Consider the following 54,443-nt stretch of genomic DNA (forward strand, 5'->3'; position numbering starts at 1 on the left):
CTGCTCTCCAAGATCGACGAGATCTCGAAGATCTTCTGGGAGACCAAGCAGGCGTGACCCTGGCCGACCAGGCACCGACGATCCGGCCGGCGCGTCCCGAGGACGTGCCGGCCGTCGTCGCGATGGTGCACGAACTCGCCGACTACGAGCGGGCCCCGGAGCAGTGCCACCTCACCGGGGAGCAGCTCGCCGCCGCGCTCTTCCCGGCCGCGCCGAGCGGTCGGGGCCCCGCGCTCTTCGGGCACGTCGCGGTGGACGCGACGGACCAGCCGGTCGCCTTCGCCCTCTGGTTCCTCAACTTCTCCACCTGGGAGGGCGTGCACGGCATCTACCTGGAGGACCTGTACGTCCGGCCGGCGGCCCGGGGCACCGGCGTCGGCCGTCGGCTGCTCGCCACCCTGGCCGCGATCTGCGTCGAGCGCGGCTACCGGCGGCTGGAGTGGTGGATGCTCAACTGGAACCCGGCGGCCCGCTTCTACGCGGCAATCGGCGCGACCCCGATGGACGAGTGGGTCCCGTACCGGCTCACCGGCACGGCGTTACACGAACTCGCCGGGAAGGCGACGGCCGTCACATACCCCGACGCCTGAGCGGGTAGAGTCCCGCACCGGGGGGATGAGGCGTGACTCAACTGACCGGCCAGCCGACGACCGACGACGATGTCGTGCACCTCACCGTGCCCGCCGACGGCGGCTATCTCGGCGTGCTGCGCACCGCCACGGCCGGCCTCGCGGCCCGGCTCCAGTTCGCCCTCGACGAGATCGAGGACCTGCGTATCGCGGTCGACGAGGCGTGCGCGATGCTGCTCGCCATCGCCACCCGGAACGCCGAGTTGGAGTGCCGGTTCGCGGTCACCGAGGACGCGCTCACCGTCGAGGTGACCGTGCCGACCGTCCGGGGAGCCATGCTCCCCTCCGAGTCGTCCTTCGCCTGGAAGGTGCTGACCGCGCTGACCACCTCGGCGTCCGCCCGGGCCGCCGACGGCCGCGCCACCATCTCGCTGCTGACCCGCCGCTCCGGCTACTGACCGGCCCACCGCCGGCGGCCGGCGCGGGTCAGTCGAAGCCGAGCGCGCGGTTGGTCGGCGAGCTGACCAGCAGCCCGCTGACCCCGAGGCCGAGCGCGATCAGCGGCAGCCCCAGCCAGCCCAGCCCGCCCTGGATCATGTACCAGCCCACCGGCAGCAGCATGAGCTGGAGCACGATGGCCGGCGCCCGGGCGCCCGCCCGGCGGCGTACCAGCGCACCGCCGAGGGCCCAGAGCGCCGCCGCCCCGGCCACCGCGAACGCGGTCACCCACAGCGCCGAGGTGAGATCGGTGCTACGCGCGGTCAGGTCGGACCAGATCAGCCACGCCGCGACCAGGCCGAGCGCCACCGCCTCGGCGCGCAGCAGCCAGACCGCCCAGCGGAGTGTGGCGGGGACCGGGTCGGAGTCGATCGTCACGGGCGACACGATACCCGTGGGTAGTCGCGGTACAGTGCCGCCCATGCGGGCCGTCCTGGTGGTCAACCCGAAGGCCACCACCACCAGCGAACGCAGTCGGGACGTCCTGGTCCGGGCGCTGCGCAGCGAAGTCGACCTGTCGGTGCGCTACACGCGCCGGCGCGGCCACGCCACGGACCTGGCCCGGGAGGCGGCCGAGGAGGGCGTCGACCTGGTGGTCACGCTCGGCGGCGACGGCACGGTCAACGAGGTGGTGAACGGCCTGATGACCGCCGAGCCGCCGACCTTCCGCACCGGGGAGACCCCGGCGGAGCGGTTGCCGGCGCTGGCCACCGTCCCGGGGGGCTCGACCAACGTCTTCGCCCGCGCGCTCGGCCTGCCGCGGGAGTGGCCCGACGGGACCAGCATGATCCTCGAGGGGCTGCGCCTGGGCCGGTCCCGCACCATCGGCCTGGGCCGCGCGGACGACCGCTACTTCACCTTCTGCGCCGGCTTCGGCATCGACGCGGCGGTGATCCACCGGGTCGAGCAGGCCCGCCGGCGGGGCCGGGTCTCCACGCCGGCGCTCTACCTGCGCTCGACGGTGAGCCAGTACTTCCTCGCCTCGGACCGCCGGCACCCGTCGATCACCCTGGAGCGTCCGGGCGAGAGCGCGGAGGCCGAATTGGCCACCGTCATCATCCAGAACACCGCGCCCTGGACCTATCTGGGGGAACGGGAGATCAACCCGAACCCGGAGGCGTCGTTCGACCTCGGGCTGGACGTACTCGCGATGCGACAACTCCGGGTGGGCAGCACCGCACGTACGGTGACGCAGTTCTTCTCCAGTCGGCCCGATCCGCACGGCCGGCAGGCGCTCCGACTGCACGACGTGTCGGAGTTCACCCTGCTCTCGGCCCGTCCGCTGGCATTCCAGCTCGACGGGGACTACCTGGGCGAGCGGGAGAAAGTTAGATTCGCATCCGTTCCGGCCGCACTGAGAGTAATCTGCTAGGTCTCGGGTACTCCCGTCGGTTGACGCGGCGACCACCCCCCGAGAGGTCGCCGCCACACCCGACGAAAGGTGCCGGAAATGTCAGCAATGTCACGCAGACTGTACTACATTGATCCTCGACTGTGGTACGCCGGGTAACCAGAGCGCTCTGAAACCCGGACAAAAGGGTGGTGAGCCCGCTCACGGTTCGGAGTTTTTCCGAGCGGCACCCTTGACATCGCCGAAGTTCGTGAAAGTATTCACAAGCGAACTTGTGTTACCGGGACATTGCCTGGATATGCTCGGCAGGTTGAGCTCTTCCGGCAGGTCTTGGGACCCGCAGCCTGCTCACGCAGCGCCGAATTGATGGATGCTGACCGTCACCAATCGGCAACGCGGATGCATATAGGAAAAGCACCAAAGCGTTATCTGGCCACCCACTTAAGAATGAGGAGTGTTGCCGCCATGGACTGGCGCCACGATGCCGTCTGCCGCGACGAGGACCCGGAGCTGTTCTTCCCGATCGGGACGTCCGGTCCGGCCCTCCTGCAGGTGGAGCAGGCCAAGGCCGTCTGCAGGCGCTGCCCGGTGACCGACCAGTGCCTGCAGTGGGCGCTGGAGTCCGGTCAGGACGCCGGCGTCTGGGGCGGAATGAGCGAGGAGGAACGCCGCGCGGTCAAGCGCCGCGGCGGTTTCCGCGTACTGCGCGCTCACTCTGCCTGATCGCACCACCGCAAGCCGCACGCCCCGGCCGGATCATCGGCCGGGGCGTATTGCTGCCCGACGCGGCCGAAGCGCGTTCGCGTCGATCACAAGTTGTCGATCACAATTTGACGGCGAAGCGGACCACGGAAAACGACGCCGATCACGAATCACCAGAGCAGGGAATCGACCCGGCGCAGGACCAGGCCGGCGAGTTCCGGGAGATCGGTGAGCGGGTCGGCGACGGCGACCGCACCGGCCGCGCCCGCCGCGGCCCGCACGGCGTCGTGGAACAGGCCCGGGGCCAGGAAGTAGGCGGCCACCGCCACCCGACCCGCCCCACCGGCCCGCAGCTTCGCCACCGCGACGTCGCCCGCCGGGGGCGCCGCCGAGGCGTACGACACGCGACAGGGGACGCCCAGCTCGGCGCCGAGGGCCGCCGCGACCCGGCCCACCGAGCCGCGTGCCCGGGGATCCCGGGTACCCGCCGCGGCCAGCACCAGCGCGTCGTACCCGCCGGGGGCCGCCTCGGCCAGCCGGCGGCGCAACCCGCCGAGCAGCGCGCCGTCCACCCGCCCGTCGGCCGGCCCGAGCACGTCGGTGACGCGTACGTCGATCGGCGGCCCGCCCGCCCCGGCCGCGGCGATCGCCGCCGGGATATCCACCTTCCGGTGGTACGCGGCGGTCAGCAGCAGCGGCACCAGCACCGCCCGAGGGTGACCGGCGACGGCGAGGCCCCGCAGCACGGCGGTCGGTCCGGGCTCGGTGTGGTCCAGCCAGCTCGGCAGCACCGTGGTGCCGGGGCGGACGGCCGCCACGGCCCGGGCCAGCGCCCGGGTCGCCTCGGCCGCCCGCGGGTCACGACTGCCGTGCGCGACCAGCACCACCGGTGGAGCGGCGGTCAGGTGTGCAGACCGCACTCGGTCTTCTCGAACATCGCCCACCGGCCCGCCCGCGAGTCCTCCCCCGCCTTCGTCCGGCGGGTGCAGGGCCAGCAGCCGATCGAGCCGTAGCCCCGGCCGAACAGTTCGTTGACCGGGATGTCGTGGCGGGCGACGTAGGCGTCCACGTCGCGCTGGGTCCAGGCGGCGATCGGGTTCACCTTGACCTTGCCGCGCCGCGCGTCGAAGGCCACCACGGGAGTGTTGGCCCGGGTCGGTGACTCGTCCCGGCGCAGCCCGGCGGCCCAGGCGTCGTACCCGGTCAGCGCCCGCTCCAGCGGCTCGACCTTGCGCAGCTGGCAGCAGTCGTCCGGGGACCTGCTGAACAGGCGGGGACCGTACTGGCCGTCCTGCTGCCCGACGGTCATCCGGGGCCGGATCGACCGCACGTTCACCGGCAGCCGGCGGGCCACCTCGTCGCGTACCCGGAGCGTCTCCGGGAAGTGCAGCCCGGTGTCCAGGAAGACCACGTCGACGCCCGGCGCGACCCGGGAGACCAGGTGGGCCAGCACGCCGTCGGCCATCGAACTGGTCACGCAGAACCGGTCGCCGAAGGTCTCGGCGGCCCAGCGGGCGATCTCCAGCGCGGGGGCGTTCGCCAGCTCCCGGGCGGCCTCCTCGGCCAACGCGCGCAACTCCTCCGGGTCGCGCCGCCCCGGGTCGGCGGCGGCCGGGCCGTCGACCCCGACCAGGCCCAGGCCGGCGGCGGAGGTCAGGCCGCTCATCGGGCCACCGCCCGGCCGAGCAGACCGGTGAACTTCACGGTGAAGACCCGCGCGCAGGCGTGGCACTCCCAGGCGCCGTGCCCGGCCTCGCTCGGCCGCAGGTCCTCCTCGCCGCAGTACGGGCAGTACAGCGGCGCGGATCGGGCATCACTCATCGGAGTTCCTCCTCGTCGACCCTGATCACCCAGTTGGCGAAGGTCTCGCCCTCGGTCCGGCCGGCCAGGTAACGGCGAGCCAGCCGTTCCACGTACTCGGGAAGTGCCTCGGCGGTGGTCTTCAGGCCACGCAGCTTGCGGCCGAAGCCGGCGGTCTGCCCCTGCGCCATGCCGAGACCGCCGCCCAGGTGCACCTGGAAGCCCTCCACCTGCCGGCCGTCCGGGCCGACCACCAGCTGGCCCTTGAGCCCGATGTCGGCGACCTGAGTGCGGGCGCAGGCGTTCGGGCAGCCGTTGAGGTGGATGGAGATGTCGGCGTCGAAGTCGCGCAGCCGCTCCTCCAGCCGGGCCACCAGCTCCTCGCCGCGGGCCTTGGTCTCGACGATGGCCAGCTTGCAGAACTCGATGCCGGTGCAGGCCATGGTGCCGCGCCGCCAGGCCGACGGCCGGGCCTCCAGGCCGATCCGGCGCAGCTCCGCCACCAGCGAGTCGGTCCGCTCCGGCGCCACGTCCAGCACCAGCAGCTTCTGGTACGGGGTGAGCCGCACCCGCCCGCTGCCGTGCGCCTCGACCACGTCGGCGAGCCGGGCGAGCTGCGGGCCGGAGACCCGACCCACCACCGGGGCGGCACCGACGTAGTTGCGGCCGTCACGCTGCGCGTACACGCCGATGTGGTCGACCGGCTTCGCCGGCAGCTCCGGTGCCGGGCCGTCGAGCAGCGTACGGCCCAGGTACTCCTTCTCCAGCACCTCGCGGAACTTCTCCACCCCCCAGTCTGCGACCAGGAACTTCAGCCGCGCCCGGTTACGCAGCCGGCGGTAGCCGTAGTCGCGGAAGATGCCGACCACGCCCGCCCAGACGTCCGGCACCTCGGCCAGCGGCACCCAGGCACCGAGGCGCTTGGCCAGCATCGGGTTGGTGGAGAGGCCGCCGCCCACCCAGAGGTCGAAGCCGGGGCCGTGCTCCGGGTGCTCCACCCCGAGGAAGGCGATGTCGTTCGCCTCGTACGGGGTGTCCACCAGCCAGGAGATCGAGGTCTTGAACTTGCGGGGCAGGTTGGAGAACCGCTTGTCACCGACGTACCGACGGACGATCTCGTCGATCGCCGGTGTCGGGTCGAGCAGTTCGTCCCGGGCCACCCCGGCGACCGGGCTGCCGAGCACGATCCGGGGGCAGTCGCCGCACGCCTCGGTGGTCTGCAGGCCGACCTCCTCCAGCCGGCGCCAGATCTCCGGCATGTCCTCGACCCGGATCCAGTGGAACTGGATGTTCTGCCGGTCGGTGATGTCGGCGGTGTCCCGGGCGAACTCCCGGGAGATGTCCGCGATGACCCGGAGCTGGGCCAGGCTGAGCTGGCCGCCGTCCACCCGGACCCGGAGCATGAAGAACTCGTCCTCCAGCTCGTGCGGCTCCAGCACGGCCGTGCGCCCGCCGTCGATGCCCGCCTTGCGCTGCGTGTAGAGCCCCCACCAGCGGAACCGGCCGCGCAGGTCCTGCGGATCGATCGAGGCGAAGCCCCGGTGGGCGTAGATGTTCTCGATCCGGGCGCGTACGTTCAGCGGGTCGTCGTCCTTTTTGATCCGCTCGTTGGCGTTGAGCGGCTCGCGGTGCCCGAGCGCCCACTGCCCCTCGCCCCGGGGACGGCGGGGCGCCCGGGCGGCGGGCGGGTTGTCGGACCGGGTGGGGGTGCTGCTGACCGCCATCGCGGCGTCCTCCGTTGTCTGCTGTGCCCGGGAGCGCGGACGCGGCGGCCGGCCCTGTTGGAGGGCCGCGGACGGCGATGTCGGAGACGGCCGGCGCGTGGGCGCGCCCGAGACAAATGGGTCGGGCGTCGTCAGTGGGCCGGACAGATCGCGCTGCGCACGCGGCCGTAATCGACGTGGCGGCGGGCCACGAAGCGGCGGACGACAGCGGCGGTCATGGGCTCATGCTCCCACACCGACAGGCTGCCGGCCAACGGCCGGAAGTGTGATCCCACATCACGGGCCATCACTTCACTCATCGACGGTGGTCCACCGCTTCGTCCCGTCCGGCCTGGTCCGCCCGCCAGGATCGGCGGACCGGCCCGCCGGACAGGTCCGCCGTGTGACGCTGCGGGTTGTGAAGGCAGCCTCAAACCCCGGACCGGCCCGGACGGCCGGCGTCCGCCGGGGCTGGCTGGTCTGGTCTCCGCCGGCGCTGCTCACGCTGGTTGTCACGCTGACCGGGATCGGCCACGCCCAGCCGTGGCGGGACGAGCTGGCGACCTGGAGCGCCGCCACCCGCCCGGTCGGCGACCTGGTCCGGCTCGCCGGCACCATCGACGCCGCGACCGGGCCGTACTACCTGCTGCTGCACGGCTGGATCGCGCTGGCCGGGACCTCGCCGGCCGCGCTACGGCTGCCGTCCGCGCTCGCCATGGCCGGGGCCGCCGCGCTCACCGCTCGGCTCGGCGACCGGCTGGCCGGTCCCCGGGCCGGGCTGCTGGCCGGGCTGCTCCTCGCCGTCCTTCCCGGCACCTCCCGGTACGGCCAGGAGGCCCGCCCGTACGCCCTCGCCGCGCTGCTCGCCGCGGCCGCCACCCTGCTGCTGGTCGAGGCGCTGCGCCGGCCGACGTGGCGACGCTGGACCGGGTACGCGATCGTCGCCACCGCCCTCGGGCTGACCCACCTGATCGCCGTGACCCTGCTGGCCGCGCACGGGCTCGTGGCGTTGCTCACCGCGTGGCGCGGCCCGGCGGTGGCCGGCCTCGGCGACCCGGGCTCAGCGGCGGACCGTCCCGCCGGGCCGGCGCCGCCCGGCAGCGTGGGCCGGGCCTCCCCGACCGGCGACCCGGCGACCGCCCCGGCGACCGGTCCGCGGAGGACGGGTGAGCGGCCGGTGGACGACCGGAGAACCACGCCGTCCGCCGGGCCGCCCTGGCGGTGGCTGGCCGCGATGCTGCCCGTCGTGTTGCTGGTCGCGCCGCTGGCGCTGGTGGCCCGGGGGCAGCGGTCCCGGCAGCTCGACTGGGTACGTCTGGCCCGGCCGGCCGACCTGGCGACGCTGCCCGGCGGGGCGGCGCAGAGCGCGGTGGTGGGCGGCGTGCTGGTCGGCCTCGCCGCGCTGGGGGCGGCCCGGCTCGGCCGGCGGGCGCTGCTGCCGGGTGCCGCCGTCCTGCTGCCGGTGCTGCTGCTCTTCGCCGCCGGCACGGCCGCGCCGCTGTGGGTGACCCGGTACCTGTTCTTCACCGTCCCGTTCGCCTGCCTGTTGGCCGGAACGGCGCTGGCCGGCGTACGTCTCGCGCCGGCGCTCGCCGTGCTGACCCTGGCCGGGGTGCTCGGCCTGCCCGACCAGGTGGCGCTCCGCCGTACGCACGAGTGGCCACGTACCGCCCCCGTCGACTACCGGGGCACGGCGCGGGTGATCGCCGAGTACGAGCGACCGGGCGACGCGATCGTGTACTCGCCCCGGGACAGTTGGCTCTTCCTCGACCTGGGGATGGCGTACCACCTGGGGTCGCGGCGGCCCCGTGACGTGCTGGTGGTCCGCGACCAGCGGCAGCGCGCGGACCTCTGGGCCGGCGAGTGCGCCCGGCCGGCCGAGTGCCTGGCCGGGGTGGACCGGGTCTGGTTGGTGGTCGCCGGCCGGCGGAGCGATCCGCTGACCGCCGTGCCCGGCGCGAAGGGCGAGGCCCTGCGGGACGGTTTCACCGTCCGCGAGGTCTGGCCCCGACCCGGCCTGACGGTCGCCCTCCTCACCCGCTGACAGCCGCACGCCGCACCCGGTCAAGATCCGCGCGCTTTCGGCGAAAGCGCGGCCTCAACGCGCCGGGAAGGCGCACTTTTCGGGAAGTTGCGCGGCTCTCTGGCGCGACGGGACGCGCGGGCGGGGCGGGTCAGGCGGTGAGGCGGTCGGTGGGGGTACGGGCGAGCGGGACGACCAGCACGGCCTCGGTGCCGCCCGCGGCGCCGTTGCGCAGCTCGATGGTGCCGCGCAGCTCGCCGGTGACCAGGGCCCGGACGATCTGGAGACCGAGGTTGCCGCCGCGTTCGGCGTCGAACTGCTCGGGCAGGCCGCGCCCGTTGTCCGCCACCGAGACGTGCAGCTGCTTGCGGAACCGGTGCGCGGAGACCACCACCTCGGGCCGTCCCGCGCCCTCCGGGCCGGCCGTGCCCTCCTCGCCGGTCGGCGGGAAGCCGTGCTCGACCGCGTTGAGCAGCAGCTCGTTGAGGACCATCACCAGGGAGGTGGCGATCTCGGCGGGCAGTACGCCGAAGCTGCCCTGCCGACGCATGCCCACCGTCACCTCGGTGGCCGCGACCTCGGTGGCCGCGCTGGCCACCCGGTCGACGATGCCGTCGAACTCGACCGCCTCGTCGCTGGACATGGAGAGCGTCTCGTGCACCAGCGCGATCGAGGCGACCCGGCGTACGGACTCCTCCAGGGCGACCCGGGCCTCCGGCATCGAGACCCGGCGGGCCTGGAGGCGGAGCAGCGCCGCGACCGTCTGGAGGTTGTTCTTCACCCGGTGGTGGATCTCCCGGATGGTGGCGTCCTTGGTGATCAGGGCGCGGTCGCGCCGACGTACCTCGGTGATGTCGCGGACCAGCACCAGCGCGCCGATCGGCACACCGGCCGGCATCAGCGGCAGCGCCCGGGTGAGCATGGTGGCGCCCCGGGCGTCGATCTCCCGCCGGGGTGGGGCCTCGCCGCGCAGCGCGGCCAGTACCGCGTTGCCCGCGTCGGTTCCTTCGAGCGGGTCGCTGGCCAGCCGGCGGTGCAGCTTGGCCAGGTCCTCCCCCACCAGATGCGAGGCGTAGCCCAGCCGCCGGTACGCGGACTGCGCGTTCGGGCTGGCGTAGGTGACCTTGCCGTTGGCGTCGAGCCGCACCAGGCCGTCGCCGACCCGGGGCGCCGAGGTGGTCTCGCCCGGGTGCCGGGGCGGCGGGAAGGTGCCGTCGGCGACCATCTGGGCCAGGTCGTCGGCCGTGGTCAGGTAGTTCAGTTCGAGTTGACTGGGCGTACGCGCGGTGGAGAGGTTGGTGTCCCGGCCGACCACCGCGATGACCTCGCCGGACTCCCCGTCGGCGGCGCGCAGCCGCACCGGGATCGCCTCGTGCCGGGCGGGCACGTCTCCGTACCAGACCGGGTCGCCCTCCCGCCAGATCCGGCCCTGCCGGTGGGCGACCTCCAGGTGCGCCACCTCCGGCCCGCCGACGATCCGGCCGACCTGGTCGTCGAGGTACGCGGTCGGCGCGGTCGTCGGGCGTACCTGGGCCACGCAGAGGAACGTGCCGTCGCCGTCCACCGGCACCCAGAGCAGCAGGTCGGCGAAGGACAGGTCGGAGAGGAGCTGCCAGTCCCCGGCGATCCGGTGCAGGTGGTCGATGTCGGCCGGCCGGAGCTGGGTGTGCTCCTCGGCGAGGTCACGGAGGGTGGACACGCTGAACAGGGTGCCACGCCGGGCGTCACATCGTCGCCGTGACCTTTTTCAAGCCGCGCGGCGAGTCCGGGTCCTCGCCCCGGGCCAGCGCCAGGGCGAGCGCGAGCCGCTGGAGCGGGAGGATGTCCAGCAGCGGGGCGTACCGCTCGTCGACCTCGGGGACGGCCATCCGGGCGGCCGCCCCGACGTCGGCGGAGCCGACCACCACCACGTCGGCGCGGCGCTCGCCGAGCCGGGGCAGCACCTCGCGCATCGACTGCCCGCCGGGGCCGGACCCGACCACGGCGAGCACCGGCACGTCCGGGTCGGTCATCGCGAGCGGGCCGTGCAGCAGGTCGGCGCCGGAGAAGGCGAGCGCCGGCAGGTACGAGGTCTCCATCAGCTTCAGCGCCGCCTCCCGGGCCGTCGGGTACGCGTATCCCCGGCCGGTGGTGACGAGCTGGGCGGCGAACCGGTAGCGCGGGGCGAGCTGCGCCGGGGTGTCGTCGGACAGGGTGCGTTCGGCCAACTCGGGCAGGCGGGCGAGGGCGGCCCGCTCGTCGGCGGGCAGCACGCCGTCGCCGGCGCGTACCCCCTCGACGAGCATCAGCAGCGCGAGCAGCTCGGCGGTGTACGTCTTGGTGGCGGCGACCGCCCGCTCGTGCCCGGCGGCGATGTCGACGCTCAGCTCGGCGGTGCCGACCAGCGGCGAGTCGGGGTTGTTGGTGACGGCGAGGGTGAGCGCGCCGGAGGCTCGGGCCACCCGCAGCACCTCGGCCAGGTCGGGCGACCCGCCGCTCTGGCTGACCCCGACCACGAGGGCGTCGGAGAGGTCGGGCCGGGCGCCGAAGACCGTGACGACGCTCGGCGAGGCGAGGCCGGCGGGAAGGCCGAGCCGGATCTCGGTCAGGTACGCCGCGTAGAGCGCCGCGTGGTCGGAGGTGCCCCGGGCGGTGAACACCACGTGGCGGGGCCGACGCTCGGCGATCACCGCCGCGACCCGGGCGATCGCCCCGGCCTGCTCGGCGGAGAGCAGGCGGTCGTAGCCGGCCGGCTGCTCGGCGATGTCGGCCGCCATCCCGGCTCCTGGACGCGTCACGAAGAGACCCCCTCCTGCGCGTTTGCCGCGCGATCGATGCTCAGTCTTGCACCTTTCAGCCGAAACAAGCAACGGAACGAACAGTTGTGCGCAGTGGATCACCATCCGGACGAGTGATCCCCTAGGCTTGCCCGGCCAGCCCACCACCGAGAGGACGACGTGCCCGAGGACGATCCCGCGCTCTCCGCGGTGGAGGAGCTGGCGCTGGCCCGGCTGGCGCTGGCCGAGGGGGATCTGCCGCACGCCGCCGGACACGTCGCCGCCGCCCTCGTCCAGGCCCCGACGCTGCCCGAGGTGCACGAGACCCTCGCCCGGGTGGCCGCGGCCAGCGGCGGTGACCTGGACCTCTTCCCGCTCGGCCACCACGCCTTCGTCGGCGCGGTGGTGGCCCGCGCCCACCTGCTCGCCGCCGCCGGGCGGCCCGCCGAGGGGCTCGACCTGCTGGCGGCGGCCACCGGCTACGCACCCGACGCCGACTGGGCCGGCGTGCCCTGGGTGACCGCCCCCGAGCTGCCCGAACGGCTCGAACCCGAGCGGACCGCCCGGATCCTCATGCAGCTCTGCGCGGCGGTGCCCGACCCGGTTCCGCGCCGGCTGCGCGAGCCGCTGCGGCCGTACCTCACGCTGGCCCGCAACGCGGTCACCGTGCACCCCGGCCACCCGCTGCTGCTGGGCGCGGCGTCCGCGCTGGCCCGACGCCTCGGCGAGGCCGCCGTCGCCGTCACCTGGGCCGCCCGAGGGGTACGCGCACAGCCCAGCAAGCTCGGCGAGGTCTGGCTCGGGTACGCGTACCGCAGCGCCGGCCGGATCCGGGAGGCCCTCGCCGCGCTCGGCCGGGCCGTCGCGCACGACCCCGACGACCTCGCGGTCTACGCCGACATCGCCGGCACCCTCGCCGATCACGGCCGGCTCGACGAGGCACTGGACTGGATCGACCGGGCCCTCGCCAAGGACCCCACGTTCGACTGCGCGGTGCACACCGCCCACCGGCTGCGCTTCCAGCGGGACGGGGACGTGGCCCACCTGGTGGCCCTGACCGACTTCGTCCGGGACCACCCGGACGACAGCCACGAGCACGGCGACCTGGCCGAGTGCTGCCGCGCCCGCCCCTGGCTCGGGCAGCTGACCCCGGCCGGCGGGCCGGTGCCGGACGCGCTGCGCCGGGCCGCCACCGCCGAGGGCAGGGCCCGGATCGCCGTACGCCTCGACTCGCTCGAACCGCCCAGCGCGATGCGTGCCGCGGCGGCCGTGCCGGGGCTGGACGTGGAGGTGGCCGCGATCGCCGACCCGGACCCACGGGAACCCCGGCGGCCCACCACCCGCCCCGTCTGGCGGTACGAGGGCACCACCGCGACGCCCACCCTGCCGGCGCCCTCGGCCGAGGCCGCGGAGCGGATCCGGCAGCTCGCCCACCCGGCCTGGCCCCACCCGCCGGCCGCGTACGACGCCGCGGTCGGGCTGGCCACGCTGGACCTGGCCGACCTGCTCGGCCTGCTGGTGCATCCCCCCGAGGCGCCGGACACCGCGCTCGGCCGGGTGCTCGCCGGCCAGGACCCGTCGCTCTGGGTACGCTGCGTGCAGGTCTGGGCGTGCCTGGGTCTGCTGCACCACCGCACCGACGAGCCGTGGGCCGAGTCCACCCGCCGCCGGGTGCTGCTTGAGCTGGTCTGGGACGTGGAGGACTGGATCACCGAGTCGGCGCTGTTCGCCCTGGTCACCGCCGCCTGGGTCGACCCCGCCGTACGCCCCGACGTGGCGGGGGTGCTGGCCGAGCGGCTCGCCGACGCGGCGACCGTGGCGCGGGAACGCCAAATGCCGATCGCGGCGTCGCTGGCCCACCTGGCGCTGGCCACCCCCGAGGTCGACCCGTCCACCCGCGAGCTGGCCCGCACGCTGATCGCCGCCGCGCCGGGCGAGCCTCGGCCGGGCACGCTGCACCGCCTCTGGCGCCGCCTCACCGTCCTCTTCCGCCGCCGCTGACCCGCCCGACCGCGCCTGGAGCCAGCCGCCCATCCGGCGCGATCAACTCGGTCGCGGCACCCCGCTTCCGCGGTCCGAAGCCGAAACGCGGCGCGGCCACGCCGTACCCCTGCTGGGTTCGGCGTGGCCGCGGAGTTTGCGGATCAGGCGGTGGGCGCGTTGCCGAGCGCGACCTCGGCCTGCTCCTCGCCGGTGGCGTCGGCGGGCGGGGCGTCGTTCGCCGAGCGGAGCGGGACCTCCTTGATGAACCAGGCGAGCACCGGCACCGCGACGGTGAAGAACACCGCCCAGACGAAGACGTGCGAGATGGCGTCGGAGAGGCCGCCGAGCACCAGCTCGCGCATCGGCCCGGTCAGCTGCTTGAGCTTCTCCAGGTCGGGCTGGCCACCACCGCCACCGCCGGCGAACGCGCCGCCGCCGGCCGAGCTGGCGAGCCGGTTGGCGAAGATCGCGCCGAAGAGCGACACGCCGAACGAACCACCGATCGAGCGGAAGAAGGTGGCCGCGCCGCTGGCCGCGCCGAGGTCCTTCTGCGCCACGCTGTTCTGCGCGATCAGCATCGAGGTCTGCATGAGGAAGCCCATGCCGACGCCGAGCACGATCATGTAGAGCGAGGACTCGGTCTTGCTGGTGTCGAGGTCCAGCAGGGTCAGCAGGCCCATGCCACCGGTCATCGCCACGCCGCCGATGATCGGGAAGGCCCGGTAGCGGCCGGTCTTGGTGATGGTGCGGCCGACGACCAGCGAGACCACCAGCATGCCGAACATCAGCGGGAGCAGCAGCAGGCCGCTGTTGGTGGCCGAGGCGCCCTGCACGGTCTGCTGGTAGAGCGGCAGGAAGCTCATCGAGCCGAACATCGCGAAGCCGAGCAGGAAACCGATCACCGAGATGAGGGCGAAGTTCCGGTTGGCGAAGAGCCCCAGCGGCAGGATCGGCTCGGCCGCCCGACGCTCCACGAAGCCGAAGATCACCAGGGCCACCGCGGCGAGGGCGGCGAGGCCGAGGATCTGCGGGGAGCTCCAGTCGTACTCGTTGCCGCCCCAGGTGGTGACCAGCACGATCGCGGTGATGCCGACGGAGAGCAACGCGGCGCCCAGCCAGTCGATCTTGTGCTCGGTGCGGTACTTCGGCAGGTGCATGGTGGTCGCCAGCACGAGCAGGGCGAGGCCGCCGAGCGGCAGGTTGACGTAGAACGCCCAGCGCCAGGAGAGGTGGTCGGTGATGAAGCCGCCGACCAGCGGACCGGCCACCATGGCGATGGCCATGATGCCGGCGATCATGCCCTGGTAGCGGCCCCGCTCCCGGGGCGGCACCAGGTCACCGATGATCGCCATCACGCCGACCATCAGGCCGCCGGCGCCGAGGCCCTGGACGGCCCGGAACGCGATCAGCTCGATCATGCCGTCGTGGACCCCGCCGAAAAGGCTGGAGCCGGACATGCCGCAGAGCGCGGAGCCGATCAGGAAGATGACCACCGAGGTCAGGAAGACGGCCTTGCGGCCGTAGAGGTCGCCGAGCTTGCCCCAGATCGGGGTCGAGACCGTGGTGCCCAGCACGTACGCGGTGACCACCCAGGTGAAGTGGCCGGCCCCGCCGAACTCGAAGACGATCCGCGGCAGCGCGGTGCTGACGATCATGTTGTCGAGCATCGCGAGCATCATCGCGATCATCAGGCCGAACAGGACGACCCGGACACCGGGTCGGGCTGCCGCCTGGGCTGGCTGCGTCATGGGTGAGCTCCCCCGAAGTGTGATCGACTTACTTGCCGCCCGGCTAGTTACCTTACTAGCCGTACGGTAAGCTGGCCGGAAGAATCGGTCAAGGAAGTTGGGTGGTGCACGCACGTGAGGGAGAGCACAGGCGGCACGCGGGAACGGATTCAGGCCGTCGCGCTGGAGCTCTTCACCGAGCAGGGGTACGAGAAGACCTCGCTCCGGGAGATCGCGGAACGGCTCGGGGTGACCAAGGCCGCCCTCTACTACCACTTCAAGAGCAAGGACGAGATCGTCAACAGCTTCGTCGAGGACCGGCTGCGCCGGATGGACGAGCTGATCGAGTGGGCCCATACCCAGCCCGCCACGCTGGCCACCCGCCGGACGCTGATCGGCCGGTACGCGGAGACGATGTTCGGCGGCGACCTGCCCTCCGTGATGCGCTTCTTCGAGCAGAACCAGACCGTGCTGAAGAGCCTCGCCGCCGGCAAGCAGATGCGGGAGCGGATGATGCGCCTCGCCAACGAGCTGTGCCGGGGCGACGACACGCCGGCCGCCCAGCTACGGGCCGCGTTGACCCTGTTCGCCGTGCACAGCAGCTGGTTCGCGGTCCGTGCCCCGCGCATCACCGACGACGAGCGCAAGAAGATCGCCCTTGAGGTGGCCGACGAACTGCTGGCGAAGATCGGCTCCGGCGGCTGAGCCGCCGACGTCCGGCCGCCACTGCGCGGGCGTTCGCGCCGTGGCGGCTGGCCCTGGTCCGGATGGGCGGGCGGGGCCGCCGCGGAGGGCGGAGCCGGTCAGTCCTGGCCGGCGAGGTCCAGGCGCAGGCCCAGCAGCTCCACACCGGGCAGCGGCGACCAGTCCTTCTCCGGCACCCGGACGAAGCCGAGCCGCGCGTAGAGGCGGTGCGCCGAGGCGGCCATGCCGGCGCGTACGCAGATCACCACGGCCGAGCAGCCCAGCTCGGTCGCCCGCGCCACGCAGGCCCGGGCCAGGGCGACCCCGGCGCCACGGCCCTGCGCGGCCGGGTCGACCGCGAGCATCCGGAACTCGGCCTCCCCGGGGCCGGACAGCTCGGCGTACCGGCTGCCGGGCAGCACGAACGTGACCGCGCCCAGCACCTCGCCGGTGGCCTCGTCGACGGCGACCAGCACCTCGCCGGCCTCCGCCCGGCTGGCCACGTCGGCGAGCACCACCCCGTAGCCGTTCTCGCCCTTGAGCTGGCCGTCCGCCTCGTACGCGGCGACCGTCAGGCGGGCCACCGCCGGATGGTCGGCCGGCTCCGCCCGACGGACCAGGAGGCCGGTCAACCGATCACCGCGATCAGGTCGCCGTCCTGCACCACGTCACCCTCGTTGACGGCGATCTGCTGCACGACGCCGTCGGACTCGGCGACGACCGGGATCTCCATCTTCATCGACTCCAGGATCACCAGCGTGTCCCCCTCGGAAACGCTGTCCCCGGCCGACGCGACGACCTTCCAGACGTTCGCCACCATCTCGGCGCGGATCTCCTCGGCCATCCTGACGGCCCTCCCTCTTCACCGGTGTTCCTGCGAACGGTATCCAATCATGACCGCGATCACCCTGGGACAGAGAGCGGCCGACCCGCCCGATTCCGCCCCCGCCGGACCCCCGGGGCCGCCGCCGGCACTAGCATCAGCGCCGTCGGTCCCCAGCCCGAGCAGGACCGGTACGCGACCTCCGCCGCGCTCACCCGCGGCCGGACGTGACCAGCACAAGGAGGCAGAGCATGGCGAAGAAGGCCCGCAAGAAGAAGGCGCGCAAGAAGAGCAGCGCGAACCACGGTAAGCGCCCCAACTCCTGATCGTCGGGACGCGAAGGTGGCCCGGGTCCGATCGGACCCGGGCCACCGGTGTCTTCAGCTCGGCCGTCTTCGGCTCGTCGCGATCACGCTCAGTCGGCGAGTTCGCGGGACTCGGTGGTCTCGAAGACCACCAGCTCGCTCAGCCGGACACGGAGTCGCTCCCGCAACTCCTCGGGCGCGGTCTCGTTGCCGCAGCAGCGGGCGACCAACGCCCGTACCTCCTGCTCGATGCCGTACTCGCGCAGGCAGGGCCCGCACTCGTCCAGGTGGTGCCGGATCAGCACGCGACGCTCCTCGCCGCACTCCAGATCCAGGTAGAGGTAGACCTCGGCGAGCACCTCGCGGCAGTCCGTCTCGTGCGGCTCTCCACAGCTCACGGTCACACCTCCCGGCTGGCGGCGGCGGTCGAACCCTTCGACGGCGCGGCGGTGAACCCCCGCTCGGCCGCGTACTGCTCGAGCAGCTTGCGCAGATTACGCCGCCCACGGTGCAGTCGCGACATCACGGTGCCGATCGGCGTGCCCATGATCTCGGCGACCTCCTTGTAGGAGAAACCCTCGACGTCGGTCAGGTAGACGGCCAGGCGGAACTCCTCCGGCAACTGCTGGAGGGCCTCCTTGACGTCGCTGTCCGGCAGCCGGTCGAGCGCCTCGGTCTCCGCCGAGCGCAGCCCGCTGGACGTGTGCGACTCGGCCTCGGCGAGCTGCCAGTCGGTGATCTCGTCGGTGGGCGCCTGGACCGGCTGGCGTTGCCGCTTCCGGTAGGAGTTGATGTAGGTGTTGGTCAGGATCCGGTAGAGCCAGGCCTTGAGGTTGGTGCCCTGCTCGAACTGGTGGAAGGCGGCGTACGCCTTCAGGTAGGTCTCCTGGACCAGGTCCTCGGCATCCGCCGGGTTCCGCGTCATCCGCAGCCCGGCAGCGTAGAGCTGATCGACGAAGGGCATCGCGTCCCGCTCGAAACGGGCCCTGCGCTCGTCCGTCTTCTCGGTGGTCAACCGCACATCCCCTCGCGTCGGATGCTTTCCCGCCGAGGATACGCGTACGGACGTGCCCGCAGATTCGGTTCCGGCCGGTGTGCTGGCGCTCACCGCTGCCGGCGCGGACCACTCCGGCGCGTCGAGCAGTCGCCTCAGCGCCCGCGCGTCCCGTTCGTCCCGTTCCCGGCTCCGTGTCTCGATCGGCACCGGTCACCCCCCTCGGCTGGAAAAGTCGTCCGGGGGTGGTAACGCACGCCGGAGGTGGCACATTCCGCAGCCGCCCCGCCGTTCCTGGTCCCGGCCCCGGCCGCGACCGGCGCTGGGACCAGGAAGGGCCTGGGAGGATGGCCCCGGATGCCCGAACCGGGCGCCCGACACCATCCGATGCAACGACCCGCCGCCGCCCGGGGTCACGCTCCCACGTCCCGGGTCAGGCGGCGGTCCAGCCTCGGTCGTGCAGCCAGCCGCGGACCACCGCGGCGGTGCCCGCCGGGTCGATCCGCAGGTCGTGCCGTTCACCCGGGCGGACCACCACGTCGACGCCCGGGCCCGGTTCCGGGACGCCGAACGGGTCACGATCGCCGTTGACCACCAGGGTCGGCAGGCCGGTGGCCAGTTCGTCGGCGCGCGAGCGCTCCGGGCGACCCGGGGGATGCAGCGGAAAGGCGAGCGCGACGATGCCGGCCGCGCCGACGGCGCCGGCCGTACGGCAGGCGACCCGGGCACCGCTGGATCGGCCGCCGACCACCCAGCAGGCGAGGCCGGGGTGGCGTTCCCGCAGCGCGGCCAGCACCGCCGTCCACGCCTCGTCGAGGTGCCCGGCGGGGGCGGGCGCGCGCCGGCCGGCGACCCGGTACGGCTGGGTCACCCGGATCACGCCCACCCCGGCGGCGACCACCGCGTCCCGGACCGCGACCAGGTCCGGGGCGGTCACGTCGCCGCCCGCACCGTGGCCGAGCACCAGCAGGGTGGAGTACCGACCGTCCGGCAGGTCGGTGTCGACCCGGGCCGGACCGCGGGGCGTGGTGATCTCGTCGGTCTGCCGCACCGCCTCATTCTGCGGCCCCGGTCGGCGGGCCCGACGATCGCCGCGCCCGGCGGCGGTCCGGCACCCGAGGCGTCGGGGAATTCCACGCTGGCCGCCACCCGGCGCCGACGCCGCCGGCCCGAGCGAGAGGGGCCGCCGCGACGGCCGTCCCAGGACGAAGAAACGGTGTCGCCCGCACCTCGGAAAGGGGTGCGGGCGACGTACGGAAATCAGCTCAATGGCACCAGGGTGAGCAGGCGGTCGCGGACCGGCGGACCGGCCTCGTCGGCCGCGTCCGGATCCGGTTGCACCTCGCTACGCCAGGCGACGAGCATCGCCCGCCGCTCGCGCGGCGTGGTGCCACCCCAGACGCCGTGGCAGTCACCCACCTCAAGTGCCCAGGCCAGGCAGGATCCCTGGACGTCACAACTGCGGCAGAGCGCCACGGCCGCGTCGGCCGGTTCGTTGGGTGCCGGAAAGAACGTCTCCGGATCCACGCTCTGGCAGGTACCTCTGGTCCGCCACGCCTCGTCCTGTCGCCGCTCCCGCAACGCCCGCAGCAGTCGAGGGTCTCGCCGTGCGGCGGCCACCTCGTGCGGGCGGGGCATACGCGCCCGTGTCAATACACCCACCTCCCCCGTGGGGCCGGCTCTGATCATGGGAGATCGATGGGTGTCATCCGCCCCGTGCGAACAGACGCCCAACACCGGCGCTGTGTTCTATCGCACCGACGCACGCGGGGACAAGACTCCGCGGTAAACATGGCTGAAAAGCCGGGCGACGATTCGGGCGCAACCTCGGCAAATTAGCACACGACAATGTGTCACCAGTGATCAGAACAGCGTCATTTCCGTAACATCCTCCTCGCGGGCGAGCGGGACCCGGGCGGTGAGCGCGGGACCGTCGTTGCGGACGTCACCGACCGCCGGGGAGACCGGCCGGATCTCCAGCCCGGCGAGCCACTCCGGAGCGGGCGGGGCGAGCAGCGCGGCGGGCTCGTCGGCCGGGCCGAGCCAGGACGCCCACCGCTCCCGGGGCAGCAGCAGCGGCATGCGGTCGTGCACCTCGGCCAGCTCGCCGACCGCCGCGGTGGTCAGCACGCTGAAGGTGAGCAGGGCGGCGCCCGCCGGCTCCCAGACCGACCAGATGCCCGCGAAGGCCAGCACCGAGCCGTCCACCGGGGTCATGTAGTACGGCTGCCGCCGGCCATCCGGGTCGCGGACCCACTCGTACCAGCCGTCGGCGGGGACCAGGCAGCGCCGGCGGGCGAAGGACGGGGCGTACGCCCGGCTGGTGGCGACGGTCTCCGCCCGGGCGTTGATCATGCGGGCGGCCCCGGCCGCGCTACGGGACCAGTGCGGCACCAGACCCCAGCGGCCGACGGAGAGCAACCGGTGCCCCTCCGGCGCCAGCCGGACCAGCGGCACCGGGTCGGTCGGGGCGACGTTGAAGTCCGGGCCGACCGCGTCGCCGGTCTCGTCGGACGACTCGAACAGCGCGCTCAGGTCGCCCGCGCTCCGGCTCGTCGCGTACCTCCCGCACATGCGCACACGCTAACCCGCCGCCGGCATTCCGGCTGTCCCGCCAAGCGGGAGCTGGCACGATGGGCGGGTCCACCGGGCCGGGCGAGTTGGCACAATGTGAGCGTGGGGAATCTGACCGCTACCCGGCCGCCGCAGCCGTGGACCGCACCGACCGCCACCGACCCGGTCGCCGCCACGCTGCGCCTGCCCGGGTCCAAGTCAATGACCGCCCGAGCCCTGGTGCTCGGCGCGCTGGCCAGTGGCCCGTCGACGCTCGACCGGCCACTGCGCGCCCGGGACACCGAGCTGATGGCCGGCGGGCTGCGCGAGCTGGGCGCGCACGTGTCGATCTCCGATGACGAGCGCTGGCTGGTCCGGCCGCACCGGCTGGTCGGCCCCGCCCACATCGACGTCGGCCTGGCCGGCACGGTGATGCGCTTCCTGCCACCGGTGTGCGGTCTCGCCGCGGGCCGGGTCACCTTCGACGGCGACCCGCAGGCCCGGGTCCGCCCGCTCGGCCCGCTGGTCGGGGCGTTGCGCTCCCTCGGCGTACGCATCGACACCCCCGCCACCGGCAGCCTGCCGATGGCGGTCCTCGGCGCCGGCCGGGTCACCGGTGGCGAGGTGGTCATCGACGCCTCCGCCTCCAGCCAGCTCGTCTCCGGGCTGCTGCTGGCCGCGCCCCGCTTCGATCGGGGCCTGGTGATCCGGCACGAGGGGCCGCCGGTGCCGTCCGCGCCGCACCTGCGGATGACCGTGCAGATGCTCCGCGCCGCCGGGGCCGCGGTCGACGACGGCACCCCCGACGTCTGGGCGGTCGAGCCCGGTCCGCTGACCGGGCGGGGCTGGGAGATCGAGCCGGACCTCTCCGGCGCGGTGCCGTTCTTCGCCGCCGCGCTGGTCACCGGTGGCGAGGTGACCCTGCAGGGCTGGCCCCCCAGCAGCATGCAGCCGGTCGAGCAGCTCCGCGCCCTGCTGACCCGGATGGGTGGCGAGGTGACGCTGACCACCGCCGGGCTGACCGTCCGGGGCACCGGCAGCGTGCACGGCCTGGTCGCCGACCTCTCCGACGTCAGCGAGCTGACCCCGGCGCTGACCGCGCTGGCGATGCTCGCCGACTCGCCGTCCCGGCTGACCGGGATCGAGCACATCCGGGGGCACGAGACCGACCGGATCGCCGCGCTGGCGCAGGAGTTCGGCGCGCTCGGCGCGGACATCACCGAGTCCGCCGACGGGCTGGAGATCCGCCCCCGCCCGCTGCGCGGCGGGACCTTCCGGACGTACGCCGACCACCGGATGGCGCACGCCGCGGCGGTGGCCGGGCTGGCCGTCCCCGGCATCGAGGTGGACGACGTGGCGTGCACCTCGAAGACCATGCCGGAGTTCCCGGCACTATGGTCGGGGATGGTGACCGGAAAGAGCTGACACGACGGGGGGACGTCCTGGCGACCAGGCGGCGGGAGTACGACGAGGACGACGTCCGGGTCCGACCCGGGAAGTCGTCGCGCCCGCGTACGCGTACCCGGCCCCGGCACGAGAACGCGGTCGACGGGTTCGTCATCGCCGTCGACCGGGGCCGCTACACCTGCGTGCATCCCGACGCCGGGCCGGACGCCCCGACCGTCACCGCGATGCGCGCCCGTGAGCTGGGCCGCAAGTCGGTGGTGGTGGGCGACCGGGTCGGGCTGGTCGGCGACACCTCGGGCGCGCCGGGCGCGTTGGCCCGGATCGTCCGGATCGCCGAGCGCACCTCGGTGCTGCGGCGTACCGCCGAGGACGACGCGACCACCGCCGAGGGGCGGCTGGAGCGGGTGGTCGTGGCCAACGCCGACCAGTTGGTGATCGTCAGCGCGCTGGCCGACCCGCCGCCGCGCACCGGGTTCATCGACCGCTGCCTGGTCGCCGCGTACGACGCCGACATCGAGCCGCTGCTCTGCCTGACCAAGGCCGACCTGGCCGGCCCGGAGGCGGTCCTCGACTACTACACCGAGCTGGAGCTGCCGTACGTGCTGCTCCGGCCGGACTCCGCGCTGGACGCGCTGCGCGCGCTGCTCGCCGGGCGGGTGTCGGTGCTGGTCGGGCACTCCGGGGTGGGCAAGTCGACGCTGGTCAACCGCCTCGTCCCGGAGGCCGACCGGGCGGTCGGCACGGTCAGCGCGATCGGCCGGGGTCGGCACACCTCGACCAGCGCGGTGGCGCTGCGGCTGCCCCCGCTCCCGGGTCCCGACGGCGACCCTGGCTGGATCATCGACACCCCCGGGGTACGCAGCTTCGGGCTGGCCCACGTCTCGGCGGAGAGCCTGCTGCACGGCTTCCCCGACCTGGTGGACGCGACGGTCGACTGCCCGGCGAACTGCCCGCACACCGGCGACGAGGCGGACTGCGCGCTGGACGCCTGGGTGGCCGCCGGCAAGGCCGACCCGCGCCGGCTGGCCTCGTACCGCCGGCTGCTCGCCTCCCGGTCCGGCGAGAGCGACCCGCGGGAGCCCGACCGGAATCCCGGCGACCCGCTCGCGGGTTCCTGACCGGCGGGACCCCATCGGTCCCGCCGCCGCGGCCGTCCGGGTGTCGCTACCGTGTCCGGCATGACCGGGTACGCCGACGACCTCGCCCTCGCCCACCTGCTCGCCGACGCCGCCGACGCCGTCTCCACGGCCCGGTTCCGCGCCCTCGACCTGCGGGTCGAGGCCAAGCCCGACCTGACCCCGGTCTCCGACGCGGACACCGCCGTCGAGCGGGCGATCCGCGCGTTGCTGGCCGAGCACCGGCCGGGCGACGGCCTGCTCGGCGAGGAGTACGGGGAGCAGCCCGCCACCGGCCCGGACGGGCGGCGCTGGGTGATCGACCCGATCGACGGCACGAAGAACTTCGTCCGGGGCGTACCGGTCTGGGGCACCCTGATCGCCCTGCTGGAGGCCGACCGTCCGGTCCTCGGCCTGGTCTCCGCCCCGGCGCTCGGCCGGCGTTGGTGGGCCGCCCGGGGCGCGGGCGCGTACGCCGGCCCCGACCTGGCCTCCGGCACGCCGATCCGGGTCTCCGGCGTCACGGGCCTGGCCGACGCGAGCTTCTGCTACTCCTCGCTGACCGGCTGGGAGGAGGCGGGCCGGCTGGACGCCGTGCTCCAGATCATGCGCGACACCTGGCGCAGCCGGGCGTACGGCGACTTCTACGGCTACATGCTGCTGGCCGAGGGGGCGCTGGACGTGATGGTGGAGCCGGAGCTGTCCCTCTGGGACATCGCCGCCCTGGTCCCGATCGTCACCGAGGCCGGCGGCACCTTCACCGACCTGGCCGGTCGACCGGCCCCGGCCGGCACCAGCTCCGGCGAGATCAGCGCCATCGCCACCAACGGGCCGCTGCACGGGGACATCCTGGCCCGGCTCGGCCGACCAGCCGCGCGCTGACCCGCCAGCGGTCCTCTATCCTCGCCAGGTGGTGTCCTCCGGTTGGTGCTTCCTGGCGGCGATGATCGTCGCGTACGGCTTCGCCAACCTGCTCCAGTCGGTGGCCGCGGCGCGGACCACCGTGCACCACACCTTCGACCCGGGGCTGCTGCTGCGGCTGGCCAGCCACCGGACGTACCTCGTCGGGCTGTTCTGCCAGGTGATCGGCTTCGTACTGGCCTTCCTGGCCCGCCGCGACCTGCCGCTGTTCCTGGTCCAGGCCAGCGTGGCGGCCGGGCTCGGGGTGACCGCCCTGCTCGGCGTGCTGGTGCTCAAGTGGCGGCTTCCGGTCGCCGAGGTCGTGCTGCTCGTGCTCCTCTTCGCCGGGATCACCGCGCTGGTGCTCGCCGCCGAGCCCGCACCGTCCCGGCAGCTCGGCGCGGCGGGGCTGGCCGGCCTGGTGGCGGCACTCGTCGTGATCGCCGTGCTCGGCTTCTTCACCGCCCGGCTGCGCGGCGCGCCCGGCTCGGTGGCGCTCGGCTCGCTGGCCGGGTTGGCGTTCTCCGCCGCGGCGGTGGCCGCCCGCCCGCTCGCCTCGGCCGACTCGGCGGAGGCGTTCGTCCGCGATCCGCTGCTCTACCTGCTGATCGTCCACTCGGTGGTCGGGCAACTGCTGCTCGGCCTGGCCATGCAGCGCGGCTCCACCACGGCGGCGGTGGCCGCGATGGACGCCGCCGGCGCGGTCCCCGCGGCGATCATCGGCCTGCTGCTGCTCAACGACCGGATCTGGCCCGGGCGGGAGTGGCTGGCCGGCGTCGGCTTCGTGGCCACGCTGGTCGCGGTGGTCGGCCTGACCCGGTACGCCGAACCGCAGCACCACCACGCGGTCGCCCGCGAGCGGGAGCTGCCGATGGTCCCCGCCGGTACGGCCGCCCGGCCGCGCCGCTGACCCCCCGCCTTCCTGACCCTTGGGCCACCGAGGTGGGGCCGCGCCGCACGGCGGTCAGGCCGCCTCGACCGGCTTGCGCCGGCTGACCACCCGCTCGTAGAGCCGTTCCAGGGCGCCGGCCGTCCGCTCCCAGGTGTAGCTGCACCGCACCCGGTCCACCGCCGCGTGCCCGTACGCGAACCGTCCGGCGTTGTCGGTCAGCAGCCGGCGCAGGGTCACCCCGAGGGCACGGACGTCCCCGGGCGGCACGAGTTTTCCGGTCACCTCGTCGACCACCGCGTCGGCGAGGCCGCCCATCGCGTAGCCGACCACCGGCACCCCGCAGGCCATCGCCTCCAGCGACACCCGACCCGCCGAGCAGTAGTGCGGCGTGCAGGCGACGACGTCGGCGGAGCGGTACCAGGTCGCCATCTGGTCGTGCGGGACGGCTCCGACCAGCGTCACCTGGTCGGCCACCCCGGTCCGTTCGGCCAGCTCACGCAGCCGGCGCGCCTCTCCGTGATCGGCGAGCTGGGCGGCGGGCGGACCGCCGGCGATGATCAGCTCGGCGTCGCCGACCAGCCGCATCGCCCGGATCACGTCCTCCTGGCCGTGTCGGGGCGAGAGCCCGCCGACGGAGAGGATGCGGGCCCGCTGCTCCCGGGGTGCCGCCTCGCCGTCCGGGTGGAACTGCTCGGTGTCCACCCCGGTCGGCACCATCGCCACCGAGCTGCGCTGGAGCCCCATCCGGGTCAGCTCGTCGACCTCGTCGTTGCACTGGGCGACCGCGATGTCCACCGCCCGGGTCAGCGCCCGCTCCAGCGGGATCCGCTCGCCCGGCCCGTCGTACCGCTGACCGAGGTGGCGCAGCTGCTCGACGCCGAGCGAGTGGAAGGTCTGCACGACCGGGATGTCCGTCTCGCGTACGGCGTTGGCGGCGGCCAGGCCGCCGATCCAGTAGTGCCCGTGCACCACCTCCGGCGTCCAGTCCCCGGACCACCGCTGTGCCAGCCAGCGGCCGAACTCGGTCACGTACGGCACCAGTTCGGCGGTGGCCAGCGGGGCGGGCGGGCCGACCGGTGCTCGCTCCAACCGGTAGCCGTCCAGCTCGACCGACTCGGGCTGGTCCGGGTCGTCCCGCCGCTCGTGAACCCGGACGTCGTGGCCGCGTCCGGCGAGTTCGGCCGCCACCCGCGCGACGTGCTGGTAGGTACCGACGGTGGAGCCTTCGACGGACGGGCCGGCGTGTGCGCACACAAGGCCGACGCGCATGGTGCACCTCCACGCGTTCTATCCAGCGCTGGATCCTCCGGTCAGAGGGTCCCATTAACCCGGCTCCGGTGCGCCGAAACCTGGCAGATCGGAAGCCGCTCCGGGGCACCTGGCGGGACCGGTTGCCGGGCCGGCCGTGATCCGGGCGGACCCGGCCGCATGACCGGGCCGGGCCGGGGGTACCGGCGAGGAATGCCTCTCACCCGCGCCCTCGGCGACGCCACCGTCGTGATCACCGGCGCCTCCAGCGGCATCGGGGCGGCCACCGCGTACGCGCTCGCCCGGCGGGGCGCCGACGTGGTGCTGGCGGCCCGCACCGAGGAGGCGCTGCGCCAGGTCGCCGCGCGCTGCCGGAAGCTGGGCGGCCGGGCGCTGGTCGTACCCACCGACGTGACCGACCCGGAGGCGGTGGAGCGGCTCGCGGCGCGGGCGGCGGCGGAGTTCGGCCGGATCGACGCCTGGATCAACAACGCCGCGGTGAGCGCGGTGGGGCTTTTCGACGAGATCCCGGTGACCGAGTTCCGCCGGGTGGTGGCGGTGAACCTGCTCGGCACGGTGTACGGGACGAAGGCGGCGCTGCGCTGGCTCGACGCGGCCGGCGGCGGGGTCCTGGTCAACAACGCCTCCGTGCTGGCCGAGGTGGCCATGCCCTACCAGTCGGCGTACAACGCGACCAAGCACGGCATCCGGGGGCTGGCCGACACGGTCCGGCAGGAGCTGCGCGTCACCGGGCGGAACAACATCTCCCTCTGCACCGTGCTGCCGTCGGCCGTCGACACCCCGTTCTTCCGGCACGCCGCCAACCACAGCGGCCGGGAGCTGACCCCGCCCCCGCCGGTCCACCCGCCGGAGGTGGTGGCCGAGACGATCGTGCGGCTGCTGCGCCGGCCCCGCCGGGAGGCGTACGCGGGCGGCGCGGCCCGGCTGCTCGGGCTCCAGTGGCGGCTGGCCCCGGCGCTGGTCGAACGGATGGCCGGCTGGTACACCGCCCGCACCCAGTTCGGCCCCGGCGTACGGCTGGACGCCACCGGCAACCTGTTCACGGCCGACGCGGCGGCGGAGCGGACCGGCGACTGGCGGGGGCGCCGCCGGCGACTGGTCCGGATGACGGCGTTCGGGCTGGCGGCGGGCACCGCGGTGGGCACGGTTGCCGCGTTCAGCCGGCGATCGCGGGTCGGCCGCTGATGCGGCGCGCCGACCGGCCGGATGCGCCGACCGGAGCGGGCGGGCACAATGGGCCGATCATGCCGACGGAGCTGCGCTGCCTGGTGGAGACGGACGAGTCGTCCCCGGTCGTCAGGCTGACCGGCGTACTCGACCGGGCCGGCGTCGACGGCGTCCGCGACGCGCTCCTCGCCCGGCTGTGGCGGCGGCCCGGTCCGGTGATCGTCGACCTCTCCGCGGTCCGGATCGCCGACCCCGAGGCCCGGACCGTCGTCGACGACGTACGCCGTGCGGTGGCCGAGTGGCCCGCCACCGGGCTGCTGGTGCTCGACCCGCCCGGTCCCGTCGACCCCGGCGCCCCGGCCGACCCGTCCGGTCCCGTCGAACCGGACGCCCCGGTCTTCCCGTCCCTGGACCGGGCGCGGGCCGCGCTGGCCGGCGCGCCGCCGACGGCCGTGCTGACCGCCGACCTGCCGCCCGTGGCGGTCGCGGCCCGGGAGGCACGGGCGCTGGTCACCGACGGCTGCGTCCGGTGGGGCGTGCCGGAGCTGGTCGAGCCGGCCTGCATCGCGGTCACCGAGATGGTCAACAACGTGGTCGCCCACGCCGGGACGCCGATGACCGTCCGGGTGGCCCCACGGGACGACGACGCCCGGTCGCCGCGCGGCCTGCGCCTGGCCGTCCGCGACGGGTCCACCCGACCGCCCGCGTACGCCGGGCTGGCCCCGCTCACCTCGATCGGCGGGCGCGGGCTGCTGCTCATCGACACGGTCGCCCGGCGTTGGGGCAGCACTCCGCTGCCGGACGGCAAGGTCGTCTGGTGCGTGCTGCACGCCGAGGACGAGGCCGCCCGCCGGGGTTGACCCGTGGCCCGGACCCCGGGCCGCCACGGATTCGGCAGGTTTCCGACCGTTCCTCCCGATCCACCCCGCCGGACCCGGTTAGCCCGGTCAGCTCGGCGGGTAGTGACCGGTCATGCGCGACGACGACTACCCCACCCCCGTGTCCGACCCGGAGGCGGAGGGCCTGCCCGACACCGCCGACGACGACTCCACGGCCCGCGACGACGTGCTGACCGGACGGGAGGCGGACGGCCCTGAGCCGGCCCAGCTTCCGGCCGACCGCGACCCGGTGGCGGTGGACCACTTCGGGACCACCGCCGAGGAGCAGCTCGATGGCGAGTCGCTGGACTACAAGCTCCAGCGGGAGGCGTACGAGCGGCCGGTCGACGATCCGCTCGCCGGCGCGGTCGACCCGGGCATCGCCGCCGAGGCGGACAGCGAGGAGGCCGCCGCGCAGGCCCAGTTCGACGCGGACGTGATCGACCCGGGCCCGACCTCCGACCCGCACTCGGCGATCTCCCTCTACGACCACGGCCAGCTCGGTGCCGTCGCGGACCGCCAGGTCGGCCGGCTGGTCGAGCCGGACGAGGGCGCGCACACCGACCAGGAGACCGACAACATCGGGTACGACGCCGGTGCGGCCGGGGGCGGCGCGACCGCCGAGGAACTGGCCGTGCACGAGACCCGCCCGCCCGAGGCGACGCCCTGACGGCCGGTCAGCCGTCCAGGCCCCGCTCGATGGCGTACCGGGTCAGCTCGACCCGGTTGTGGAGCTGGAGCTTGCCGAGCGTGTTCTGCACATGGTTCTGCACCGTCCGGTGGGAGAGCCCCAGCCGCTCGGCGATCTGCTTGTACGACAGGCCCTTCGCCACCAGCCGCAGCACCTCGGTCTCCCGCTCGGTGAGCCGGGGGGCCGCGTCGTGGACGGTGGCCGGCCCGGCCGCCAGCCGCCGGTACTCCCCCAGCACCAGCCCGGCCAGCCCGGGCGTGAAGACCGGCTCACCGGCCGCCGTGCGGCGCACCGCGTCCAGGAACTCGGCCGGGGCGGCCGACTTGACCAGATAACCCGTGGCACCGGCCTTCACCGCGTCCAGCACGCTCTGCGGCTCGCCGCTGGCCGACAGCATCAGCACCCGCACCTCGGGCAGCACGGCGCGCAGCCCACGGATCACCTCGACGCCGGAGACGTCCGGCAGTTGCAGGTCGAGCACGACCACGTCCGGGCGGGCCGCCGCGGCCACCCGGACGGCCTGCCGCCCCTCCCCGCTGGTCGCCACCACCAGGTGCCCGGCCTCGGTGAGGTCGCGGGCCACCCCCTCCCGCCACATCGGGTGGTCGTCGACCACCATCACCCGTACGCCGGTGCTCATCGGCCGCTCCTCGGTACGCTCAGCTCGATCTCCGTGCCCGCGCCGGGGGCGGAGACGATCCGCACCGCGCCGCCCAGGTCGGCGACCCGGCCGCGCATCGACTGCGCCACCCCGAGCCGGCCCTGCGCCGCCGCCTCGGCCAGCCGCCCCTCCGGGATTCCCGGGCCCTCGTCGCGTACCGAGACGGTCACCGTCTCCCCCTCGTCCTCGATCAGCACCCAGGCCCGCCCGCCGGCGTGCCGGGCCACGTTGTCCAGCGCCGCCCCGACCGCGGCGGCCAGCCCGTCGGCCACCCGGGCGGGCAGCGGCACCGGGGTGGCCGGCGCGGCGACCGCGACGTTCGCCGAGGCGTACCGGTCGAGCAGGTCGCGCAGGTCGCGGATGCCCTCGTCGTCGGCCGGCGCGGTCCCGGCGCGGCCGATCAGGGCGCGCAGCGCGGCCTCCTGCTCACCGGCCAGCCGGGCCAGCTCGCCCGCCTCGCCGTCCAGGTGCGCGCCGCGCCGCTGCACCAGCGCCAGCACCTGGAGCACCGAGTCGTGGATGTCCCGGGCCAGCCGCTCCCGCTCCCGGGTGGCCGCCTCCAGCTCCACCGCCCGTTGCAGCCGCTGCTCGGCGGTGACGGCCAGCCGGGCGACGTGCCCGACCACCACCCCGGCGAGCAGCATCAGGATCACCCCGGTGAGCGAGGACTGGCTGATCCGTTCCCGGGTGGCCAGGTCGGCCCCGCCGAGCACCAGCGCGGCGACCGCGCCGCGTCGCCGGCCGCCGGAGACCGCCCAGGCCAGCACCGGGCCGGCCAGCCAGGCGACGGTCAGGGTGGGCACGCCGGCGGCGAGCGCCGCGCGTCCCACCACCCACGGGGTGGCCACCATGATCGCCAGGACCACGCCGAGGTCGGCCAGGAGGAGCGGCCAGCGCCGCCCGGCCGGGCGCGCGTAGCCGGCCGCGGTCACCCCGGTCCAGGCCAGCATCGCCAGGAGTACGCCGCCGGCGGCGACCGGGTGCGCGTACCGGTGGGCGTCGCGGAGCACCAGCAGCCCGACGTACGCCAGCGAGGCGAACCGGAACACCGCGATCGACCGCCAGAGCGGGACCTCCAGGCCACCCGGAGACGACGGCATGCGCGACACCATGTCACAGTCGGCGGCGGATGGCGTGACGGGTGCGGCCCGGGAAACCCTGACGTACGGTGGAAATGCCGCGAAAATCACCGAGATGCACCGCCGGGACGGGGCCATGACGAACGCAGATCCCCCCGCACCGCGTACGGTTGTGCCCATCGAACCTTCCCTCCTCTTCGCCGAGGCCTTCGATCAGGCCCAGGTGACCGAGTTACGGCACTCGGTCACCTCCTGTGCGCACGCCGCGGGGCTGCGTGGCCAGCGGCTGGACGACTTCGTGCTGGCGGTCAACGAGCTGATCACCAACGCCGTCCGGCACGGCGGCGGCCAGGGCTGGCTGCGGCTGTGGCGCCAGGCCGGGGAGCTGGTCTGCGAGGTCGCCGACCACGGTCACGGGATCAGCGCCCACCGGCTCAGCGACCGCAACCGGCCCGCACCGGACACCGCCGGCGGCTGGGGCCTCTGGCTGGCCAGGGAGCTGAGCGACACCATGGTGGTGGACACCGGCGACGCGGGCACGACCGTACGGATCAGCGCGGCACTCGGTCTTCCCGAGCAGAGCCGCGGGCAGCGCGCCGAATAGGCCGGCCGCCCGGGCGGGAGTTGACGCGCGCACCGGCACGGTCTCCGCGCCGATCCCGTCAGGCGAAGAGGGCGCTCACCGACTCGCCGTTGTGGATCCGCCGCATCGCCTCGGCCAGGGCCGGCGCCACCGAGAGCACCGCCAGCTTCGGCACCCGCTTCTCCGCCGGGATCGGCACCGTGTTGGTGCAGACGATCTCCAGCACCCCCTCCTGCTCGCCCAGCCGCTCCAGCGCGCCGCTGGAGAACAGGCCGTGGGTGCAGGCCAGCCGGATCGACCGGACCTTACGCTCGCGCAGGTGGGCCATCAGCTCGATCACCGTGCTGCCCTTGGCGATCTCGTCGTCGAGCACGATGACGTCCCGGTCCGCCACGTCGCCGATCACCGTACTGATCTTGACCCGGTCGTCGCTGAACCGCTGCTTCGCCCCCGCCGCGACCGGCGTGCCGAGCATCCGGGCGAACGCGGCGGCCTCCTTGGCGTTGCCCAGGTCCGGCGAGACCACCACCGCGTTGCTCAGGTCGTACCCCTGGAAGTGGGCGGCCAGCTCGCGCAGCGCGTGCAGGTGGTCCACCGGAACGCTGAAGAAGCCGTGCACCTGCGGCGAGTGCAGGGTCAGCGCCAGCACCCGGTCCGCCCCGGCCGAGGTGAGCAGGTCGGCCACCAGCCGGCCGCCGATGGAGATGCGCGGCGCGTCCTTCTTGTCCGACCGGGCGTACGCGTAGTGCGGCAGCACGACGGTGATCCGCCCGGCCGACGCGCCGCGCGCCGCGTCGATCATGAGCAGCAGCTCGACCAGGTGCTCCTGCACCGGCGGCACCAGCGGCTGGATGAGGAAGACGTCGCGTTCCCGGCAGTTCGCCTGTAACTGCACCTCCAGGCAGTCGTTGGCGAACCGGGACACCCGTACCGGGTGCAGCGGAACGTCGAGGTGGGCGCAGATCTCGGCGGCGAGGTCCGGGTGGGCGGTCCCGCTGAACACGGCAATGTCACGCACGCCTGCCGATCGTACGGGTCCGGCGCGGGGCGGGCGACGGACGATCCCGGCGGGTACGGTGCTGCCGTGACCGGAGAATTCGTCGCCGCCATCGACCAGGGCACCACCTCGTCGCGGTGCATCGTCTTCGACCGGGCCGGGGCGGTCGTCTCCGTCGCCCAGCGCGAGCATCGACAGCACTTCCCGCAGCCCGGCTGGGTCGAGCACGACGCCGAGGAGATCTGGGCGAACGTCCAGCAGGTGGTGCGGGAGGCCCTGGCCGCCGCCGGCATCGGGCCGGACGGGCTGGCCGCCGTCGGCATCACCAACCAGCGGGAGACCACCGTGGTCTGGGACCGGGCCACCGGCCGCCCGGTCGCCAACGCCATCGTCTGGCAGGACACCCGCACCGGCCCGCTGCTGCGCGAGCTGGCCGAGGCGTACGACGAGGAGCGGCTGCGGGCCCGCACCGGCCTCACCCTGGCCACCTACTTCGCCGGGCCGAAGCTGCGCTGGCTGCTCGACCACGTCGACGGGCTGCGCGAGCGGGCCGAGCGGGGCGAGGTCCTGTTCGGCACGATCGACAGCTGGTTGATCTGGAAGCTGACCGGCCGGCACGTCACCGACGTGACCAACGCCAGCCGGACGATGCTGATGGACCTGGAGACCCTGGACTGGGACCCGGAGCTGCTCGACGCGATGCGGGTGCCGGCCGCCATGCTGCCGGAGATCCGCTGCTCGGCGGAGGTCTACGGCACCGCCGACGGAGTGCTCGCCGGGGTGCCGGTGGCCAGCGCGCTCGGCGACCAGCAGGCCGCCCTCTTCGGACAGACCTGCTTCCAGCCCGGCGAGGCCAAGTGCACCTACGGCACCGGCAGCTTCCTGCTGCTCAACACCGGCGCCAGCCCGGTCACCTCCCGGCACGGGCTGCTCACCACCGTGGCGTACCGGATCGCCGGCCAGCCGGCCGTGTACGCCCTGGAAGGGGCGATCGCGGTCACCGGCTCGCTGGTCCAGTGGCTGCGGGACAACCTCGGCCTGATCTCCACCGCCCCGCAGATCGAGGAGCTGGCCCGCACGGTGGACGACAACGGCGGCTGCTACGTGGTGCCGGCCTTCTCCGGGCTCTTCGCGCCGTACTGGCGCAGCGACGCCCGAGGCGTGATCGCCGGGCTGACCGGCTACATCACCAAGGGGCACCTGGCCCGGGCGGTGCTGGAGGCGTCCGGCTGGCAGACCCGCGAGGTGATCGACGCGATGAACGCGGACTCCGACGTGACGCTCCACCGGCTGCGGGTGGACGGCGGGATGACCGCCAACGCCCTGCTGATGCAGTTCCTCGCCGACGTGCTCGACGTGCCGGTGGTCCGTCCCCGGATCACCGAGACCACCAGCCTCGGCGCCGCGTACGCGGCCGGCCTGGCGGTCGGGTTCTGGCCGGACCTGACCACCCTGCGCGAGCATTGGCGCGCCGACGCGCAGTGGACGCCGCAGATGGACCCGGCGCTGCGCGACCGGGAGCTGCGCAACTGGCGCAAGGCCGTGCAGCGCACCCTCGACTGGGTGGAGTGACCGCACGCGGTTCGCCGCAGGACGGTTCGACCGAACGGAGAGACAGATGGCCATGCCCCTGCTGTTGCTACTCGTCATGTCCGGCCTCGGGCTGGTCGGGATCGGCTACGGGACCGTCCGGTTCTGGCGCGACCGACGCCTGCTGCGCGCGGGCCACCGGGTGCCCGGCGAGGTGGTCGACCTGCTGGTCAACAAGGTCAAGAGCGGTGAGATCTACACGCCCGTGGTGCGCTTCCACACCGCCGACGGGACGCCGGTCACCTCGTCGCCGGGTCGGTGGCGCCAGGCCCCCTTCACACCGGACGGCAAGCCGGTCACCGTGGTCTACGACCCCTCCCGACCGTCGCGGGTCCTGGTCGTCCCCGATGGAGGCACCGGCACCCAGTCCGTGGTCATCCCGTTCGTCACGCTGCTGGCGGTGAGTGCCGCCGTGGCGATCGGCGGGGTGTACGTCTTCCGCACCTTCTGAGCGCCCGGGCGCCACGGGCGCGGTCGCGCGGCGACCCTGAGGCGGGCTCGGGCGTCAGCGGTCCCGCCGCGCCCGCCTGGCCAGCCGCAGCGACACCACGACGCCAGCGACCGCGCCGAGCACGACGATCCCGCCCATCATCAACGGGACCAGCGAACGGACCAGACTCGTGGTGGCCCGCTTCGAGTTGCCCCAACCCTCGACCCGTTCACCGGGCGTCAACCTGCCGAAGGACGAGATCGGCCCGGTGGCCGTACGACCGTCCGCCAGTTGCCAACTGCCCCGGCACTCGTAGGTGCGCTCTGTCCCGGACGGAACGAAGTCACACGACTCGACCTGGACGTCGACCCGCTCTACGCCGACCAGGTCGTAGGTCATGCCGATCGGCAGCGCCACGGCGGCGACGATGAGGCCGATCGGGATGAGGATCCGCTGCCAGAGCGGGCGGCTCGCCATTCGTGCCGCCCGGTCGACCGGGTCTCCCCACCGCTGCGGCTGATGGGACGTCACCGCCGAAGGCTAGCAGTCTCCGCCCACGTCATGCCTCCCTCCTCAGTGGATGATGAGGCCGCCGCCCCGGTCGTGGTGCGCTTTGGTACGTTCCCGCATTCCGGCTACCGTCGGCACGACGCGAGTGGGACAACGACGCGAGGTGACACAGAGATGACCGCTACGACCGGGGAGCCGGCGGCGAACGACAACCCGATGGCGCAGATCGCCGCCCGGATGCGCGAGCAGATGGCACAGGGCGACGAGCTACGGAACCGGCTGGCCGGGCTGACCGGCCGGGCGGTCAGCGACGACGAGCAGATCGAGGTGGTCTGCACCGCCGACGACCCGGCCCATGAGCTGCGGATCGACCCCCGGGTCATGCGCCGCTCCTCGGTGGAGCTGGCCGAGCTGCTGCAGGAGCTAATCCGATCGGCCCGGGCGGATCTGCAGCGGCAGACCACCGAGGCGGTACGCGAGGTGGCCGGCGATCTCGGACCGCAGGCGCTGATCGGCAATCCGGCCGCGGCACAGGCCAAGCTGGCACAGCTCAACGAGCTGGTCAGCGGCCCGATGCGGCAGAGCAGCGAGCTGCTGGAGCGGCTGCGCCGCCAGTTGTCGATCTGAGCTGAGAGGACATTCCCCGCAACGCCGGCCGGCGCGTACGGCGCGCAGCGGGGGCGCATCCTTCGATGCCCGCTTGCTAGGCTCGGGCCCGGCCGGCCGCGCAGCGAGCGGCGAGGCACCCACGGGGAGGGCTGATGATCGAGGTCGACGTGGGCGCGATCCGCGCCTTGGGCACGGCGCTGGAACAGCAGACCGCACCCGGGCTGGAAGCGGCTTCCGAACGGCTGAAAGCCACCCGGGCCATCGAACACAGCAACTTCACCTCGGTGGTCCCGTCGCTCGCGGTCGCGTACGTCGCCGCGGTGGAGTTCATGGAGGAGGAGCTGCGCACCAAGCGGGCCCACCTCACCGAGATCCAGTCCCGGTTGAACACCACCGCCGACAACTGGGAAGCGACCGAAGAGGCCAGCACCATCGTGACCCGCTGAGGTAGGGACCGCATGGCAACGAGCAGTTCGGCCGCGGCCGCGAAGGTGGCCCTTGTTGAGATCACGATCGCCTGCGCGGTCATTCCGGGGGCCTGGCCGGTCGCCCAGATCGTCTACTTCAACCAGTGCGACCCGGAGGCGATGCTCAACGCCGCCCAGGAGTGGATGCAGCTCTACCGCGAGCTTGAGGTCGCCCGGCAGGGTCTGAACGACGCGGTCTCCGCGGTGTCGGCGGAGCAGTGGAGCGGCGCGGACCGGGACGCGTTCGGCAAGCACGTGCAGGCGTACGACGTGCAGCTGGTCGGCAGCCAGATCGTCGCCGTGGTGGTCGGCACGGCTTTGGTCTGTGTCGCCCTGGTGCTGCTCGTCCTGGTCATCACGTACGCGATCTTCTCCACGATCCTCTGCGCCTTCGCCGTCTTCATCGCGGCGGCGGGGGCCACCGTGGTCGGCGCGCCGGCGGCGGCCTCCGCCGAGGCGACCGCCACGTCGATCGCCGCTACGGCGCTGACCACGCTGAAGACCATCGAGGCCGCGGCCGAGGGGGCCGGCATCGGCGCTGCCGCCTCCATCGCCGGAGCCCTCGCCTTCGACGTCGGGGTGCAGTTGGGCAGCGGAAACACCGACGTGCTGAAGGATCTCGCCCAGGCCACCGTCGACGGGCTGGACAATGTGGCCGTCGGGTTCCTCTCCAAGTTGGAGCGGGACTTCGTCGGCTACGGGATCTACAGCGGCGGCAAGCACGCGGTGGGCTCGCCCAACGGGCCGGGATCCCTGATGTACGGCGGCATGACGCAGTACGGGCCGAACGGTGACGGCTACGGCACGGGCGGCGTGGTGGACAACCTCTGGAAGCGGTTCTTCGACGAGGACGCCGTCAACAACTGACCCCGTCAGTCCCAGCGGTTGCCGGTGAGCTTCTCGTAGACGTCGACGTAGCGCGCCCGGGTCGCCGCGACCACCTCGGCCGGCACCTCTGGGGCCGGCGGCTGCCGGTCCCAGCCGCTGCCGGTGGCCCAGTCCCGGACGTACTGCTTGTCGTAGGAGAACTGGGCCCGGCCCGGCTGGTACGACTCGGCCGGCCAGAACCGGGACGAGTCGGAGGTGAGCAGCTCGTCGGCGAGGACCAGGCTGCCGTCCGGCGCCCAGCCCAGCTCGATCTTGGTGTCGGCGACCAGGATGCCCCGGTCGGCGGCGATCTCCGCACCGCGCCGGTAGACGTCGATGGTGATCTGCCGGAGCCGCTCGGCGGTCTCCGCGCCCACCTTGTCGACCACCTGCGCGTAGGTGATCGGCTCGTCGTGCTCGCCCTTGGGCGCCTTGGTCGACGGGGTGAAGATCGGCTCGGGCAGGATCGACGCCTCCGCCAGGCCCCGGGGCAGTTCGACACCGGAGACCGTCCCGGTACGGCAGTACTCCTCGAACCCGCCGCCGGTGAGGTAGCCCCGGGCCACGCACTCGACCGGGACCATCTCCAGCCGCCGGCAGCGGATCGCCCGGCCGGCGAACTCCGCCGGCACGTCGGTGGCGGAGATCACATGGTTCGGCACCAGGTCGGCGAGCTGCTCGAACCACCACAGCGACAGGGCGGTGAGCAGGCGGCCCTTGTCCGGGATCGGGGTCGGCAGCGCCACGTCGTAGATGGAGATGCGGTCGGAGGCGACCAGAAGCAGGTCGTCGCCGTCGGCGTAGACGTCCCGAACCTTGCCCGAGTGCAGAAGTTCCACGGCGCCTAGTACACCACGCGGCCGGACCCGCACCCGGCGCGGCCACCAGCCGTCCCGTCGGTACGCCCGGCGGCGCCCGGCCCGGGCGTTGACACCTCCGCCCAAGCCCTGGGTAAATGATCCGTCCGCAGCAGCCGCCCCGCCCCAGGAGAGGTCCGTGCGCGCTCCGCAGTCCGTGCCCCGTCCCCTCGTCGACCGGCGGCGGTTCCTCGGCGCGCTGACCGGGCTGCCGCTGCTCGCCGGCGGGCTGGCCGGCTGCGGGCCGGAGGAGGACGCCCGGGTCGACGACGGGCCGGTCGAGCTGTCCGTGTTCTGGTGGGGCGGTACCCGCCGGGCCACCGCCACCGAGCAGGCACTGCGCCTCTACTCGCAGCAGAACCCCCGGGTCCGGTTCCGGCTCACCTGGCAGGAACTCAACGGCTACTACGACCGGCTGGCCACCCAGGCCACCGGGGGCAACGTGCCCGACCTGTTCCAGATCGACGACACGGTGCTCACCGAGTACGCCCGCCGGGAGATCGTCCTCGACCTCAGCCGGTACGTCGCGGACCAGCGGCTCGACCTGAGCGGCCTGCCGGAGCACCTGGCCCGGTACGGCCAGGTGGAGGGCCGGACCAGGGCGGTTCCCGTCGCGCAGACCAACGCCGCGCTCGTCTACAACCGCGACCTGCTGAGCCGCCTGCGGCTACCCGAGCCGCGCGCCGGGATGCCGTGGAAGGAGTACGTGCGGTGGGCCGCCCGGGTCACCCGGGAGACCGGCAACCGGGTGGGCGGCACGATGGACGCCTCCGGCGACTACCGGGCGCTCTGGCTCTGGCTACGGGGCCAGGGCGGCGAGTTCTACCAGGGGCGGCAGCTCGGTTTCAGCTCGGCCGAACTGCTCGACTGGTTCGAGTTCTGGGAGGTGGCCCGCCTCGACCGGGCCACGCCCACGATCGAGCTGGTGGAGCTGGCCGACAGCGGCGAGCTGGCCCGTCAGTTCGTGGTCACCGGTCAGGCGGCGGCCTCGTTCGCCTGGTCGCACGAGCTGCCGGAGCTCCAGCGGCTCACCGACGACGAGCTGGGCATGACCACGTTTCCGGGCACCCCGGCCGCCCAGTGGCCCCGGGCGTCGATGTACTGGGCGGCCTTCCGCGGCACCCGACACCCCGGGCTGGTCGTTGACGTGATCGACTTCCTGACCACCAACGTGGCGGCCGGTCGGGTCCTCGGCACCGAGCGCGGGCTGAACGCCAGTGTCCCGGTCCGGCGGTTCGTCGAGCAGGGCGTCAGCGACCGGTCGGGAAAGCAGGTGGCGGCCCTCGGCGCCGACCTGGCCGACCTGATGGGGCCCGCGCCCGCGCCGCCGCCGAAGGGACACGCCCGGGTGCGTACCCTGCTCGTCGCCGCCGCCGAGAGCATCCGTACCAAACGGTCGGGTGCCCGGGCGGCGACCTCCCGGTTCATGGCCCAGGCGAACGCGGCCCTGGCCGAGTGACCACCGCCGCACCCGGGCACGGCGGCCCGGGCCGGTGTTCTTTCTGGACGGCGCGGTCAGCGCGGCGGGCCGCTCCGGCGACGGGTCAGCCGCATCAGCAGGAACACCAGCAGCACGATCACGCCGACCACCACCAGGCAGCAGAACAGCCCGAAGAGGCCGAATCCACCCCGGGACCGCCGCCGGGCGGCCTCCACCACCAGCTCGCCGGTGCCCGTGGACGCCCACGCCGCGACCGGCACGAACACCGAGAGCACGATCCCACCGAGGACCGCACCGAGCCGCCCCCACCACCTGTTCCAAGCAGACATGGCTCCATCCTCGCCGAGGAGCGCAACCCGGGCCGGGCGGGGCGAACACCGTCGGCCGCGGATCACCGGCCGGTCACGGTGAGGTCGGCCCTGCCGCGGTCGAGCCCGTCGAGGTGGTCCAGCGAACGCAGCGCCGGGATCGGCGAGGGCAGCAGCCACAGTACGCACAGCGTGCCGCCGATCGCCGCGACCCACAGCGTGGGTCGGAGACCGAGCCAGCTGCCGAGCGCGCCGCCGGTCAGCGCGCCGAGCGGCCGGATCCCGTAGTTGACCGCGGAGTACGCCCCGGCGACCCGGCTGCGCAGACCGTCGGGGATGACGGCGGCCTTGAGCGCGTTGAGGTTGACGTCGAACAGCATCACCCCGATCCCGGACAGGAGCTCGGCCCCGCCCAGCAGAACCACCCTTGCCCAGAGCGGTCCCCCGGCGACGGCGACCAGGAGGATCGAGGCCGGGAAGACGACGCCGCCGAGCATGATGCTGCGGCCCAGGCCGATGCGGACGGACAGCCGGGGGGCGATCACCGCGCCGAGCAGGCCGCCGACCGCGCCGGCGCCGAGCGCGAGGCCGAGCAGCCCGGCGGGTAGGCCGAGCGTACGGCTGGCGAAGAGCACCAGCAGGGCGTTGAACACGAAGCTGAAGTAGTTGACCGTCGTGGTGCAGCCGAGGCTGGCCCGGAGCACGGGGTGCCGCAGCGTGAACGCCAACCCGTCCCGCGCCTGCCGCCACAACGTCCCCGGCCGGGCATCGTCGGGCTGCGCGGTCCGCACCGGCGGGTCCCGCCGGACCTTGGCGATGCCCAGGGCGGAGAGCACGAACGACGCCGCGTCGACGAGGATCGTCACGGGCGCGGTCAGCGCCTGGACCAGCGCGCCGCCGAGGGCCGGCCCGGCGATGAACGAGACCGACCGGCTGGCGCTGAGGACGCCGTTGGCGTCGAGGTAGCGGGGCCGGTCCACGAGCAGGACGAAGAACGCGGGGTAGGTGGTGTTGAACAGCACCGACGCGGCGCCGGTCAGGAACGCCACGGCGTAGAGCTGGGCCAGCGTGCCGGCGTCGAACGCGAACGCCACCGGCACCGTCACCAGCAGCCCGGCCCGGATCAGGTCCGCCGCCACCAGGAGCAGCTTCTTGTTCGGCTGCCGGTCCACCCAGGCGCCGAGGAAAATCGCGGCGAGGTTCGGCAGCCACACCAGGGCGGTCAGCACCGACACCTGGGCGGCGGTGGCGTCGAGCACGAGCACCGCGAGGAGCGGGAAGGCCAGCTCGGAAATCCGGTCACCGAACTGCGAGACGGTGTGCGCGACGAAGAACGACCGGAAGTCGGGCTCGCGTAGCAGCGATCGGCGCGGCGCAGCCGGGCCGATCACCGCTCCTCCGCCTCGGGCATGACGTAGCGCATCAAGCGAACGTGCCGGGCATCCGGCGGCTGGTCGGCGGCGTCCCGCGTGACGTACGGCGCGAGCACCTGCTCGATCGCGGCGTTGACGGCGGCCAGCTCGGCCAGGGTCAGCCGTACGCCGGTGTTGGACAGGCCCGCCTCGCGCCGCCACTCCGGCGCGAGGCGCGGCTCGACCTCGGCAATCCACCGCTGCGGGGCGTCGGCGTACTGCGCGAACATCGCCTGGCTCAGCACCTGGCTGGCGGCCCGCCCCTCCTCGTCGTCGGGGAACTGGAACCGGAATCCCCGGGTGCTCGCCTCCCAGTACCGCTTGCGGGCGTCCCCGGCGGTGCCGCTGTCCTGGACCAGCCCGAACCCTGCCAGGTGACGCAGGTGCCAGCTGGTCACCGAGGGTGTCGCGCCGACGTGCTCGGAGAGTTCCGTGGCGGTCGCCGCCCCGTACCGCTGGAGCCGCGACAGGATGGCGAGCCGGACCGGGTGCGACAGTGCCCGCATCGCCTTCGGGTCGGACAGCTCCAGATCGCCGTATGGGTTGCCCGGCTCAACCGGATTTCTGAGAGACATGTCTCGAGAGTATTCTCTCAGAAATTGCCCGGCAAGCCCCTCCAGTCGAATGGTTCTCGGGAACGACGAAGGGCCCCGGAGATATCTCCGGGGCCCTTCGTCATGAGTAGCGGGGACAGGATTTGAACCTGCGACCTCTGGGTTATGAGCCCAGCGAGCTACCGAGCTGCTCCACCCCGCGTCGGCTGCTTGTACAGCTTATCGCATCTCCGTCGTGGAGATCAGCCGGGTCCGGCGATCGCGGTCGCGACCCGAGGAACGGCGGAGAAACGGAACGGCCCCGAGGAATCCCTCGGGGCCGTTCCGGCGTGGTAGCGGGGACAGGATTTGAACCTGCGACCTCTGGGTTATGAGCCCAGCGAGCTACCGAGCTGCTCCACCCCGCGTCGGCCCGTTAACCGTAGCGCACGGACCCATGGGGCGCAAAACGGCCCTCAGGACAGCCAATTCCTGATCGCCTCGGTCGCCCGCCGGCTGTCCGCCTCGAACTGCGCCCGGTCGGTCGAGCTGCTCTCCCAGCCCTGCTCCCAGAGCACGGTGACCACGTCGCCGACGCGTACCGCCCGGACCAGGTGGACCTCGTCGCCGCCGACCGGATCGCCGTTGGCGTCCCGGTACGGCGTCCGGGTCTCGAACAGCACCGACTCCTCGCCGTATCCGGCGCCGTCGAGCAGGCGCTGCGTGGTTGTCACGCCCGGCGCGTCCGGCGCGACCTGCCGCGGGCAGTCCCGGACCGCCTGCCGCAGCTCCCGCAACGCGTCGTCGGCCCGACCCGCCCGGTAGACGGTGACGCTGTGCCGGTAGCTGCCGGCCGGTACGGCGTCGGCCGGGGCGCCGGCCAGCTTGAACGGCAGGGTCCGCGCCCGGCGTACCACGACCTGCGCCTCACCGGGCCAGGCAGCGCAGAGCGCCGGCAGCACCGGCCCGGGGACGAACTGGCTGCCGGCACCGGTGTCGTTGGCCGCCGGCAGGGCGAAGAAGGCCCGGTCCGGGATGCTGGTCGGGGTGGCGGCCGTCGGTCGGGCACTCGCCGTCGGCGCACCCGACGTGCGGGGCGGAGCCGGGGTGGTGGGGCTGCCCGACGACGACGGCGGGGCGGTGGGGCTGCTCGACGGCGACAGCGGGGCCGGGCTGGGCGTAACCGCTGGTGGTCCGGGCGGGGTGTCCGGTCCGGCGAGCAGGACGCGCGTGCCGACGGCCGTGCCGCCGACGAGTACGGCGGCGGCCAGCGCGCCGAGCGTGACCCGGTTGCGCACCCGACGGTCGACCCGCCGGCGCAGCAGGTTCGGGGCCGGCAGCTCCCAGGCGTCGGTGTCGGCGGCCAGCGCCTGGTAGAGGCGGGTCAGATCACGCGACATCGTCGACCTCCAGCTTCTCGTGGGCGACGCCGGGCAGCAGCTCGGCCAGCCGGGTCCGCCCCCGGGACAACCAGGACTTCACGGTGCCGGTGGGAACGTCCGCCTCCCGGGCGATGTCCTCCACCGACATGTCGAACAGGTAGTGCAGGGCGAGCGCCTGCCGGTGCCGGGCCGGCAGCCGCCGGAGCGCGCCGACCAGCAGCACGGTGTCCTCGCCGGGTGGGCCGACGTCGTCCGGTGGACCGGTGCGGCTGGCCGCCAACCGCCAGCCGCGTAACCGCCGCCACCGGTCCGTGGCCAGCCGGCTGATCACCAGCCGCAGCCAGGCCTCGGGCGCCGGGTGGGCGGCCAGCCTCCCCCACTGCCGCCAGGCCCGGGCGTACGCCTCCTGGACGAGGTCCTGCGCCTCGCCGAGGTCGTCCGCCACCGCGTGGCCGTACCGGAGCATCCGGGCCGACGTGCTCCGGTAGAAGTCGTCGAAGCTGTTCGCATCCCTCATCTGGGGCTCCCGCCTCCCGTCGGTCCACCTGCTCTGTTGACGGAGGAGGCGCGTGCCGGGTTGCGGGCGTTCCGTCCGGTATACGACAAGAGCCCGTGGCCGGGACCGTTTCGGGTCTCCGGGCCACGGGCTCGGTGATCGGGCCGGCGTCAGCCGTTCGGTGACGGCGAGGGCGAGGCCGGCGGTGACGCGGGCGGGCTGCCGCTGGACGACGCGGCGGGCGACGGGTTGGCCGCCTCCTGCGCCTGCTGGAACGCGGTGATCGCCTCGTCCAGCGTCTTCAACGCCCGGCCGTACCGCTCGAAGTCACCGGACGCCTGGGCGGCCTTGACCTCGGCGATGGCGCTCTGCACCTTGTCGGCGGCCTGGGCCAGCTCGCCGGTGAGCACCGGCGGGCTGGTGCCGCCGTCGGTCGACGGATTCCCGCCGGTGGGCGGATTCCCGCCGGTGGGCGGCGCGGGCGAGTTGCCGGGCCCCCGCTTGCCCTTCTCGACGAGCTGCTTGATGCCGTCGCTGATGTTGTTCGCCAGCACCACGTACGAGCTGCCGTCGCCGTAGGAGACCAGCACCTTCTGCAACAGCGGGAACGCGTCCTGCTGGTTGCTCTTCACGTAGACCGGCTCGACGTAGAGCATGCCGTCGGCGAAGGGCAGCGAGAGCAGGTTGCCGTACTGCACCTGCGCCTGGTTGGAGGAGAGCAGGTTGAGCTGCTGCCGGATGTCGCCGTCGTTGGTCATCTGCTGGTGCACCTGGACCGGGCCGCCGGTCCGGGTCTGGTCCGGCAGTTCCAGCACCTCCAGCTGCGGCTGCCCGTTCACGTACGACCCGGAGATCAGCGCGGCGAGGTTCTGCCGGCCGTTCGGGGTGACCGCGGCGGTGAGCTGGAAGCGCGGACCCTCCTGCCCCGGGAACTGGGTGAAGAGGTAGTAGGGCGGCTGCTTCTGCCCACTGTCCGGCGCGTCCGGCACGTTCGGCACCTGCCAGAAGTCCTGGCCGGAGTAGAAGTCGCCCGGGTCGGTGACGTGGAATCGGGTGAGCAGGTTGCGCTGCACCTTGAACAGGTCCGCCGGGTAGCGGAAGTGCTCGGCCAGCTCCGCCGGGATGTCGCTCTTCGGCAGCACCAGGTCGCCGCCGAACGCCTTGTTCCACGCCTTGAGCACCGGGTCGGTGTCGTCGAACTGGTAGAGCCGCACCGTGCCGTCGTACGCGTCGACCGTCGCCTTGACCGAGTTGCGGATGTAGTTGACGTTCTCCCGGGCGAGCTGGAAGGTGCCCCGCCCGGTCAGCTCGTCGGCCGTCTCGGACTGCAGATTGACCCGGTCGGCGTACGGGTAGGTCGCGGCCGTGGTGTAGCCGTCGATGATCCACTGGATCCGGCCCTTCACCACCGCCGGGTACGGGTCGCCGTCCAGGGTGAGGAACGGCGCGACCTTCTCCACCCGGTCCCGCGGGTTGCGCACGTAGAGCAGCTTGGAGTCCTTGTTCACCGCCTCGGAGAGGAGGAAGTTCGACTCCTGCTCCTTGAGCGCGTAGAGCAGCCGCCGGGTGAACGAGCCGATCTCGACGCCGCCCTCGCCGGAGTACGTGTAGTACTGCTCACCCCCGGTCGAGATCGGACGGTCGAACTCCACGTTGCGGTCGCCGGTCTGTCCGACGATCGCGTAGTCGTCGCCCGTCATCCGCTCGCCGTAGTAGATCCGCGGCTGCTCGGCCGGGATCTCCTCGGTCGCCGACGAGCAGCCCTGCGTCTCCTTCGCCGCCTCGCCGAGGAAGCCCGAGACGAAGTACGGGACGCCGTTGCAGACCTGGTTGGCGGGGGCGGCCACCAGCCCGTAACCGTGCGTGTAGACGGTGTGCCGGTTGATCCAGTTGCTCTGCTGCGGGGTCAGCTCGCCGTAGTTGATCTCCCGGAGGCCGACCACGTAGTCGGAGGTCTTGCCGGCGACCTTGTACCGGTCGATGTCCAGCTTCGCGCCGAAGTCGTAGAAGCCACGCACCTGCTGGAGCTGGGTGTACGTCTCGGAGACCAGCTGGGGGTCGAGCAGCCGGATGTTCGACACCACCGAGGTGTCGGTGGCCAGGCTGGCCGGCGGGACGAGGTTGCTCGCCGCGTACCCGTTGCTCTTCGCGCCGGTCAGCCCGTACGCCTCCCGGGTCGCCTCGATGCTGCGCTGGATGTACGGCGCCTCCTTGTCGCGGGCGCTCGGCTTCACCTCGAAGGTCTGCACCGCCCACGGGTAGATGCCGCCGATCGCCACCGCCGACACGCCGAGCAGGGCGAGCGCGATGCCGGGCCAGACCAGGTTCCGCATCACCGCGTTGGAGAACACGATGATCGCGATGGCCACCACGATCGAGATGTACGCCAGGATCTCCTTGGCCGGGAGCAGGGCGTTCACGTCGGCGTAGCCGGCGCCGTAGAGCTTGGCGCCCTCGTTGTACTCCAGCAGCATCGCCCGCCGGTCCAGCACGTACGCGACCGCCTTGAGCAGGACGAAGACGGCGACCAACGTGCTCAGGTGGGCCCGCGCGGCGTTGGTCATCCGGTCGCCGACGCCCTGCAACCGCACCCCGCCGTAGATGTAGTGCACGGCCAGCGCCCCGAGCAGGGACAGCACCACCACGGTGAAGCCGACGCCGAGCAGATAGCGCCAGAACGGCAACTGGAAGACGTAGAACCCGACGTCGACCCCGAACTCCGGGTCCTTCACGCCGAAGTTCCCGCCGTTGCGGAACAGCAGCCACTGGCCCCACCGGCTCTGCGCGGACAGCCCGGCGAAGACCCCGATGACGGCGGAGACCAGGGTGATCCAGGTGCCGAGCCGGGGGCTCAGCAGCATCCGGTACCGCTCCAGGGTCGCCTGCTCGGGCGAGTGCGGGCGCAACTGGGGCCGCAGCCGGTACGCCAGCCAGAGGTTGCCCGCGATGATCGCCGCCATACCGGCCCCGACCACGAGGAACAGCACCAGCCGGGTGACGAGGACACCGGTGAAGACCTGGGTGTAGTGGACCTCGTCGAACCAGAGCCAGTCGGTCCACGCGTTGACTCCCCACCCGAGCAGGGTGAAGAGCAGGAACACCCCGATCAGGACCCCGATGGTGGCGCGTCCGCGCCGACTCATCCTTGGCAGGGGGCTGCTACGCATGACCACTGTTGGCTCCGCACGCTCGATGTGATCGGCTCCGACCAGGCACCCAGAGTACGGGGTCTTCCTGGACACGGCGGGTCAAGGTCGCGTCACGATCCTCTGCACGGCCGCCACGGCGGCTCAACAGCGGGTCGGTTGCCCCCCGGCGCGCAGCGTCTCCAGCGCCTTCAGCGCGTCGTCCAACGACGTCACCTTCAGCAGCGGCAAGCCGGGTTGCGGATTGCTGACCGCCTCGGCGCAGTTGTCGGCGGGCACCAGGAACACCTTCGCCCCGGCGTGCTTGGCGCCGACCAGTTTCTGGGCGATGCCGCCGATGGGGCCGACCCGACCCTCGTCGTCGATGGTGCCGGTGCCGGCGATGATCTTCCCGCCGGTCAGGTCGGCCGGCTCCAGCTTGTCGACGATCCCCAGGGCGAACATCAGCCCGGCGCTCGGCCCGCCGATGTCACCGAGGTCGATCTTCAGGGTGAACGGGTGCGGCTGCTGCTGGTCGATCTCGACGCCGATGCGGGGCCGGCCGTCCTGCTCCCGGCTGGTCACCGTGGCGGTGCCGGGCTGTCCGTCCCGGCTGTACCCGATCCTCAGCTCGGTGCCGGCCGGCTTGGCCCGGATCAGTTCGGTGAGCCGGGCGGCGCTGGTCACCTGCTGGTCGTCGACCGAGGTGAGCACGTCGCCGGGCTTGAGCGCGTTCGTCGACGGCCCGCCGGCGGTGACCGCCTTCACCAGCACCTGGACCGGATAGCCCAGCTCGCGCAGGGCCGCCGTCTCCGCGCTGGTCTGCGAGTTCTGGAAGTCCTCGGCGTTGCGCTTCTCGACCTCCTGCTGCGACTCGCCCGGCGGGTAGACCAGCTCGCGGGGCACCACCGCCTCGTCCTTCGAGAACCAGCCGGCCAGTGCCGAGCGGAGCCGGACGGTGGGCTGCACCCCTACCGTGGTGAGCCGCAGCTGCCCGGCGGAGGTGGACGCCGGCCGGCCGGTGACCTGGATGATCTCCTTGCCGTTCGAGGTGCCGAGGGTGTTGACCGTCGGGCCGGGACCGAGCACCACGTACGGGATGGGCACACTCAGCACCCCGATGCTGAGCAGGGCGGTGAGCAGTGCACCGAGGAGTACGGTCACGCCGCGACGTCTCATGCGGCAGAGCGTACCGAGCCGGGCGTACCGCTCCGGGCCGACGACCGGCGGACTTCGCCCTCAGCGCAACGCCGGCGTACCCGACCTGCGGCGGCACGCGCGTACCGTAGATGACGTGCCTGATATTCCGTTCGGCTTCGCGCTCCCGGGTGGGCAACCACCAGACCCCAACGACCCCGCGCAGATGCAGCAGTTCATGGCGCAGTTGCAGCACCTGCTCTCCGCGCCGGGCAGCGGGCCGGTCAACTGGGATCTCGCCCGGCAGGTGGCCGCGAGTCAGCTCGCCGCCGCCGGTGACCCGGCGGTCTCGCCGTTCGAACGCAACGCGGTGGAGGAGGCGCTGCGCATCGCCGACCTCTGGCTGGAGCCGGCCACCTCGTGGCCCTCCGGCATCCGGACGTCGGTCGCCTGGAACCGCAACGAGTGGATCTACAAGACCCTCGACGTGTGGCGCAAGCTCTGCGACCCGGTGGCCAGCCGGATGGTCGGCGCGATGGGCGACCTGGTCCCGCCGGAGGCCCGGGCCCAGCTCGGCCCGATGCAGTCGATGGTCGCCACGCTGGGCGGCGCGCTCTTCGGCGGCCAGCTCGGCCAGGCGCTCGGCTCGCTCGCCGCCGAGGTGCTCTCCGCCGGCGACATCGGCCTGCCGCTCGGACCGGCCGGCACCGCCGCGCTCATCCCGGCCAACATCCGGGCATACGGCGAGGGCCTGGAGCTGCCCGAGGACGAGGTACGCCTCTACGTCGCCCTGCGCGAGGCCGCCCACCAGCGGCTCTTCCAGCACGTGCCGTGGCTGCGCGGGCACGTGCTGACCGCGGTGGAGAACTACGCCGCCGGCATCCGGGTCAACCGGGAGGCGATCGAGGAGGCGATGGGCCGGGTCGACCCGACCGACCCGGAGTCGATGCAGGCGATCGCCCTGGAAGGCATCTTCACCCCCGAGGACAGCCCGGCGCAGAAGGCCAGCCTGGCCCGGCTGGAGACCGTGCTCGCCCTGGTGGAGGGCTGGGTGTGCCACGTGGTCGACAGCGCCGCCGGCGAGCGGCTGCCCAACGTCGTACGCCTCGGCGAGGCGTTCCGCCGGCGGCGGGCCGCGGGTGGGCCGGCCGAGCAGACGTTCGCCGCCCTGGTCGGCCTGGAGCTGCGGCCCCGTCGGCTGCGCGAGGCGACGGTGCTCTGGGCGGCCCTGACCGAGCAGCGCGGGATCGCCGGCCGGGACGCGGTCTGGGGCCACCCCGACCTGCTCCCGTCGGACGAGGACTTCGCCAACCCGCAGGCGTTCGCGGCGACCAGCAGCGACCTGGACGACGAGCTGGCCAGCTTCGACTTCACCGCCCCCGGCGCCCCGGAGGAGCCGACCCCGGGCGAGGACGACAAGTCCTGACCCTCCCCACCCCGGATCCGCGCGGCATCAGGGAAGTAGTGGTCTCAGCGGCGAGTCGAGACCACTACTTCCCGGAGGTTGTTGCGGATCTTCCGCGTCTAGCGGGAGGGAGGGGAGAGGAGGGCGCGGGTGGCGTCCCAGCCGTCGAGGGCCGGGTCGAGGGCCGCCAGGTCGGCGGGGCCACGCAGCCGGTGCCAGCCGGCGGTGACGGCGACGTCACCCGGGCGCGGGGCGGCGGCGCGTACGTCGGCCGGTGCGGCCGTCGACAGATCCACCTCGGGCAACCATTCCGGTACGGGCAACCGCGCGGCCACGCCGAGCAGTCCCGGGCCGTTCCCCTCTGCCGGGGCGACCGCCACCGGGCGGCTGGACAGCGGCCGGAGCAGCTTGCCGAGGGTGAGCCCGGGCAGGTCGGGCGCGTCGGCGACCACCACCGCCGCCTGGTCGTACCTCGCCGGCTCGGTGCCGGCGCCCAGGTCGCCGCGCACCTGTTCCGCCCCGGCGTCGCCGGGCTGCCCGACGCGGCCGGCCGCCGGCGCGACGTCACCGTCCGGCCACCCGGCATCGTCGACGGGCGCGGCCCGGTCGGCGGCCAACGCCGCGAACACGGCGTTGGCGGTGGGTTCGGGCACCTCGTACACGACGGTGCCGGGCCAGACCACGGCGTCGGCCAGCCAGCGGTCCCCGGGCGGCACCGCGACCGCGACCTCCACCTCGTTGAGCGTGGCGAGCAGATCCACGACGTCCTCGGCGAGCGCTTTACGCCACCGCGTCGGATCGATCCCCGGCGGCGTCCAGCTCACCGGTCCGAGCAACGCCACCACCACACGTCGGGCCATGCCCGACCCTAACCCGGGCCGCGCCGCACCGGTCGGCCCGGCGCCGGCGCCCCCGGCTCAGCCGGCCAGCGCGACGGAGGCGACGCCCTCCAGGTAGCCCCGGGCCCGCTCGGTCTTCGGGTACCGGCCGACCAGGGCCCAGAACTCGGCGTTGTGGCTGGGCACGATCAGGTGCGCCAACTCGTGCAGGAGCACGTAGTCGATCACCCAGTCGGGCATGTCCTGGATCCGGTGGGAGATCCGGATGGTGCGGTCGGCGGGCGTGCAGGAACCCCAGCGGCCGTTCTGGTTGGTGACCCAGCGCACGCTGGTCGGGGCGGCCGCGACGCCGTACTCGGGCAGGTGGAGGTTGATGAGGCGGGTGGCCCGGGCCAGCAGTTCCGCGTCGGAGCGGGCGAGCCGGTCCTCCCGGGCGGCGAGCCGGGCCAGCATCCGGTCGACCCATTCGCTCTCCTCGGCCCGGGAGAACTGGTCGGGGATGAGCACCACGACCCGTTCCCCGTCCCGATACGCGGACACTGTACGTCGCCGGCGCTGACTGCGCCGCACCTCGACGACCGGCTTCCGCGTCCCGGCCATTACCGGTCCGCGCAGCCTCGGATGACTGTCACGAAGGCAAGCTAATGCGTACTGACCAGGGGTCCGCAAGAGTCAACACGACGACACACGCCCGGAAAATGGTGGTTGGTCGCGAGGAGTCCTGAAAATTTTCTTTGCGGTGGGCACTCGACCGGCTCCGGTCACCCTTCGTGGCGATCCGAAGCGGCCCGCCAGCCGTCACCCATCGGCCTCGCACACGTTAAGTGATCTACAGACGGGGCGTCGCGCGGGGGCGGTCCGACGGGGGATCTGGGCGCATTCACCCGGCGTGTCCCCGCCAAACTGACTTATCCGACCTAACTCGGCATGCACACTCTCGTCGTCGGCTTGCTCACAGAGTCGACGTGCGGCTGACATGGAACCGCCCAGAGCTGGGTAGGGTCCGCCAACCGGCGGTCACGAGCGTGATCGCGGAGAACACCCCGGGCGCCGGAGCCACGCGTGGCCCGCCGCAGGGAAACCGCCGGGCCTGCCCGGCGGACGAGACGAGGAGGGCTAGCGTGGCCGACCAGGCCCAGACGTACAACGGTTACTGCGTCAAGTGCAAGGAGAAGCGGGACTTCGAGGGGCGCGTGGAGGTCTCGAAGACCGGCATGAACATGGCCAAGGGCAAGTGCCCGGTGTGCGGCACAACAGTGAACCGCATCCTCGGCAAGGCCAAGGTCTGACCCGCGAGGGTGCCGGCAGGCAGGCGCCCGCCGGCACCTTCGTGAACGGGTCTCGCGGGGGAGGGTCGACCGGACGACGGTCGCCCCTCCCCCGCGTCACGTCCGGCCACTGATTGTCGTTCGGCCGACACCGGTTACCGCCTGGTTGTGGATAAGCCGGCTTTTCCTGTGGACAGCCCTGGATACGCTCGGGCGCACCTGTGGACAACGAGGCACGGACAGCACGGATACGGTAACGATTCGTGGCATGACCGCCCGCACCCCGCTCGCCCGTCCGACGCTCCTGCCGGGCCTGACCCGGCTCTGGCGGGACCGGCACACCCTCCAACTCGGGCTCGAACCGGGCCGGGCCGTCCTGCTGGAGGTGGCCAACCCCGGGGCCACCCGCCTGCTCGACCTGCTGGACGGCACCCGCAGCGAACGCGCCGTCCTCGCGTACGCGGCCACGGTCCAGGTGACGTCGGACGAGGCCCGGGTCCTGCTGGACGCGCTCCGGGCCGCCGGTCTCGTCGTACCGGCGCACAGCCTGCTCCCCCGCGACCTCGCCGGGCCGGTCCGGGTCCGGCTGGCCGACGAGGCCGCGGCCCTGACCCTGGCCCCCGGCGGGCTGCCCGCCACCCCGGCCCAGGTCCTGCGCCGTCGCCGGGCGGCCCGCGTGCTGGTCACCGGCGCCGGCCGGCTCGGCGGGGCGATCGCCGTCGCGCTGGCCCAGGCCGGCGTCGGTCACGTGGCGCCGGACCTGGCCGGCCCGGTCCGCGCGGGTGACCTGGTCGGGACCGGCCTGGCCGCCACGGAGGTGGGCCGCCCGCTGGCCACGGCCGTCCGTGACGCGCTCGACCGGTACGCGCCGGCGACGGAGACCGGGCCACTCCGGCACGGCCGCGTCGACCTGGTGATCCAGCTCGGCACGGACCGCCCCGCGGCCCTGCTGGCCGCCCGGTACGCGCAGCGCCGTCAGCCCCATCTCCTGGTCGACCTGCGCGGCGGCGTGCCGGTGGTCGGCCCGCTGGTACGGCCACCGGCCGGGCCCTGTCTGAACTGTCTCGACCTGCACCGGGTCGACCGTGACCCGGACTGGCCGACGCTCGCCGCCCAGCTCGCGGCCGACGAGACCGAGCGCCCGTGCGCCGCCACCACCCGTCTCGCGGCGGTGGCGTACGCGGCGGCGGAGGCGCTGGCCCACCTCGACGGCGGCGCTCCGGAGACCCCCGGCTGCGCCGTCGAGATCAGCGGGGCGGGCCGGCTCCGCCGCCGCCAGTGGCCGCCGCACCCGTCCTGTGGATGCTCCGGGCGTCGCCCGATCGGAATCGGCATCACCCGCTCCCGGCTCGCACCAGCAGGGGGCCCGTCGAGTCGGTAACAATGACCGGGTGACCGACATCCCGCGCCGGGCCGTGTCCCGGACCGCCAAGCTCGCCGCTCTGCCGCTCGGCTTCGCCGGTCGGACCGTCCTCGGCATGGGCAAGCGGGTCACCGGGCTCGCGTCCGACGTCATCTCCGCCGAGATCCAGCAGCGCACCGCCGAGCAACTGTTCAGCGTGCTGGGGCAGCTCAAGGGCGGGGCGATGAAGTTCGGGCAGGCGCTGTCGGTCTTCGAGGCGGCGCTGCCCGAGGAGATCGCCGGCCCCTACCGCCAGGCGCTCACCAAGCTCCAGGAGGCCGCCCCGCCGCTGCCCGCGGCGACCGTGCACAAGGTGCTCGCCGAGCAGCTCGGGCCGGACTGGCGGGACCGCTTCGTGGAGTTCAACGACACCCCGGCCGCCGCGGCCAGCATCGGTCAGGTCCACCGCGCGGTCTGGCGTGACCCGGGGTACGGCCCGAACGGCGCCCCGCACCACCGGGACGTCGCCGTGAAGATCCAGTATCCAGGCGCCGGAGACGCCCTGCTGGCCGACCTGAAGCAGCTCTCCCGGCTGGGCGGGATGTTCCGCGCGATCCAGCCCGGGCTGGACGTCAAGCCGCTCCTCGTCGAGCTGCGCGAGCGGATCACCGAGGAGTTGGACTACGAGCTGGAGGCCGAGTCGCAGCGGGCCTTCGCCGCCGCGTACGCCGGCGATCCGGAGATCTTCATCCCGGCGGTGCTGGACGCCTCGCCCCGGGTGCTGATCACCGAGTGGGTGGAGGGCATCCCGCTCGCGGAGATCATCCGGAACGGCACCGAGGAGCAGCGCGACAAGGCCGGGCGGCTGATGGCCGAGCTGCACCTCTCCGCGCCGATGCGTGCCGGGCTGCTGCACGCCGACCCGCACCCGGGCAACTTCCGGCTGCTCCCGGACGGCCGGCTCGGGGTGATCGACTTCGGCGCGGTGGCGCGGATGCCGGAGGGCACCCCCGAGCCGATCGGCCGGCTGGCCGGGCTGGCCCTGCGCGGCCAGGCGGACGCGGTGGTGGCCGGGCTTCGCGAGGAGGGCTTCGTCAGCCAGACCGAGCCGATCGACGCGCAGGCGCTGTTGGAGTGGCTCCAGCCGATGCTGACCCCGGTCGCCGAGGAGGAGTTCCGGTTCACCCGGGCCTGGCTCCGCTCCGAGGCCACCCGGCTCGCCAGCCCCCGGTCGCCCTCGTTCCAGCTGAGCCGGCAGCTCAACCTGCCCCCGTCCTACCTGCTGATCCACCGGGTGACGCTGGGCTCGATCGGGGTGCTCTGCCAGTTGGAGGCGAAGGCGCCCTACCGGGCGATCCTGGAACGCTGGCTGCCCGGTTTCGCCCCGGTGAGCTGAGCGCCGACCGGGCCACGCCCGCTGTCGGGCAGGCGGACCACAGGCCGACGTGACCGGGACGCCGGGCCCGGCACGAACGCCACGGGGGCGGCGGCCGTCCGGCCGCCGCCCCCGTCGTACTCGGTAGGGATCTAGAGAATGCCCAGGTCGCGAGCCGACTGGCTGCGGCTCTTCATGGCGACGGTACGGGCGGAACGGGTTGCCTCAGTGCTCGTGGTGGTGCGACCGGCCTGAGGCCGGGGCATTCGAGCCCGGGACAGCGCTTCGTGAAGTAGTTGCATCTCGGTTCCGTTCGGCAGGTGCATCATCGGTTTCAGCTTTCTCGCGGCCGGTGGGACACCGGCGGGGACGTGTGGAACGGGAACGTGTCAGGCTGCCAGCCGGACCGCGTTGCGCGACTCGGACAGCCCACTGGCCGCCAGTCGCGCCTCGGCCTCGACCCGGAGCTGGGCGTCGCGGGCAAGGTCCTCCTTGCGTGGACGGCCACGGGGCCGCTTACGCGGAACGACCGCGCCACGCTCGAAGATCTCGCCGCCCCAGACCCCCCACGGCTCGGCCCGCTCCACCGCGCCGGCGAGGCACTCGACGCGCAGCGGGCAGTCCCCGCAGAGCGACTTGGCCAGTTCCAGCTCGGTGGGCGAGTCGGAGAACCACAGGTCGGGGTCGAACTTCCGGCAGGGCAGGTTCGCCTCCATCTCGACGCTCACGTCGAGCGGGGCCAACGCCAGACTCATCCTCCGGTCACCTCTCTCTCACTTCGATCTCGTGGATCGCGTTTCCGACGTACTTGGGCACTACGGCGGTGCAAAAAAACTGAGGCCGCGGATCCCGGTGAGCGGGTTCCGCGGCCTCGAGGTGAGCCGGTGGTCTGATGGATCAGACCGGTCTACCTCGAGGTGGAACACCGCGGACATCCGTG

General features: G+C 73.4%; 60 protein-coding genes and 2 tRNA genes (2 of these 62 running past the window's edge). 27 read left to right on the top strand and 35 right to left on the bottom strand.

Annotated elements, in window-relative coordinates; genetic code table 11:
* From sodN to GA0070621_RS18905, 3 genes are all read left to right on the top strand, one after another.
* Positions 1–57 carry the 3' portion of a superoxide dismutase, Ni gene (gene sodN / locus GA0070621_RS18895; protein WP_091197712.1) on the top strand. The gene continues 348 nt to the left of window position 1, outside the view, so only the last 57 of its 405 coding nucleotides appear in the window; its start codon lies off the left edge, out of view; it ends in the stop codon at positions 55–57.
* Between the two features lie 65 nt (positions 58–122).
* Positions 123–590: a GNAT family N-acetyltransferase gene (locus GA0070621_RS18900; protein ID WP_091202612.1), complete on the top strand. Its 468-nt coding sequence runs from the start codon at positions 123–125 to the stop codon at positions 588–590.
* 32 nt (positions 591–622) lie between these two features.
* Positions 623–1,027 carry an ATP-binding protein gene (locus tag GA0070621_RS18905; RefSeq protein WP_091197715.1) on the top strand — a complete coding sequence of 135 codons (405 nt, stop codon included), beginning with the start codon at positions 623–625 and terminating at the stop codon, positions 1,025–1,027.
* 28 nt (positions 1,028–1,055) lie between these two features.
* Here GA0070621_RS18905 and GA0070621_RS18910 read toward each other — a convergent pair whose 3' ends face one another.
* Positions 1,056–1,490: a hypothetical protein gene (locus tag GA0070621_RS18910; RefSeq protein ID WP_407940297.1), complete on the bottom strand. Its 435-nt coding sequence runs from the start codon at positions 1,488–1,490 to the stop codon at positions 1,056–1,058.
* Here GA0070621_RS18910 and GA0070621_RS18915 point away from each other — a divergent pair.
* Both GA0070621_RS18915 and GA0070621_RS18920 read left to right on the top strand, forming a co-directional pair.
* Complete coding sequence (locus tag GA0070621_RS18915) at positions 1,489–2,439, top strand: diacylglycerol/lipid kinase family protein (RefSeq protein WP_091197721.1); 951 nt, start codon at positions 1,489–1,491, stop codon at positions 2,437–2,439. The two genes, GA0070621_RS18910 and GA0070621_RS18915, sit on opposite strands and share 2 nt — an antisense overlap.
* 444 nt (positions 2,440–2,883) lie before the next feature.
* Positions 2,884–3,141 carry a WhiB family transcriptional regulator gene (locus GA0070621_RS18920; RefSeq protein WP_089005422.1) on the top strand — a complete coding sequence of 86 codons (258 nt, stop codon included), beginning with the start codon at positions 2,884–2,886 and terminating at the stop codon, positions 3,139–3,141.
* Positions 3,142–3,290: 149 nt separating this feature from the next.
* On the opposite strand, the gene GA0070621_RS18925 is transcribed toward GA0070621_RS18920, so the two are convergent.
* The 5 genes from GA0070621_RS18925 to GA0070621_RS29605 form a co-directional block, all read right to left on the bottom strand.
* Positions 3,291–4,040 carry a sirohydrochlorin chelatase gene (locus GA0070621_RS18925; RefSeq protein WP_167667059.1) on the bottom strand — a complete coding sequence of 250 codons (750 nt, stop codon included), beginning with the start codon at positions 4,038–4,040 and terminating at the stop codon, positions 3,291–3,293.
* Positions 4,022–4,786, bottom strand: coding sequence for a phosphoadenylyl-sulfate reductase (locus GA0070621_RS18930; RefSeq protein ID WP_091197726.1), 765 nt, complete (start codon positions 4,784–4,786; stop codon positions 4,022–4,024). The genes GA0070621_RS18925 and GA0070621_RS18930 overlap by 19 nt, the downstream gene beginning before the upstream one ends.
* Positions 4,783–4,941: an IS1 family transposase gene (locus tag GA0070621_RS30075; RefSeq protein WP_146231228.1), complete on the bottom strand. Its 159-nt coding sequence runs from the start codon at positions 4,939–4,941 to the stop codon at positions 4,783–4,785. The genes GA0070621_RS18930 and GA0070621_RS30075 overlap by 4 nt, the downstream gene beginning before the upstream one ends.
* Positions 4,938–6,644 (bottom strand): nitrite/sulfite reductase, encoded by a 1,707-nt coding sequence (locus GA0070621_RS18935; RefSeq protein WP_091197728.1) that lies wholly within the window; start codon positions 6,642–6,644, stop codon positions 4,938–4,940. The genes GA0070621_RS30075 and GA0070621_RS18935 overlap by 4 nt, the downstream gene beginning before the upstream one ends.
* A gap of 131 nt (positions 6,645–6,775) precedes the next feature.
* Positions 6,776–6,943: a hypothetical protein gene (locus tag GA0070621_RS29605; RefSeq protein ID WP_157740018.1), complete on the bottom strand. Its 168-nt coding sequence runs from the start codon at positions 6,941–6,943 to the stop codon at positions 6,776–6,778.
* Between the two features lie 98 nt (positions 6,944–7,041).
* Here GA0070621_RS29605 and GA0070621_RS18940 point away from each other — a divergent pair, with 98 nt between their 5' ends.
* On the top strand, positions 7,042–8,667 hold the full coding sequence (locus tag GA0070621_RS18940; RefSeq protein ID WP_091202613.1) for a glycosyltransferase family 39 protein: 1,626 nt from the start codon (positions 7,042–7,044) through the stop codon (positions 8,665–8,667).
* A 130-nt stretch (positions 8,668–8,797) separates the two neighbouring features.
* Here the strand turns inward: GA0070621_RS18940 and GA0070621_RS18945 are convergent, their stop codons facing one another.
* Positions 8,798–10,345, bottom strand: coding sequence for a PAS domain-containing sensor histidine kinase (locus GA0070621_RS18945; RefSeq protein ID WP_091197731.1), 1,548 nt, complete (start codon positions 10,343–10,345; stop codon positions 8,798–8,800).
* A 25-nt stretch (positions 10,346–10,370) separates the two neighbouring features.
* Positions 10,371–11,402, bottom strand: a complete 1,032-nt coding sequence (locus GA0070621_RS18950) for an SIS domain-containing protein (RefSeq protein WP_091197734.1) — start codon at positions 11,400–11,402, stop codon at positions 10,371–10,373.
* Positions 11,403–11,582: 180 nt separating this feature from the next.
* Here GA0070621_RS18950 and GA0070621_RS18955 point away from each other — a divergent pair, with 180 nt between their 5' ends.
* Complete coding sequence (locus tag GA0070621_RS18955) at positions 11,583–13,403, top strand: tetratricopeptide repeat protein (RefSeq protein WP_091197736.1); 1,821 nt, start codon at positions 11,583–11,585, stop codon at positions 13,401–13,403.
* A gap of 143 nt (positions 13,404–13,546) precedes the next feature.
* Here the strand turns inward: GA0070621_RS18955 and GA0070621_RS18960 are convergent, their stop codons facing one another.
* A complete protein-coding gene (locus GA0070621_RS18960; RefSeq protein ID WP_091197739.1) occupies positions 13,547–15,133 on the bottom strand; it encodes an MDR family MFS transporter in 1,587 nt (528 codons plus the stop codon).
* 114 nt (positions 15,134–15,247) lie between these two features.
* Here GA0070621_RS18960 and GA0070621_RS18965 point away from each other — a divergent pair, with 114 nt between their 5' ends.
* Positions 15,248–15,817 carry a TetR/AcrR family transcriptional regulator gene (locus GA0070621_RS18965; RefSeq protein ID WP_091197741.1) on the top strand — a complete coding sequence of 190 codons (570 nt, stop codon included), beginning with the start codon at positions 15,248–15,250 and terminating at the stop codon, positions 15,815–15,817.
* A gap of 98 nt (positions 15,818–15,915) precedes the next feature.
* Here the strand turns inward: GA0070621_RS18965 and GA0070621_RS18970 are convergent, their stop codons facing one another.
* Complete coding sequence (locus GA0070621_RS18970) at positions 15,916–16,428, bottom strand: GNAT family N-acetyltransferase (RefSeq protein ID WP_091197744.1); 513 nt, start codon at positions 16,426–16,428, stop codon at positions 15,916–15,918.
* Positions 16,425–16,640, bottom strand: a complete 216-nt coding sequence (locus GA0070621_RS18975) for a biotin/lipoyl-binding carrier protein (RefSeq protein ID WP_089005411.1) — start codon at positions 16,638–16,640, stop codon at positions 16,425–16,427. The genes GA0070621_RS18970 and GA0070621_RS18975 overlap by 4 nt, the downstream gene beginning before the upstream one ends.
* 230 nt (positions 16,641–16,870) lie before the next feature.
* Here GA0070621_RS18975 and GA0070621_RS31300 point away from each other — a divergent pair, with 230 nt between their 5' ends.
* Positions 16,871–16,945 (top strand): 50S ribosomal protein bL37, encoded by a 75-nt coding sequence (locus GA0070621_RS31300; RefSeq protein ID WP_369752275.1) that lies wholly within the window; start codon positions 16,871–16,873, stop codon positions 16,943–16,945.
* Between the two features lie 89 nt (positions 16,946–17,034).
* On the opposite strand, the gene rsrA is transcribed toward GA0070621_RS31300, so the two are convergent.
* From rsrA to GA0070621_RS19000, 5 genes are all read right to left on the bottom strand, one after another.
* On the bottom strand, positions 17,035–17,322 hold the full coding sequence (rsrA, locus tag GA0070621_RS18980; RefSeq protein ID WP_091202615.1) for a mycothiol system anti-sigma-R factor: 288 nt from the start codon (positions 17,320–17,322) through the stop codon (positions 17,035–17,037).
* Positions 17,323–17,324: 2 nt separating this feature from the next.
* Positions 17,325–18,128 carry a sigma-70 family RNA polymerase sigma factor gene (locus GA0070621_RS18985; RefSeq protein ID WP_091197747.1) on the bottom strand — a complete coding sequence of 268 codons (804 nt, stop codon included), beginning with the start codon at positions 18,126–18,128 and terminating at the stop codon, positions 17,325–17,327.
* 223 nt (positions 18,129–18,351) lie between these two features.
* Entirely contained in the window at positions 18,352–18,969 is a 618-nt protein-coding gene (locus tag GA0070621_RS18990; RefSeq protein ID WP_091197750.1) for an alpha/beta hydrolase family protein, read from the bottom strand.
* 209 nt (positions 18,970–19,178) lie between these two features.
* Positions 19,179–19,571 carry a WhiB family transcriptional regulator gene (locus GA0070621_RS18995; protein WP_091197753.1) on the bottom strand — a complete coding sequence of 131 codons (393 nt, stop codon included), beginning with the start codon at positions 19,569–19,571 and terminating at the stop codon, positions 19,179–19,181.
* Between the two features lie 210 nt (positions 19,572–19,781).
* The gene (locus GA0070621_RS19000; protein WP_091197756.1) at positions 19,782–20,492 is read right to left on the bottom strand and encodes an SOS response-associated peptidase; all 711 of its coding nucleotides are present in this window, start codon (positions 20,490–20,492) and stop codon (positions 19,782–19,784) included.
* 102 nt (positions 20,493–20,594) lie between these two features.
* On the opposite strand from GA0070621_RS19000, the gene aroA reads away from it, so the two are divergent.
* From aroA to GA0070621_RS19020, 4 genes are read left to right on the top strand one after another with little or no spacing between them, the layout of a single operon-like run.
* The gene (gene aroA / locus GA0070621_RS19005; protein ID WP_091197758.1) at positions 20,595–21,896 is read left to right on the top strand and encodes a 3-phosphoshikimate 1-carboxyvinyltransferase; all 1,302 of its coding nucleotides are present in this window, start codon (positions 20,595–20,597) and stop codon (positions 21,894–21,896) included.
* Complete coding sequence (gene rsgA / locus GA0070621_RS19010) at positions 21,866–22,996, top strand: ribosome small subunit-dependent GTPase A (RefSeq protein ID WP_167667060.1); 1,131 nt, start codon at positions 21,866–21,868, stop codon at positions 22,994–22,996. The genes aroA and rsgA overlap by 31 nt, the downstream gene beginning before the upstream one ends.
* A 60-nt stretch (positions 22,997–23,056) precedes the next feature.
* Complete coding sequence (hisN, locus tag GA0070621_RS19015; RefSeq protein WP_091197761.1) at positions 23,057–23,875, top strand: histidinol-phosphatase; 819 nt, start codon at positions 23,057–23,059, stop codon at positions 23,873–23,875.
* 28 nt (positions 23,876–23,903) lie between these two features.
* The gene (locus tag GA0070621_RS19020) at positions 23,904–24,803 is read left to right on the top strand and encodes a hypothetical protein (RefSeq protein WP_091197764.1); all 900 of its coding nucleotides are present in this window, start codon (positions 23,904–23,906) and stop codon (positions 24,801–24,803) included.
* A gap of 54 nt (positions 24,804–24,857) precedes the next feature.
* Here GA0070621_RS19020 and GA0070621_RS19025 read toward each other — a convergent pair whose 3' ends face one another.
* Positions 24,858–26,054 (bottom strand): glycosyltransferase, encoded by a 1,197-nt coding sequence (locus GA0070621_RS19025; RefSeq protein ID WP_091197767.1) that lies wholly within the window; start codon positions 26,052–26,054, stop codon positions 24,858–24,860.
* A gap of 192 nt (positions 26,055–26,246) precedes the next feature.
* Between GA0070621_RS19025 and GA0070621_RS19030 the strand changes: the two genes are divergently transcribed.
* The 3 genes from GA0070621_RS19030 (at position 26,247) to GA0070621_RS19040 (ending at position 28,769) form a co-directional block, all read left to right on the top strand.
* Positions 26,247–27,239 carry an SDR family oxidoreductase gene (locus tag GA0070621_RS19030; RefSeq protein WP_091197769.1) on the top strand — a complete coding sequence of 331 codons (993 nt, stop codon included), beginning with the start codon at positions 26,247–26,249 and terminating at the stop codon, positions 27,237–27,239.
* A gap of 59 nt (positions 27,240–27,298) precedes the next feature.
* Positions 27,299–28,081 carry an ATP-binding protein gene (locus GA0070621_RS19035; RefSeq protein ID WP_091202618.1) on the top strand — a complete coding sequence of 261 codons (783 nt, stop codon included), beginning with the start codon at positions 27,299–27,301 and terminating at the stop codon, positions 28,079–28,081.
* Positions 28,082–28,193: 112 nt separating this feature from the next.
* On the top strand, positions 28,194–28,769 hold the full coding sequence (locus tag GA0070621_RS19040) for a DUF5709 domain-containing protein (RefSeq protein ID WP_091197772.1): 576 nt from the start codon (positions 28,194–28,196) through the stop codon (positions 28,767–28,769).
* Between the two features lie 7 nt (positions 28,770–28,776).
* Here the strand turns inward: GA0070621_RS19040 and GA0070621_RS19045 are convergent, their stop codons facing one another.
* Together GA0070621_RS19045 and macS are read right to left on the bottom strand one after the other, a co-directional pair.
* A complete protein-coding gene (locus tag GA0070621_RS19045; RefSeq protein ID WP_091197774.1) occupies positions 28,777–29,430 on the bottom strand; it encodes a response regulator in 654 nt (217 codons plus the stop codon).
* Positions 29,427–30,551, bottom strand: coding sequence for a MacS family sensor histidine kinase (macS, locus tag GA0070621_RS19050; RefSeq protein ID WP_091202620.1), 1,125 nt, complete (start codon positions 30,549–30,551; stop codon positions 29,427–29,429). Before macS ends, GA0070621_RS19045 begins: the two co-directional genes overlap by 4 nt.
* A gap of 115 nt (positions 30,552–30,666) precedes the next feature.
* Here macS and GA0070621_RS19055 point away from each other — a divergent pair, with 115 nt between their 5' ends.
* Positions 30,667–31,134 carry an ATP-binding protein gene (locus tag GA0070621_RS19055; protein ID WP_091202621.1) on the top strand — a complete coding sequence of 156 codons (468 nt, stop codon included), beginning with the start codon at positions 30,667–30,669 and terminating at the stop codon, positions 31,132–31,134.
* A 58-nt stretch (positions 31,135–31,192) separates the two neighbouring features.
* Here GA0070621_RS19055 and GA0070621_RS19060 read toward each other — a convergent pair whose 3' ends face one another.
* Positions 31,193–32,131 carry a ribose-phosphate diphosphokinase gene (locus GA0070621_RS19060; protein ID WP_091197777.1) on the bottom strand — a complete coding sequence of 313 codons (939 nt, stop codon included), beginning with the start codon at positions 32,129–32,131 and terminating at the stop codon, positions 31,193–31,195.
* Between the two features lie 66 nt (positions 32,132–32,197).
* On the opposite strand from GA0070621_RS19060, the gene glpK reads away from it, so the two are divergent.
* Positions 32,198–33,682 (top strand): glycerol kinase GlpK, encoded by a 1,485-nt coding sequence (gene glpK / locus GA0070621_RS19065; RefSeq protein ID WP_091197781.1) that lies wholly within the window; start codon positions 32,198–32,200, stop codon positions 33,680–33,682.
* Positions 33,683–33,728: 46 nt separating this feature from the next.
* Positions 33,729–34,151, top strand: coding sequence for a DUF3592 domain-containing protein (locus tag GA0070621_RS19070; protein ID WP_091197783.1), 423 nt, complete (start codon positions 33,729–33,731; stop codon positions 34,149–34,151).
* Between the two features lie 54 nt (positions 34,152–34,205).
* On the opposite strand, the gene GA0070621_RS19075 is transcribed toward GA0070621_RS19070, so the two are convergent.
* The gene (locus GA0070621_RS19075) at positions 34,206–34,661 is read right to left on the bottom strand and encodes a hypothetical protein (protein WP_157740019.1); all 456 of its coding nucleotides are present in this window, start codon (positions 34,659–34,661) and stop codon (positions 34,206–34,208) included.
* A gap of 153 nt (positions 34,662–34,814) precedes the next feature.
* On the opposite strand from GA0070621_RS19075, the gene GA0070621_RS19080 reads away from it, so the two are divergent.
* From GA0070621_RS19080 to GA0070621_RS19090, 3 genes are all read left to right on the top strand, one after another.
* Positions 34,815–35,267, top strand: a complete 453-nt coding sequence (locus GA0070621_RS19080) for a YbaB/EbfC family nucleoid-associated protein (protein ID WP_157740020.1) — start codon at positions 34,815–34,817, stop codon at positions 35,265–35,267.
* A gap of 134 nt (positions 35,268–35,401) precedes the next feature.
* On the top strand, positions 35,402–35,695 hold the full coding sequence (locus tag GA0070621_RS19085) for a hypothetical protein (RefSeq protein WP_091197793.1): 294 nt from the start codon (positions 35,402–35,404) through the stop codon (positions 35,693–35,695).
* A 12-nt stretch (positions 35,696–35,707) separates the two neighbouring features.
* Entirely contained in the window at positions 35,708–36,583 is an 876-nt protein-coding gene (locus GA0070621_RS19090) for a WXG100 family type VII secretion target (protein ID WP_091197796.1), read from the top strand.
* A gap of 5 nt (positions 36,584–36,588) precedes the next feature.
* Here GA0070621_RS19090 and GA0070621_RS19095 read toward each other — a convergent pair whose 3' ends face one another.
* Complete coding sequence (locus GA0070621_RS19095) at positions 36,589–37,422, bottom strand: phosphoribosylaminoimidazolesuccinocarboxamide synthase (RefSeq protein WP_091197798.1); 834 nt, start codon at positions 37,420–37,422, stop codon at positions 36,589–36,591.
* A gap of 157 nt (positions 37,423–37,579) precedes the next feature.
* On the opposite strand from GA0070621_RS19095, the gene GA0070621_RS19100 reads away from it, so the two are divergent.
* The gene (locus GA0070621_RS19100; RefSeq protein ID WP_091197801.1) at positions 37,580–38,899 is read left to right on the top strand and encodes an ABC transporter substrate-binding protein; all 1,320 of its coding nucleotides are present in this window, start codon (positions 37,580–37,582) and stop codon (positions 38,897–38,899) included.
* Positions 38,900–38,955: 56 nt separating this feature from the next.
* Here the strand turns inward: GA0070621_RS19100 and GA0070621_RS19105 are convergent, their stop codons facing one another.
* The 9 genes from GA0070621_RS19105 to GA0070621_RS19145 form a co-directional block, all read right to left on the bottom strand.
* Positions 38,956–39,210: a hypothetical protein gene (locus GA0070621_RS19105; RefSeq protein WP_091197804.1), complete on the bottom strand. Its 255-nt coding sequence runs from the start codon at positions 39,208–39,210 to the stop codon at positions 38,956–38,958.
* Between the two features lie 62 nt (positions 39,211–39,272).
* Positions 39,273–40,580 carry an MFS transporter gene (locus tag GA0070621_RS19110; protein ID WP_091197807.1) on the bottom strand — a complete coding sequence of 436 codons (1,308 nt, stop codon included), beginning with the start codon at positions 40,578–40,580 and terminating at the stop codon, positions 39,273–39,275.
* Positions 40,577–41,176 (bottom strand): helix-turn-helix domain-containing protein, encoded by a 600-nt coding sequence (locus GA0070621_RS19115; RefSeq protein WP_091197810.1) that lies wholly within the window; start codon positions 41,174–41,176, stop codon positions 40,577–40,579. Before GA0070621_RS19115 ends, GA0070621_RS19110 begins: the two co-directional genes overlap by 4 nt.
* A 107-nt stretch (positions 41,177–41,283) precedes the next feature.
* Positions 41,284–41,357: transfer RNA gene (locus GA0070621_RS19120), tRNA-Met, on the bottom strand.
* Between the two features lie 128 nt (positions 41,358–41,485).
* Positions 41,486–41,562 (bottom strand) — tRNA-Met (locus GA0070621_RS19125).
* 48 nt (positions 41,563–41,610) lie between these two features.
* Positions 41,611–42,534 (bottom strand): hypothetical protein, encoded by a 924-nt coding sequence (locus tag GA0070621_RS19130; RefSeq protein ID WP_091197814.1) that lies wholly within the window; start codon positions 42,532–42,534, stop codon positions 41,611–41,613.
* Positions 42,524–43,033 (bottom strand): SigE family RNA polymerase sigma factor, encoded by a 510-nt coding sequence (locus tag GA0070621_RS19135; protein ID WP_091197817.1) that lies wholly within the window; start codon positions 43,031–43,033, stop codon positions 42,524–42,526. Before GA0070621_RS19135 ends, GA0070621_RS19130 begins: the two co-directional genes overlap by 11 nt.
* Positions 43,034–43,182: 149 nt before the next feature.
* Positions 43,183–46,179: a UPF0182 family membrane protein gene (locus GA0070621_RS19140; RefSeq protein WP_197673914.1), complete on the bottom strand. Its 2,997-nt coding sequence runs from the start codon at positions 46,177–46,179 to the stop codon at positions 43,183–43,185.
* Between the two features lie 123 nt (positions 46,180–46,302).
* Complete coding sequence (locus GA0070621_RS19145) at positions 46,303–47,316, bottom strand: YlbL family protein (protein ID WP_167667063.1); 1,014 nt, start codon at positions 47,314–47,316, stop codon at positions 46,303–46,305.
* A gap of 115 nt (positions 47,317–47,431) precedes the next feature.
* Between GA0070621_RS19145 and GA0070621_RS19150 the strand changes: the two genes are divergently transcribed.
* Positions 47,432–48,700, top strand: a complete 1,269-nt coding sequence (locus GA0070621_RS19150) for a zinc-dependent metalloprotease (RefSeq protein WP_091197828.1) — start codon at positions 47,432–47,434, stop codon at positions 48,698–48,700.
* 98 nt (positions 48,701–48,798) lie between these two features.
* Here GA0070621_RS19150 and GA0070621_RS19155 read toward each other — a convergent pair whose 3' ends face one another.
* The gene (locus tag GA0070621_RS19155; protein ID WP_091197831.1) at positions 48,799–49,539 is read right to left on the bottom strand and encodes a hypothetical protein; all 741 of its coding nucleotides are present in this window, start codon (positions 49,537–49,539) and stop codon (positions 48,799–48,801) included.
* 57 nt (positions 49,540–49,596) lie between these two features.
* Complete coding sequence (locus tag GA0070621_RS19160; RefSeq protein WP_091197834.1) at positions 49,597–50,118, bottom strand: M48 metallopeptidase family protein; 522 nt, start codon at positions 50,116–50,118, stop codon at positions 49,597–49,599.
* 521 nt (positions 50,119–50,639) lie between these two features.
* Here GA0070621_RS19160 and GA0070621_RS30080 point away from each other — a divergent pair.
* The 3 genes from GA0070621_RS30080 to GA0070621_RS19170 all read left to right on the top strand — a co-directional run bounded on the left by GA0070621_RS30080 (position 50,640) and on the right by GA0070621_RS19170 (position 53,524).
* Positions 50,640–50,807, top strand: coding sequence for a DUF5679 domain-containing protein (locus GA0070621_RS30080; protein ID WP_012014940.1), 168 nt, complete (start codon positions 50,640–50,642; stop codon positions 50,805–50,807).
* 247 nt (positions 50,808–51,054) lie between these two features.
* Positions 51,055–52,167, top strand: coding sequence for a TOMM precursor leader peptide-binding protein (locus GA0070621_RS19165; RefSeq protein ID WP_091197837.1), 1,113 nt, complete (start codon positions 51,055–51,057; stop codon positions 52,165–52,167).
* A gap of 10 nt (positions 52,168–52,177) precedes the next feature.
* Positions 52,178–53,524, top strand: coding sequence for an ABC1 kinase family protein (locus tag GA0070621_RS19170; RefSeq protein WP_091197840.1), 1,347 nt, complete (start codon positions 52,178–52,180; stop codon positions 53,522–53,524).
* A gap of 368 nt (positions 53,525–53,892) precedes the next feature.
* Here GA0070621_RS19170 and GA0070621_RS19175 read toward each other — a convergent pair whose 3' ends face one another.
* A complete protein-coding gene (locus tag GA0070621_RS19175; RefSeq protein ID WP_091197844.1) occupies positions 53,893–54,258 on the bottom strand; it encodes a WhiB family transcriptional regulator in 366 nt (121 codons plus the stop codon).
* A gap of 142 nt (positions 54,259–54,400) precedes the next feature.
* Positions 54,401–54,443, bottom strand: partial view of a hypothetical protein gene (locus GA0070621_RS19180; RefSeq protein ID WP_091197846.1) — the final stretch only. It continues 212 nt past the right edge of the window; only the last 43 of its 255 coding nucleotides appear in the window; the start codon falls outside the window, past its right edge; it ends in the stop codon at positions 54,401–54,403.

Source organism: Micromonospora narathiwatensis, assembly GCF_900089605.1.
GTDB lineage: Bacteria > Actinomycetota > Actinomycetes > Mycobacteriales > Micromonosporaceae > Micromonospora > Micromonospora narathiwatensis.

Bases quoted from the DNA above. Each gene is read 5' to 3' on its own strand.
- GA0070621_RS18900 (WP_091202612.1), top strand. From the start codon at position 123: ATGGTGCACGAACTCGCCGACTACGAGCGGGCCCCGGAGCAGTGCCAC.
- GA0070621_RS18915 (WP_091197721.1), top strand. From the start codon at position 1,489: ATGCGGGCCGTCCTGGTGGTCAACCCGAAGGCCACCACCACCAGCGAA.
- GA0070621_RS18910 (WP_407940297.1), bottom strand. From the start codon at position 1,490: ATGGGCGGCACTGTACCGCGACTACCCACGGGTATCGTGTCGCCCGTG.
- GA0070621_RS18920 (WP_089005422.1), top strand. From the start codon at position 2,884: ATGGACTGGCGCCACGATGCCGTCTGCCGCGACGAGGACCCGGAGCTG.
- GA0070621_RS18930 (WP_091197726.1), bottom strand. From the start codon at position 4,786: ATGAGCGGCCTGACCTCCGCCGCCGGCCTGGGCCTGGTCGGGGTCGAC.
- GA0070621_RS30075 (WP_146231228.1), bottom strand. From the start codon at position 4,941: ATGAGTGATGCCCGATCCGCGCCGCTGTACTGCCCGTACTGCGGCGAG.
- GA0070621_RS18935 (WP_091197728.1), bottom strand. From the start codon at position 6,644: ATGGCGGTCAGCAGCACCCCCACCCGGTCCGACAACCCGCCCGCCGCC.
- GA0070621_RS29605 (WP_157740018.1), bottom strand. From the start codon at position 6,943: ATGAGTGAAGTGATGGCCCGTGATGTGGGATCACACTTCCGGCCGTTG.
- GA0070621_RS18950 (WP_091197734.1), bottom strand. From the start codon at position 11,402: ATGGCGGCCGACATCGCCGAGCAGCCGGCCGGCTACGACCGCCTGCTC.
- GA0070621_RS18960 (WP_091197739.1), bottom strand. From the start codon at position 15,133: ATGACGCAGCCAGCCCAGGCGGCAGCCCGACCCGGTGTCCGGGTCGTC.
- GA0070621_RS18975 (WP_089005411.1), bottom strand. From the start codon at position 16,640: ATGGCCGAGGAGATCCGCGCCGAGATGGTGGCGAACGTCTGGAAGGTC.
- GA0070621_RS19000 (WP_091197756.1), bottom strand. From the start codon at position 20,492: ATGTGCGGGAGGTACGCGACGAGCCGGAGCGCGGGCGACCTGAGCGCG.
- rsgA (WP_167667060.1), top strand. From the start codon at position 21,866: ATGGTCGGGGATGGTGACCGGAAAGAGCTGACACGACGGGGGGACGTC.
- hisN (WP_091197761.1), top strand. From the start codon at position 23,057: ATGACCGGGTACGCCGACGACCTCGCCCTCGCCCACCTGCTCGCCGAC.
- GA0070621_RS19025 (WP_091197767.1), bottom strand. From the start codon at position 26,054: ATGCGCGTCGGCCTTGTGTGCGCACACGCCGGCCCGTCCGTCGAAGGC.
- GA0070621_RS19030 (WP_091197769.1), top strand. From the start codon at position 26,247: ATGCCTCTCACCCGCGCCCTCGGCGACGCCACCGTCGTGATCACCGGC.
- GA0070621_RS19035 (WP_091202618.1), top strand. From the start codon at position 27,299: ATGCCGACGGAGCTGCGCTGCCTGGTGGAGACGGACGAGTCGTCCCCG.
- GA0070621_RS19040 (WP_091197772.1), top strand. From the start codon at position 28,194: ATGCGCGACGACGACTACCCCACCCCCGTGTCCGACCCGGAGGCGGAG.
- GA0070621_RS19045 (WP_091197774.1), bottom strand. From the start codon at position 29,430: ATGAGCACCGGCGTACGGGTGATGGTGGTCGACGACCACCCGATGTGG.
- macS (WP_091202620.1), bottom strand. From the start codon at position 30,551: ATGCCGTCGTCTCCGGGTGGCCTGGAGGTCCCGCTCTGGCGGTCGATC.
- GA0070621_RS19055 (WP_091202621.1), top strand. From the start codon at position 30,667: ATGACGAACGCAGATCCCCCCGCACCGCGTACGGTTGTGCCCATCGAA.
- GA0070621_RS19070 (WP_091197783.1), top strand. From the start codon at position 33,729: ATGGCCATGCCCCTGCTGTTGCTACTCGTCATGTCCGGCCTCGGGCTG.
- GA0070621_RS19080 (WP_157740020.1), top strand. From the start codon at position 34,815: ATGACCGCTACGACCGGGGAGCCGGCGGCGAACGACAACCCGATGGCG.
- GA0070621_RS19085 (WP_091197793.1), top strand. From the start codon at position 35,402: ATGATCGAGGTCGACGTGGGCGCGATCCGCGCCTTGGGCACGGCGCTG.
- GA0070621_RS19090 (WP_091197796.1), top strand. From the start codon at position 35,708: ATGGCAACGAGCAGTTCGGCCGCGGCCGCGAAGGTGGCCCTTGTTGAG.
- GA0070621_RS19105 (WP_091197804.1), bottom strand. From the start codon at position 39,210: ATGTCTGCTTGGAACAGGTGGTGGGGGCGGCTCGGTGCGGTCCTCGGT.
- GA0070621_RS19115 (WP_091197810.1), bottom strand. From the start codon at position 41,176: ATGTCTCTCAGAAATCCGGTTGAGCCGGGCAACCCATACGGCGATCTG.
- GA0070621_RS19130 (WP_091197814.1), bottom strand. From the start codon at position 42,534: ATGTCGCGTGATCTGACCCGCCTCTACCAGGCGCTGGCCGCCGACACC.
- GA0070621_RS19135 (WP_091197817.1), bottom strand. From the start codon at position 43,033: ATGAGGGATGCGAACAGCTTCGACGACTTCTACCGGAGCACGTCGGCC.
- GA0070621_RS19140 (WP_197673914.1), bottom strand. From the start codon at position 46,179: ATGCGTAGCAGCCCCCTGCCAAGGATGAGTCGGCGCGGACGCGCCACC.
- GA0070621_RS19145 (WP_167667063.1), bottom strand. From the start codon at position 47,316: ATGAGACGTCGCGGCGTGACCGTACTCCTCGGTGCACTGCTCACCGCC.
- GA0070621_RS19155 (WP_091197831.1), bottom strand. From the start codon at position 49,539: ATGGCCCGACGTGTGGTGGTGGCGTTGCTCGGACCGGTGAGCTGGACG.
- GA0070621_RS19160 (WP_091197834.1), bottom strand. From the start codon at position 50,118: ATGGCCGGGACGCGGAAGCCGGTCGTCGAGGTGCGGCGCAGTCAGCGC.
- GA0070621_RS19165 (WP_091197837.1), top strand. From the start codon at position 51,055: ATGACCGCCCGCACCCCGCTCGCCCGTCCGACGCTCCTGCCGGGCCTG.
- GA0070621_RS19175 (WP_091197844.1), bottom strand. From the start codon at position 54,258: ATGAGTCTGGCGTTGGCCCCGCTCGACGTGAGCGTCGAGATGGAGGCG.